The sequence below is a fragment of the Aestuariivita boseongensis genome (assembly GCF_001262635.1).
Taxonomy (GTDB): domain Bacteria; phylum Pseudomonadota; class Alphaproteobacteria; order Rhodobacterales; family Rhodobacteraceae; genus Aestuariivita; species Aestuariivita boseongensis.
This window is the reverse complement of record NZ_JXYH01000021.1, coordinates 1-57050: the sequence shown is the minus strand read 5'-3', so window position 1 is coordinate 57050 and position 57050 is coordinate 1. Positions and strand designations below refer to the sequence as shown.

The 57050-nt window shown below is 61.7% G+C and carries 56 protein-coding genes and 1 riboswitch (1 of these 57 running past the window's edge); of the genes, 31 read left to right on the top strand and 25 right to left on the bottom strand.

The features are described from left to right. Window positions 1-1069, bottom strand: partial view of a glycine cleavage system aminomethyltransferase GcvT gene (gene gcvT / locus TR61_RS10230; RefSeq protein WP_050929891.1) — the 5' portion only. The gene continues 53 nt to the left of window position 1, outside the view; 1069 of the gene's 1122 nt are visible here — the first part of the coding sequence; the start codon lies at window positions 1067-1069; its stop codon lies beyond the left edge, outside the window. A gap of 157 nt (window positions 1070-1226) precedes the next feature. After that, a riboswitch (glycine riboswitch) is annotated at window positions 1227-1313 on the bottom strand. A gap of 111 nt (window positions 1314-1424) precedes the next feature. Between gcvT and TR61_RS10225 the strand changes: the two genes are divergently transcribed. The 3 genes from TR61_RS10225 to TR61_RS10215 are packed head-to-tail and all read left to right on the top strand — an operon-like array spanning window position 1425 to window position 4401. Next, window positions 1425-2489 carry a pyridoxal-phosphate dependent enzyme gene (locus tag TR61_RS10225; RefSeq protein ID WP_050929890.1) on the top strand — a complete coding sequence of 355 codons (1065 nt, stop codon included), beginning with the start codon at window positions 1425-1427 and terminating at the stop codon, window positions 2487-2489. Then, a complete protein-coding gene (locus TR61_RS10220) occupies window positions 2486-3628 on the top strand; it encodes a M24 family metallopeptidase (protein WP_281178068.1) in 1143 nt (380 codons plus the stop codon). The genes TR61_RS10225 and TR61_RS10220 overlap by 4 nt, the downstream gene beginning before the upstream one ends. After that, a complete protein-coding gene (locus TR61_RS10215; RefSeq protein ID WP_050929889.1) occupies window positions 3625-4401 on the top strand; it encodes a maleate cis-trans isomerase family protein in 777 nt (258 codons plus the stop codon). Before TR61_RS10220 ends, TR61_RS10215 begins: the two co-directional genes overlap by 4 nt. A 44-nt stretch (window positions 4402-4445) precedes the next feature. Here the strand turns inward: TR61_RS10215 and TR61_RS10210 are convergent, their stop codons facing one another. The 14 genes from TR61_RS10210 to TR61_RS10145 all read right to left on the bottom strand — a co-directional run bounded on the left by TR61_RS10210 (window position 4446) and on the right by TR61_RS10145 (window position 17849). Further along, the gene (locus tag TR61_RS10210; RefSeq protein ID WP_050929888.1) at window positions 4446-4850 is read right to left on the bottom strand and encodes a RidA family protein; all 405 of its coding nucleotides are present in this window, start codon (window positions 4848-4850) and stop codon (window positions 4446-4448) included. After that, window positions 4847-5254: an acyl-CoA thioesterase gene (locus TR61_RS10205; RefSeq protein ID WP_050929887.1), complete on the bottom strand. Its 408-nt coding sequence runs from the start codon at window positions 5252-5254 to the stop codon at window positions 4847-4849. The genes TR61_RS10210 and TR61_RS10205 overlap by 4 nt, the downstream gene beginning before the upstream one ends. A gap of 4 nt (window positions 5255-5258) precedes the next feature. Continuing rightward, the gene (locus TR61_RS10200) at window positions 5259-5948 is read right to left on the bottom strand and encodes an ABC transporter ATP-binding protein (protein WP_050929886.1); all 690 of its coding nucleotides are present in this window, start codon (window positions 5946-5948) and stop codon (window positions 5259-5261) included. Further along, on the bottom strand, window positions 5945-6700 hold the full coding sequence (locus TR61_RS10195; RefSeq protein ID WP_050929885.1) for an ABC transporter ATP-binding protein: 756 nt from the start codon (window positions 6698-6700) through the stop codon (window positions 5945-5947). The genes TR61_RS10200 and TR61_RS10195 overlap by 4 nt, the downstream gene beginning before the upstream one ends. After that, window positions 6693-7676, bottom strand: a complete 984-nt coding sequence (locus TR61_RS10190; RefSeq protein WP_050929884.1) for a branched-chain amino acid ABC transporter permease — start codon at window positions 7674-7676, stop codon at window positions 6693-6695. The genes TR61_RS10195 and TR61_RS10190 overlap by 8 nt, the downstream gene beginning before the upstream one ends. Before the next feature lies 1 nt (window position 7677). After that, complete coding sequence (locus TR61_RS10185) at window positions 7678-8592, bottom strand: branched-chain amino acid ABC transporter permease (protein WP_050929883.1); 915 nt, start codon at window positions 8590-8592, stop codon at window positions 7678-7680. Between the two features lie 115 nt (window positions 8593-8707). Beyond that, window positions 8708-9445: a 3-keto-5-aminohexanoate cleavage protein gene (locus TR61_RS10180; protein WP_050929882.1), complete on the bottom strand. Its 738-nt coding sequence runs from the start codon at window positions 9443-9445 to the stop codon at window positions 8708-8710. Between the two features lie 27 nt (window positions 9446-9472). Continuing rightward, complete coding sequence (locus TR61_RS10175) at window positions 9473-10609, bottom strand: ABC transporter substrate-binding protein (RefSeq protein WP_050929881.1); 1137 nt, start codon at window positions 10607-10609, stop codon at window positions 9473-9475. A 144-nt stretch (window positions 10610-10753) separates the two neighbouring features. Further along, entirely contained in the window at window positions 10754-12370 is a 1617-nt protein-coding gene (locus tag TR61_RS10170; protein WP_050929880.1) for an AMP-binding protein, read from the bottom strand. A gap of 13 nt (window positions 12371-12383) precedes the next feature. Further along, the gene (locus tag TR61_RS10165) at window positions 12384-13526 is read right to left on the bottom strand and encodes an acyl-CoA dehydrogenase family protein (RefSeq protein WP_050929879.1); all 1143 of its coding nucleotides are present in this window, start codon (window positions 13524-13526) and stop codon (window positions 12384-12386) included. A gap of 49 nt (window positions 13527-13575) precedes the next feature. Beyond that, window positions 13576-14376, bottom strand: coding sequence for an enoyl-CoA hydratase family protein (locus TR61_RS10160; protein WP_050929878.1), 801 nt, complete (start codon window positions 14374-14376; stop codon window positions 13576-13578). After that, on the bottom strand, window positions 14366-14842 hold the full coding sequence (locus TR61_RS10155) for a MarR family winged helix-turn-helix transcriptional regulator (protein WP_050929877.1): 477 nt from the start codon (window positions 14840-14842) through the stop codon (window positions 14366-14368). Before TR61_RS10155 ends, TR61_RS10160 begins: the two co-directional genes overlap by 11 nt. Continuing rightward, a complete protein-coding gene (locus TR61_RS10150; protein WP_050929876.1) occupies window positions 14839-15558 on the bottom strand; it encodes an SDR family NAD(P)-dependent oxidoreductase in 720 nt (239 codons plus the stop codon). Before TR61_RS10150 ends, TR61_RS10155 begins: the two co-directional genes overlap by 4 nt. Beyond that, window positions 15555-17849, bottom strand: a complete 2295-nt coding sequence (locus tag TR61_RS10145; protein WP_050929875.1) for a bifunctional salicylyl-CoA 5-hydroxylase/oxidoreductase — start codon at window positions 17847-17849, stop codon at window positions 15555-15557. Before TR61_RS10145 ends, TR61_RS10150 begins: the two co-directional genes overlap by 4 nt. Window positions 17850-18090: 241 nt before the next feature. On the opposite strand from TR61_RS10145, the gene TR61_RS10140 reads away from it, so the two are divergent. From TR61_RS10140 to TR61_RS10125, 4 genes are read left to right on the top strand one after another with little or no spacing between them, the layout of a single operon-like run. Then, window positions 18091-20499, top strand: a complete 2409-nt coding sequence (locus tag TR61_RS10140; protein WP_050929874.1) for a GcvT family protein — start codon at window positions 18091-18093, stop codon at window positions 20497-20499. Next, window positions 20496-22037, top strand: a complete 1542-nt coding sequence (locus tag TR61_RS10135) for a trimethylamine methyltransferase family protein (RefSeq protein WP_050929873.1) — start codon at window positions 20496-20498, stop codon at window positions 22035-22037. Before TR61_RS10140 ends, TR61_RS10135 begins: the two co-directional genes overlap by 4 nt. After that, the gene (locus tag TR61_RS10130; protein WP_050929872.1) at window positions 22034-22738 is read left to right on the top strand and encodes a TetR/AcrR family transcriptional regulator; all 705 of its coding nucleotides are present in this window, start codon (window positions 22034-22036) and stop codon (window positions 22736-22738) included. Before TR61_RS10135 ends, TR61_RS10130 begins: the two co-directional genes overlap by 4 nt. Further along, window positions 22725-24029: an NAD(P)/FAD-dependent oxidoreductase gene (locus TR61_RS10125; RefSeq protein ID WP_050929871.1), complete on the top strand. Its 1305-nt coding sequence runs from the start codon at window positions 22725-22727 to the stop codon at window positions 24027-24029. Before TR61_RS10130 ends, TR61_RS10125 begins: the two co-directional genes overlap by 14 nt. A gap of 81 nt (window positions 24030-24110) precedes the next feature. Here TR61_RS10125 and TR61_RS10120 read toward each other — a convergent pair whose 3' ends face one another. The 9 genes from TR61_RS10120 to coxB form a co-directional block, all read right to left on the bottom strand. Continuing rightward, a complete protein-coding gene (locus TR61_RS10120; RefSeq protein WP_050929870.1) occupies window positions 24111-24695 on the bottom strand; it encodes a GNAT family N-acetyltransferase in 585 nt (194 codons plus the stop codon). 17 nt (window positions 24696-24712) lie between these two features. Continuing rightward, on the bottom strand, window positions 24713-25975 hold the full coding sequence (locus tag TR61_RS10115) for a M16 family metallopeptidase (RefSeq protein ID WP_050929869.1): 1263 nt from the start codon (window positions 25973-25975) through the stop codon (window positions 24713-24715). Continuing rightward, window positions 25972-27360, bottom strand: coding sequence for a threonine synthase (gene thrC / locus TR61_RS10110; protein WP_050929868.1), 1389 nt, complete (start codon window positions 27358-27360; stop codon window positions 25972-25974). Before thrC ends, TR61_RS10115 begins: the two co-directional genes overlap by 4 nt. Before the next feature lie 5 nt (window positions 27361-27365). Next, the gene (locus tag TR61_RS10105) at window positions 27366-28037 is read right to left on the bottom strand and encodes an SURF1 family protein (RefSeq protein WP_050929867.1); all 672 of its coding nucleotides are present in this window, start codon (window positions 28035-28037) and stop codon (window positions 27366-27368) included. A gap of 76 nt (window positions 28038-28113) precedes the next feature. Beyond that, the gene (locus TR61_RS10100; protein ID WP_050929866.1) at window positions 28114-28935 is read right to left on the bottom strand and encodes a cytochrome c oxidase subunit 3; all 822 of its coding nucleotides are present in this window, start codon (window positions 28933-28935) and stop codon (window positions 28114-28116) included. A gap of 28 nt (window positions 28936-28963) precedes the next feature. Further along, entirely contained in the window at window positions 28964-29539 is a 576-nt protein-coding gene (locus TR61_RS10095; protein ID WP_050929865.1) for a cytochrome c oxidase assembly protein, read from the bottom strand. After that, window positions 29536-29697 (bottom strand): hypothetical protein, encoded by a 162-nt coding sequence (locus TR61_RS20155; RefSeq protein WP_172676958.1) that lies wholly within the window; start codon window positions 29695-29697, stop codon window positions 29536-29538. The genes TR61_RS10095 and TR61_RS20155 overlap by 4 nt, the downstream gene beginning before the upstream one ends. Next, window positions 29694-30641, bottom strand: a complete 948-nt coding sequence (cyoE, locus tag TR61_RS10090; RefSeq protein ID WP_050929864.1) for a heme o synthase — start codon at window positions 30639-30641, stop codon at window positions 29694-29696. The genes TR61_RS20155 and cyoE overlap by 4 nt, the downstream gene beginning before the upstream one ends. A gap of 79 nt (window positions 30642-30720) precedes the next feature. Further along, window positions 30721-31557 (bottom strand): cytochrome c oxidase subunit II, encoded by an 837-nt coding sequence (gene coxB, locus TR61_RS10085; protein ID WP_050929897.1) that lies wholly within the window; start codon window positions 31555-31557, stop codon window positions 30721-30723. Between the two features lie 186 nt (window positions 31558-31743). Here coxB and tldD point away from each other — a divergent pair, with 186 nt between their 5' ends. The 7 genes from tldD (at window position 31744) to TR61_RS10050 (ending at window position 39939) form a co-directional block, all read left to right on the top strand. Beyond that, window positions 31744-33165 carry a metalloprotease TldD gene (gene tldD / locus TR61_RS10080; RefSeq protein WP_050929863.1) on the top strand — a complete coding sequence of 474 codons (1422 nt, stop codon included), beginning with the start codon at window positions 31744-31746 and terminating at the stop codon, window positions 33163-33165. A gap of 119 nt (window positions 33166-33284) precedes the next feature. Then, window positions 33285-34415, top strand: a complete 1131-nt coding sequence (gene dprA / locus TR61_RS10075) for a DNA-processing protein DprA (protein ID WP_050929862.1) — start codon at window positions 33285-33287, stop codon at window positions 34413-34415. Window positions 34416-34567: 152 nt separating this feature from the next. Continuing rightward, complete coding sequence (gene topA / locus TR61_RS10070; RefSeq protein ID WP_050929861.1) at window positions 34568-37120, top strand: type I DNA topoisomerase; 2553 nt, start codon at window positions 34568-34570, stop codon at window positions 37118-37120. A 147-nt stretch (window positions 37121-37267) separates the two neighbouring features. After that, a complete protein-coding gene (locus TR61_RS10065; RefSeq protein ID WP_050929860.1) occupies window positions 37268-37963 on the top strand; it encodes a CoA transferase subunit A in 696 nt (231 codons plus the stop codon). A gap of 10 nt (window positions 37964-37973) precedes the next feature. Continuing rightward, the gene (locus TR61_RS10060) at window positions 37974-39002 is read left to right on the top strand and encodes a PAS domain-containing protein (RefSeq protein ID WP_050929859.1); all 1029 of its coding nucleotides are present in this window, start codon (window positions 37974-37976) and stop codon (window positions 39000-39002) included. A 12-nt stretch (window positions 39003-39014) separates the two neighbouring features. After that, window positions 39015-39644 (top strand): 3-oxoacid CoA-transferase subunit B, encoded by a 630-nt coding sequence (locus TR61_RS10055; RefSeq protein WP_050929858.1) that lies wholly within the window; start codon window positions 39015-39017, stop codon window positions 39642-39644. Between the two features lie 4 nt (window positions 39645-39648). After that, window positions 39649-39939 carry a GNAT family N-acetyltransferase gene (locus TR61_RS10050; protein WP_216595383.1) on the top strand — a complete coding sequence of 97 codons (291 nt, stop codon included), beginning with the start codon at window positions 39649-39651 and terminating at the stop codon, window positions 39937-39939. 3 nt (window positions 39940-39942) lie between these two features. On the opposite strand, the gene TR61_RS10045 is transcribed toward TR61_RS10050, so the two are convergent. After that, entirely contained in the window at window positions 39943-40779 is an 837-nt protein-coding gene (locus TR61_RS10045) for a lytic transglycosylase domain-containing protein (RefSeq protein WP_082181921.1), read from the bottom strand. On the opposite strand from TR61_RS10045, the gene TR61_RS19915 reads away from it, so the two are divergent. From TR61_RS19915 to TR61_RS09965, 17 genes are all read left to right on the top strand, one after another. Further along, window positions 40778-40990, top strand: coding sequence for a hypothetical protein (locus TR61_RS19915; protein ID WP_157440881.1), 213 nt, complete (start codon window positions 40778-40780; stop codon window positions 40988-40990). The two genes, TR61_RS10045 and TR61_RS19915, sit on opposite strands and share 2 nt — an antisense overlap. Before the next feature lie 94 nt (window positions 40991-41084). Further along, the gene (locus tag TR61_RS10040; protein WP_050929856.1) at window positions 41085-41279 is read left to right on the top strand and encodes a hypothetical protein; all 195 of its coding nucleotides are present in this window, start codon (window positions 41085-41087) and stop codon (window positions 41277-41279) included. 104 nt (window positions 41280-41383) lie between these two features. Further along, a complete protein-coding gene (locus TR61_RS10035) occupies window positions 41384-41581 on the top strand; it encodes a hypothetical protein (protein ID WP_050929855.1) in 198 nt (65 codons plus the stop codon). A gap of 155 nt (window positions 41582-41736) precedes the next feature. Then, window positions 41737-42585 carry a Flp pilus assembly protein CpaB gene (gene cpaB / locus TR61_RS10030; protein WP_050929854.1) on the top strand — a complete coding sequence of 283 codons (849 nt, stop codon included), beginning with the start codon at window positions 41737-41739 and terminating at the stop codon, window positions 42583-42585. Between the two features lie 240 nt (window positions 42586-42825). Beyond that, on the top strand, window positions 42826-44250 hold the full coding sequence (locus TR61_RS10025) for a type II and III secretion system protein family protein (protein ID WP_050929853.1): 1425 nt from the start codon (window positions 42826-42828) through the stop codon (window positions 44248-44250). A 4-nt stretch (window positions 44251-44254) separates the two neighbouring features. Next, the gene (locus tag TR61_RS10020; RefSeq protein ID WP_050929852.1) at window positions 44255-44905 is read left to right on the top strand and encodes an OmpA family protein; all 651 of its coding nucleotides are present in this window, start codon (window positions 44255-44257) and stop codon (window positions 44903-44905) included. Window positions 44906-45243: 338 nt separating this feature from the next. Next, entirely contained in the window at window positions 45244-46476 is a 1233-nt protein-coding gene (locus TR61_RS10015) for a CpaE/TadZ family protein (protein ID WP_050929851.1), read from the top strand. Between the two features lie 20 nt (window positions 46477-46496). Continuing rightward, a complete protein-coding gene (locus TR61_RS10010; RefSeq protein ID WP_050929850.1) occupies window positions 46497-47942 on the top strand; it encodes a TadA family conjugal transfer-associated ATPase in 1446 nt (481 codons plus the stop codon). 6 nt (window positions 47943-47948) lie between these two features. Continuing rightward, window positions 47949-48917 carry a type II secretion system F family protein gene (locus TR61_RS10005; RefSeq protein WP_050929849.1) on the top strand — a complete coding sequence of 323 codons (969 nt, stop codon included), beginning with the start codon at window positions 47949-47951 and terminating at the stop codon, window positions 48915-48917. Between the two features lie 13 nt (window positions 48918-48930). Further along, window positions 48931-49905: a type II secretion system F family protein gene (locus TR61_RS10000; RefSeq protein WP_050929848.1), complete on the top strand. Its 975-nt coding sequence runs from the start codon at window positions 48931-48933 to the stop codon at window positions 49903-49905. 28 nt (window positions 49906-49933) lie between these two features. Then, entirely contained in the window at window positions 49934-50527 is a 594-nt protein-coding gene (locus TR61_RS09995) for a tetratricopeptide repeat protein (RefSeq protein ID WP_082181920.1), read from the top strand. 31 nt (window positions 50528-50558) lie between these two features. Further along, a complete protein-coding gene (locus TR61_RS09990; protein WP_050929847.1) occupies window positions 50559-51407 on the top strand; it encodes a tetratricopeptide repeat protein in 849 nt (282 codons plus the stop codon). 4 nt (window positions 51408-51411) lie between these two features. Next, window positions 51412-51906, top strand: a complete 495-nt coding sequence (locus tag TR61_RS09985; protein WP_050929846.1) for a prepilin peptidase — start codon at window positions 51412-51414, stop codon at window positions 51904-51906. 95 nt (window positions 51907-52001) lie between these two features. Beyond that, on the top strand, window positions 52002-53312 hold the full coding sequence (locus TR61_RS09980) for an ATPase (RefSeq protein ID WP_050929845.1): 1311 nt from the start codon (window positions 52002-52004) through the stop codon (window positions 53310-53312). Continuing rightward, entirely contained in the window at window positions 53309-54118 is an 810-nt protein-coding gene (locus TR61_RS09975) for an NAD(P)-dependent oxidoreductase (RefSeq protein ID WP_082181919.1), read from the top strand. The genes TR61_RS09980 and TR61_RS09975 overlap by 4 nt, the downstream gene beginning before the upstream one ends. Window positions 54119-54266: 148 nt before the next feature. Then, complete coding sequence (locus tag TR61_RS09970) at window positions 54267-56714, top strand: ligase-associated DNA damage response DEXH box helicase (protein WP_050929844.1); 2448 nt, start codon at window positions 54267-54269, stop codon at window positions 56712-56714. Between the two features lie 46 nt (window positions 56715-56760). After that, window positions 56761-57050: metallophosphoesterase family protein (locus TR61_RS09965; RefSeq protein WP_483756983.1), on the top strand; the 290-nt coding region annotated here is incomplete at its 3' end.

Sequence of the window (57050 nt, the reverse complement as noted above, 5' to 3'; positions counted from 1 at the left end):
AACGTTTGCCCCTGAGTTCGCCGAACACATGTGTGCCCGGTGCGCAAAGATCCGTAGGCAAATACCCCATGGCGACGGGACCGCCCACCGTCGGGCCAAACCCGCCGGAGGTGATGTGGCCGACCGGTTCGCCTCCTTCCAGATCGCTGAAAAGGGGCACACCTTCACGCATGGGCGCGCGGCCTTCGGGCAGAAGGCCCACGCGGCTGCGTTCGGTCACGGCGGTCAGTTGCGGCAGGATGATATCGGCGCCGGGAAAACCGCCTGCGCGCGCGCCACCGGCGCGGCGGATGGTCTGGATCGCCCAGCTCAGGCCCGCTTCGACGGGTGTGGTGGTTGTGTCGATGTCATGGCCGTAAAGGCAGAGGCCAGCCTCCAGACGCAGGCTGTCACGCGCGCCAAGGCCAATGGGTTCGACCTGCGTATGCTCCAGCAGCTTGCGCGCCAGTGGGGTGGCCTGACCCGGGGCCACCGAAATCTCGTACCCGTCCTCGCCGGTGTAACCGGAGCGGGAGGCCCAGACCTCGATCCCGTCCAGCGTCAAGGCACGCACATCCATGAACCGCATGTCCGCCGCAGCGGGATCCAGCGCGGCCAGCACCGCTTCGGAGGCCGGGCCCTGCAGAGCGATCAAGGCGCGGTCCAGTTCGTCAATTGTTAGGGATGCGGGCAGGTTCGCGCGCATATGGGCGATGTCGTCTTCCTTGCAGGCGGCGTTGATCACGACAAACAGCGCATCACCGCGCCGGGCGAACATCAGGTCATCGGCGATCCCTCCCATGGGCGTGGTGAAAAACCCGTATCGCTGGCGGCCATCGGCCAGACCCAGCACATTTTGCGGCACAAGGGTTTCGAAGGCGCTTGCGACCTCTTCCCAATTGCTGCCGGAAATCAGGACCTGTCCCATATGGCTGACGTCGAAGAGCCCGGCGGCCGCGCGAGTGTGCAGATGTTCCTTCATCACGCCCGCGGGATACTGCACCGGCATCTCATAACCCGCAAAGGGCACCATTTTTGCACCCAGCTCCAGATGCAGATCGTAAAGCGGTGTGCGGTGCAGATCAGTCATGGCGCGCCCTGACTGCCTGTTGGATCATGTGTCTGGTCATTCGGCATCCTCCTCCGCACGATGGCAGGGTGTTTCAGATGCCCCCTCTGTCCTTTCGCCTGAGATCGTTATCCCTTCGGCGCCCTGATCGGTGTCAGGATCTCTCCAGAGTCTTGTCGATGTGCGTCCGGTCCTTGGGCCTGAGAGTTTCCGGGGCGGTTGCTCCTTCGGCACCGACATGTGTCGATTCTCCCGTATGCATGGGTATACGGGTATAGCGCCCCGCCATCCGGGGCAAGATCAAACTGCGCCGCATTGGGACGGTTGACGCGCAGGCCCGCGCTGTGACCAGATGGCCCGGAAAGACAGGACTGGCATGAAACTGACCCCCAACCCCTTTCGCGGCGGCGACGGCCCCACCTTTGACATCGGCGCAGAGGTTCCCGCGCCTTCGGTAGATGCCGAAGCCCCGTTGGCGCTGTTGCGGCGCTGCCCGGCTTATGCACCCACACCACTGGTCGATCACGCCGAGCTGGCCAACCAGCTGGGGGTGGCCGCGTGTTGGATCAAGGATGAACGCGGGCGCATGGGGCTGGGCAGTTTCAAGGCGCTTGGCGCGGCTTATGTGATTGCCCATGACGCGATGGCGGCAAATCCCGACGCACCGCAGACGGCGCTGGCCGGGCGCACCTATGTCACTGCCAGCGCGGGCAATCACGGCATGTCGGTGGCCGCAGGCGCACGGGTCTTTGGCGCACGGGCGGTTGTCTATATCGCCGACACGGTGCCGGAAGCCTTTGCCGAACGGCTGCGCGCCAAGGGGGCCGAGGTTGTGCGCGAAGGTGCCATATACGAAGACAGCATGGCAGCGGCGGCAAGGGCCGCGCAGGACAAGGGCTGGCAGCTTTTGTCGGACAGTTCCTGGCCGGGATACATGGACGCGCCCCACCGTCTGATGGAGGGATATCTTGCGCTGATGGCAGAGGCTTTCGGTCAAGTGCCGGAAAGCCCCACGCATATCTTCCTGCAGGCCGGTGTCGGCGGTCTGGCCGGCGCATGTGCGGCCATCGCGCGCGATCACTGGGGCGACGCCCCGCAGATCATCGTGGTGGAGCCCAAGGCGGCACCGGCGCTTGAGGCCTCCATCCGGGCTGGGCGTTTCGTGGCGACGCAAGGTCCGGCCTCGGCCATGGGGCGGCTGGATTGCAAGGAGGCCTCTCTGATTGCGCTGAAAGGGCTGGCGCGGGATGCCGACGGGTTTGCCCTGATCTCCGAGGAGGAGGCGCAAGAGGCCACCGATGCGATGGCGGCGATGGGGTTTGAGACCACCCCGTCCGGCGTGGCGGGGCTGGCTGCAGCCCTGGCAGACCATCAGGGGCTTTGCGGGCTGGATGCGGCGTCCCGCGTTCTGGTGATCCTGAGCGAAGGGCCGGAGGCGTGATCTTCGCGCAAGCAGAATATGAGGCCCGCACGGCCCGCGCGCAGGCCGAAATGGCGCGACAGGGCTTTGATGCCTTGTTGCTGACAACCGAGCCTGAGGTGCGCTATTTCACCGGATTTCTGACGCGCTTCTGGGAAAGCCCGACCCGGCCCTGGTTCGTGATCGTGCCACGGCAGGGCCGCCCCGTGGCGGTGATCCCTTCGATCGGCGCACCACTGATGGCGCGCGGCTGGGTCACGGATATCCGCACCTGGCGCGCGCCGGATCTTGAGGATGACGGCATCACCCTTCTGGTGGCCACGCTGCGCGAGCTGGCGGGCCGGGACGGTCAGATCGCCACTCCGACGGGGCACGAGACACATATGCGCCTGCCGCTTTCCGATCTGGACCGGGTGCGAAACGCGGTCACTCTGGTAAGTGATGGTGGGCTGATGCGCGCGTTGCGGCTGGTAAAGTCCGCGCCCGAGATCGCCAAGATCCGCGCGGCCTGCGCCATTGCCGACCGCGCCTTCGCCCGTGTGCCCGAGATCGCGCGCGCAGCTGTGGGACTGGATCAGGTGTTCCGCCGTTTCCAGATGCTGTGCCTTGATGAGGGGGCCGATTGGGTGCCCTATCTGGCGGGCGCAGCGGAGGCAGGGGGATATGCCGATGTGATCTCTCCGGCCGGGCCGGAGCCGCTTTGCCCGGGCGATTTGCTGATGCTGGATACCGGACTGGTGCGGGAGGGGTATTTTTGCGACTTCGACCGGAATTTCTCGGTCGGGCCGCCCAGCGCTGCGGTGGCCGATGCGCATGCAACGCTGATCGCCGCAACCAGCGCGGGCTTTGACGCCGCGCGACCGGGTGCGACGGCGGCGGATCTGTTTCACGCCATGGACGTAGTCTGCACCGGCGGTGCGGGCGGGTCGGATGCGGGGCGTCTGGGCCATGGGCTGGGGATGCAGTTGACGGAGTGGCCCTCGCTGATCCCGGCGGATCAGACGGTGTTAAAGCCCGGCATGGTATTGACGCTGGAGCCGGGCGTGGATCTGGGCGGGGGCAGGATCATGGTGCATGAGGAAAACATCGTCATCACTGATGAGGGGGCGGAATGGCTTTCGACCCCGCGGGGTCCTGACATCGAGGTGCTGGACGGATGAGCGCGCCCTACCCCTATGATCTGACGCCGTCGGATGGCCCTTTCCTGGGCCTTGTGGCGCTGCAAAGCGACCAGACCATCGAAAGCGATTTGCGGCGGATGCTGCCCTCTGGCTCAGAGCTCTATGTCAGCCGCGTGCCCAGCGCGGCGGAGGTGACCTCTGAAAACCTCGCACAGATGGAGCGGCATCTGACACAGGCCGCGTCATTGTTGCCACCGCAGGTGATGTATGACGTTGTGGGCTATGGCTGCACATCCGGGACCGCTGAAATCGGGGTGGAGGTCGTGACCCGCCATGTGCAGGCGGGCACCCGCACCCGCGCGGTGACCCAGCCGGTCAGTGCGCTTCTGGCAGCCTGCGATACCTTGGGGCTGCGCCGGATCGCGATCCTTTCGCCTTATGTGGCCGAAGTGTCGGACACTCTGCGCCGCGTATTGGCCGAGGCCGGGGTGGACACACCCGTCTTCGGATCGTTCCACGAGGCGGAAGAGGCGCGCGTGGTCCGCATCGACCGCGCGTCGATCGAGGCAGCTGCGCGCGATCTGATGCGTGATGCGCAGGTGGATGGGCTGTTTCTGTCCTGCACCAATCTGCGCACGCTCGATGCGATCAAACCGTTGGAGGACGCGTTGGGCGTACCGGTGCTGTCAAGCAATCTGGTGATCGGCTGGCATATGGCCGGTCTTGCAGGGCAGGCTTTGGTCACGGGCCCAGCAGAGGCGTTTGCGCGGGGAAGGCTTTTCGAAAAGCCTTTCTCCGGGCGCGCGATCTGACGGGGCGGAAGCAGGTTTTTCGAAAAACCTGCCCGCGCCCGGGATCATGCGGAAGGTTTGATCTTGGCTGTCGCTTCGATTTCCACCAACGCCTCGTCTTCCACCAGTGCCGAGACGACAACCATCGTCATCGCCGGGAAATGCCGGCCCAGCACCTTGCGGTACACCTCGCCCACTTCGCGCTGATGCGCCATGTAGGTCTTCTTGTCGGTCACATACCAGGTCAGGCGCACGATATCCGAAGCCTGCCCGCCTGCGGCTTCGACCACATCAAGAATGTTGCGCAGCGCCTGTTCCATCTGGCCGATGAAATCATGGGCCTCGAACACCTGATCGGCGGTCCAGCCGATCTGGCCGCCGACATAGAGTTCTCCATCCTCGGTCAGAACGCCGTTGGCGTATCCTTTGGCGGGTTTCCAGCCCTCTGGATGAATGATCCTGTGTGTCATGAAAGCTCTCCTATGTATTCGCTCAGCGCCGTGCGCAGATCATCGGGCCAGGGTTCCGGCCGGCCGGATTTGTCGATGCGCACAAGGGTGGAGTTGGCGGTAAATCGGGTTTCGTCGCCGCAGGTCGCGCGGAAGGCGAGCGACAGGCTGGTGCGGCCCAGTTTCGTCACGGCAAGCGAGATCGTCAGATCATCGCCATGGCGGCTGACGGCGGTGAATTGGGCGTGAATGTCGACGGTGGGGATATTGGCCGCCTCGTGCAGGACTTCCCATGGACAGCCCAGCGCCTGATCAAAGAACGCTTCGGTCGCGTCATTGATCATCTCGAAATACCGCGGGTAGAAGACGATCCCTGCCGGGTCACAATATTTGAAGATCACCTTTTGGGGATAGTCGAACGTCATCGCCTCAGACCCCCAGATAACGTTCGGTGACGTCATGGCCGAGCTTGTCAAAGCTGTCCGCCCAGACCGAGCGGCCCCGTTCGATGATCACCGCGCGATCGGCGATGGTGGACAGCTCCCGGATGGATTTGTCCACGACCAGCAGCGCGAGGCTGGTTTCGGCCTTCAGCCGTGCGATGGCGGCCCAGATGTCCTGGCGCACCACCGGGGCGAGCCCTTCGGTGGCTTCATCCAGGATCAGAAGGCGCGGGTTGGTCATCAGCGCGCGGCCGATGGCCAGCATCTGCTGTTCGCCACCCGAAAGGGAGGCCGCCATCTGGTCAGACCGTTCTTCCAGTCGCGGGAAGAGTTCGGCCACGCGTTTGAAATCCCATTCGCCCGGGCGGGCGGCGGCAATCAGGTTCTCATGGACGGTGAGGTTCGGAAAACAGCGCCGCCCCTCCGGCACCAGCCCGACGCCCGCCTGCGCTGCCTTGTGAGAGGCGAGCGCACCGATGTCCTTGCCGTCAAACGTCACGCTGCCCGACGATTGCCTCAGCATCCGGCAGATCACCTTGATCGTGGTGGTCTTACCCATGCCGTTGCGGCCCATCAGCGCCAGCACCTCACCTTCCTCAAGGCTCAGATCTACGCCAAAGAGCGCTTGGGAGGGGCCATAGAACGCCTCGATCCCGGAGAGGGTTAGCAGGCTCATGCCACGTCCTCCTCTCCCAGATAGGCAGTGCGCACGTCGCGGTTCGCGCGGATTTCGTCGCCGGTGCCGGTGGCGATGATTTCGCCGTAAACCAGCACGCTGATGCGGTCGGCCAGCGCGAAGACCGCGTCCATGTCGTGTTCGACGAGCAAGATGGGCGCTTCGTGTCGGAGGGTGTCGAGGAACCCGGTCAGGTTGCGCGATCCTTCCACGCCCAGCCCGGCCATGGGTTCGTCCATCAGAAAGGCCTTGGGTTTCAGTGTCAGCGCCACGGCCACCTCCAGCTGCCGCCGCTGACCGTGGGACAGATCGGCGGTGCGGGTGGCGGCCTGTTCCGTCAGGCCGACGCGGTCGAGCGCCGCATGGGCTTCTTCCAGCAGGCGCTTGTCCTTCATCACTGGTTTGAAGAACCGCATCACGCCGCCGTCGCGGCCCAGCGCGCCCAGGACGACATTTTGCAAAACGGTATATTCCATCGCCAATGAGCTGATCTGGAAAGTGCGCCCCAGACCGCGGCGCGCGCGGCCCACGGTATCCAGATGCGTGACATCTGAACCGTCAAACCAGACCTCTCCGCTGTCTGGCGCCATGTTCCCGGCGATCTGTTTGATCAGCGTGGATTTGCCCGCGCCGTTGGGGCCGATCAGCGCGTGGATCTCACCCGGGAAAAGATCAAGCGACACGTCATTGCAGGCCTTCAACGCCCCAAAGGATTTGGTGAGGCCCTTCGTGCGCAGGATCGGATCAGTCATGGGCCACCTCCCGCCCTGCCAGCGCGCCGATCAGCCCGCCGCGGGCAAATAGGACCACGGCCAGAAGGATCGCGCCGACATAGATCAGCCAGTAATCCGACACACCGCCCAGGAAGTGTTCCAGCAGGATGAATAGCCCTGCGCCGACCACCGGGCCGAATAGCCGCCCGATGCCGCCCAGGATGATGAAGACGATGAATTCGCCCGACATCTGCCAGCTGAACATCGTGGGCGCGACGAAGCGGTTGAGATCGGCAAAAAGCGCTCCCGCAAACCCGGTGATCGCACCTGAAATGACGAAGGCCACAAGGCGCAAGCGATACGCATCGACGCCCACAGTCTCCACCCGTTCAGCGTTCTGTCGGGTGGCGCCTAAGGCCAGTCCAAAGCGCGACCGCGCGAGGCGGGCCGACAGGAACAGCGCCGCGCCCAGGGCGACATAGGTGATCGCAAAGAACTGGATCGGGTCGAGCGTGTTCAGACCCGGAAAGGAGTTGCGCACATAGATGGGCAGGCCGTCCTCCCCCCCATAAGCGGGCCAGGAGATCGCGAAATAGTAGAACATCTGCCCGAAGGCGAGCGTGATCATGATGAAATAGACGCCGGAGGTGCGGATGGCGAGCGCTCCGATGACCAGCGCCACGAGGGCCGAGGTGATCACCGCGACCAGCCAGATGATCGGCATGGATTTGGTGCCATCGATGAGGAACGGCGCCTCCATGATCGGGATGAACAGCTGCGCGTGATGGGCGAGGATGCCCATGGAATAGCCGCCGATCCCGAAGAAGACCGCGTGGCCGAAGGACACCAGGCCACCCAGCCCCAGCACGATGTTCAGCCCTACGGCCGCCATGGCGAGGATGGCGACCTTGGTGGCCAGGGTGATGGTAAAGGGATTGCCGGTGAAATGGGCGATGATCGGAACGGCGGCCAGAAGGGCCATGATCGCTGTGTTCAAAAGCGCTTCGCGGGTCATCTTATGCGCTCCCGTAAAGGCCGGTGGGGCGGAAGATCAGCACCATCGCCATGAGGATGTAGATCAACATCGACGCAAGCGCCGATCCGGCAGCAGTCGCGGCACTTGGGTCCATGAAGGCGGTGAAGATGATGGGCAGCAGGAAGCGGCCCAGCGTGTCGGTCAAGCCCACAAGGATCGCGCCGACGAAGGCGCCTTTGATCGACCCGATGCCGCCGATCACGATGACCACGAAGGCGAGGATCAAGACGGGCTCGCCCATGCCAACTTCGACCGATTGGATCGCGCCGACCAGCGCTCCGGCAAAGCCTGCGAGTGCTGCGCCAAGGGCAAAGACGATGGTGTAGAGCTTGGAGATATCGACGCCAAGTGCAGCGATCATTTCCCGGTCGGATTCCCCTGCCCTGATACGGATGCCGATGCGCGTGCGGGCGATCAGCAGGAACAGCCCCGCGGCCACGACAAGGCCCATCACGATGATGGCAAGGCGATAGAGCGGATAGGAAAACGCGCCGATACTGACTGCGCCTGACAGCATGGCTGGCACGTCGAGGTAAAGCGGGAAAGAGCCAAAGAGCCACCGCGTGCCTTCGGAAAAGATCAGGATCAGGGCGAAAGTGGCCAGCACCTGATCGAGGTGATCGCGGTCATAAAGCCTTCGGATCACGGTGATTTCGACAATCGCCCCCATCATCGCAGCAGCCGCCAGCGCCGCGACCAGCCCCAGAAGGAAGCTGCCTGTCAGACCAGCCACCGCTGCAGCGGCAAAGGCGCCGACCATATAGAGCGAGCCATGCGCCAGGTTGATAATCCCCATCACGCCAAAAATCAGCGTCAGGCCAGCGGCCATCAGAAACAGCATCAGACCAAATTGCAGACCATTCAGCGTTTGTTCGAGCAGGAGGAGCGCGGTCATGTCTTATTGCCCTCCCCGCCCCGGGCTTGACCCGGGGCCCCCGTCGTGGCGAGGTCTGCCGAATTTCGAGCGAGGCCCTGGGGCAAGCCCGGGGCGACACTGCCAATGCTCAAAGTCATCCGGTTACATCCCGTGTTGTATGGTCGATCAAATCACGCGCGCAGGCGACAAGGGCGGTGTTGTCCGGCGCAGGCGTGCCGCCGGGCAGGTCAAGCACGTCTTCGAACCCGATGCGGGTGTCATGGCCTAACCGCGCGGCTTCGATCACCATAGGCCAGGCGCTTTGGTCTTGGCCGTGCAGCAGAATTGGCGCGCGCATGCCACGGGCGCGGAGCGCCTCGATACAGCGGGCGGCCTCGGTCCGGGCGGCGGGGCCCGGAACGTCGGGCATTTCGATCAGCACACGCAGCACAGCGGTTTTCGGGATCTCCCGGCAGAGCCGTTTGACATCGGCCATGGACCACACGCCCGCTTCGATCCCCACTCCGCGTTTGTGCATCATAGTGATGACATGGGCCGCGTCCGGTTCGTTCATGTTGACCGACACGTAATCGGGCAGTTGTTCCCAAGCCTCCAAATGCGCGTGGCGTTTCTTGCCGCCGGGCGCGATCCAGGCGCCTGTGCCAAGGCCGATCTTCATCTTGGGCACCGCCGCACGGATCGCTTTCAGCGCGGCGGCTACCTCGGCCGGGGCCAGTGTTTCAGCCCCGGCGATGTTGCGGGGATGGATATGCAGTTCCTGCGCGCCGGCCTTGCGCACAGCAAGCGCGTCAGCCGCCAGTTCCCTGGCTGTCAGGGGCACCCCCGGAGCTTCCGCCCGGGTGCGCCCGCCATTCAGGCACGCCTGCAACATGTCCGTCCCCGCCCCGGTCTTGTCCGATTACATGTTGCAGTCGCCGAAATAGGCGTCTGTGTGATCGGTTGCAGCTACGCCAACGATGCGGTTGGTGACAACGTCGCCTTCCTTGACCACCTCACGCATCAGGATGTCCTGAACGGGGTGATTGTTCGATCCAAAGCTGAACTTGCCACGGACCGATTGGAAATCCGCCTCTTTCAGCGCGGCGCGGAAGGCATCGGTGTCGGACACATCGGCCTTTTCCATTGCACTCAGAAGCAGCAGCGCGGTGTCATAGCCCTGCGCCGCATAAAGCGAAGGCAGACGGCCATAAGCTTCCTGGAACGACGACACGAATTCGGCGTTGCCTGGCACGTCCAGATCCTTGGACCAATGCGCAGTGTTCTTCACGCCAAGAGCTGCTTCGCCAATCGCACCCAGGATGCCCTGATCGAAGGAGAACGCAGGACCCATCACGGTCTTGTCCACGCCCGAGCCGGCAAATTGCTTCATGAAGGAAATCCCCATGCCGCCGGGCAGGAAGAAATAGATCGTGTCCGCGTCCGAGGCACGCATCTGCGCGATCTCGGCAGCGTAGTCGGTCTGGCCCAGTTTGGTGTAAACCTCCTCGGTGACCTCGCCTTCGAAGAAGCGCTTGAAGCCCGCGATCATGTCCTGACCAGCGGGATAGTTGGGCGCCATCAGGAAGACCTTTTCAACCCCGTTGTCGTTGGCCCACATCGCGGCGGCTTCGTTAAAGGCGTCGTTCTGCCAGCTCACGTTGAAGTAATTCGGATGACAGCCCTTGCCCGCCAGTTGCGAGGGGCCCGCATTGGGCGAGAGGTAAAACTTGCCCTGCGCCACCGCTGCCGGCGCTACCGCCAGCGCGAGGTTCGACCAGATGATGCCGGTCATGACATCCACGTTTTCGGCCTGGATCAATTTGTCGGCGGCCTGCACGGCCAGTTCCGGTTTGCGTTGATCGTCTTCGATCACGACCTCAACATCGTCGCGGCCCGATTGGTTGATCGCCAACATAAAGCCGTCGCGCACGTCAATGCCAAGGCCCGCGCCGCCACCAGACAGCGTGGTGATCATGCCAACCTTCAGCCCCTCTGCCGCGCCAGCCGTGGCCAGCGCGCTGAGGCAAACAGCGGCCATAAGTGATTTGAGTTTCATTGTGTCTTCTCCCGTTGAACGTTCCGAGGGGTATTTGCGCCGGTTTTCACCCGGCTTTTTTCGCCTTGGCCGCGCCATCCCTCTTTGCGCGACGGGCCGGATGTTCAGACTGCCCCGCGCATGCGCAGGGGGCAAGGCTTTGCGTTACCCCTCTCTCAGGCGGAAGCGTTGGATCTTCCCGGTTTGGGTTTTCGGCAGCTCGGCACAGAACTTGACCGAGCGGGGGTATTTGTAGGGGGCGATGGTCTGTTTGACGTGATCCTGCAGATCGCGGATCATCTGATCGCTGGCCGCGTGGCCTGCCATCAACACCACATGCGCCTCCACAATCGCACCACGCTCTTCGTTCGGAACGCCGATCACCGCGCATTCGGCGACAGCAGTGTGGGACAGAAGGGCCGCTTCGACCTCGGGTCCCGCAATGTTGTAGCCCGATGAAATGATCATGTCGTCATTGCGCGCGGCAAAGTGGAGATAGCCATCCTCATCCATCACGAAGGTATCGCCGGTGATGTTCCAGCCGTTTTGCACATAGGCCTTCTGCCGCTCATCGGCGAGGTACCTGCACCCCGTCGGCCCCCGCACCGCCAGACGCCCCGGCGTGCCGGGTTCGACCTCATCCCCCGCCTCATCGACCACCTTCGCCTCATAGCCGGTGACTGGCTTGCCAGTGCAAGCCGGTTTGTGATCATCGAAACGGTTGGTGATGAAGATATGCAGCATCTCCGTCGCACCGATCCCATCCAGCATCGGCTTGCCGGTTTTGGCAATCCAGTCATCATAGACGGGTTTCGGCAACGTCTCCCCCGCCGACACGGCGGCGCGGAGGGACGACAGGTCCGCCCCCTCCTCCATCGCAGTCAGCATCGCGCGATAGGCGGTGGGCGCGGTGAAGCAGACCGTTGCTTTGAACTGCTGAATGATCTCGATCATGTTGGGCGGGGTTGCTTGTTCCAAAAGCGTCGCTGCCGCGCCAAAGCGCAAGGGGAAGATCGCCAGACCACCCAGGCCAAAGGTAAACGCCAGAGGCGGAGAGCCTACGAAGACATCTTCTGGCGTGACCTTCAGCACCTCTTTCGCATAGCCATCCGCGATGATCAGAAGATCGCGGTGAAAATGCATTGTGGCCTTCGGGTTGCCCGTGGTGCCCGAGGTGAAGCCCAAAAGCGCCACGTCATCGCGACCGGTTTTCACCGCCTCGTATTGCACGGGCTTTTGCAGGGCGAGCCGGTCCAATTCGGCATCGTGGTTTTGCGTGCCGTCAAACCCGATCACCTTCTTGAGAAATTTCGAGGATTTCGCACAGGTGACCAGTTCATCCATCAGCCTTGTGTCGCAAAGCGCAAACTCAATCTCCGCCTTGTCGACAATCGCACCCAACTCACCCGAGCGCAGCATCGGCATGGTGTTGACCACCACCGCGCCCACCTTGGTCGCCGCCAACCACGCCGCCACCATCGCCGGGTTGTTGGCCGACCGGATCAGCACCCGGTTGCCCGGCTTCACGCCCAGATCATCGACCAGCGCATGGGCCAGGCGGTTGGTCCAATCGGTGAGTTCCTTATAGGTGCGGCGGCGGCCATTGCCGATCAGCGCGGTGTGATCGCCAAAGCCCTTGGCAACCATCGCATCGGTCATCTCCACGGCAGCGTTCAGGTAATCGGGATAGTCGAACCCATCCAAAAGGAAATCGGGCCATTGATCCTGCGGCGGCAGGTTATCGCGTGCGAACGTGTCGATATGCGCGGATGGTCCCAACATGTCTTTCCCCCGATTACCTGTCTTTTGCCAAGGCGCCCAAGGTCTGACGCGCGATCACCACCTTTTGCACATCGGTGGCGCCTTCATAAATCCTGAGCGCACGGATCTCGCGATAGAGGCTCTCGACGATCTCACCCGAACGCACCCCGTCCCCGCCATGCAACTGCACCGCCGCATCGATCACGCGCTGTGCGGCCTCAGTGGCATGCAGCTTGGCCATCGCAGCCTCCCGCGTCACACGCGGCGCGCCCTGATCCTTCATCCACGCGGCGCGATAGATCAGCAGAGCACTGGCGTCGATCTCAACCGCCATATCGGCGATATGAGCCTGAACCATCTGCAAATCGGCCAGTGGCGCACCCTGCACCTCGCGAGTAGTGACACGCTGCACCGCCTCATCCAAAGCGCGGCGTGCAAAGCCCAGCGCGGCGGCGGCAACGGTGGAACGGAAGACATCCAGAACCGACATCGCAATCGCAAAGCCCTGCCCGGGCTGGCCGATCATCGCGCCTGCAGGGATCTTCACATCTGTGAACCGGAGCGTTGCCAGCGGGTGCGGCGCGATGGTGTCCAGCCGTTCGACCACCTCGAACCCCGGCAGATCCGGCGTCACCACGAAGGCCGACAGCCCCTTGGCGCCGGGTGCCTCCCCTGTGCGGGCGAAAAGCGTATAGACATCCGCGATCCCGCCGTTCGAAATCCAGGTCTTCTCGCCGTTCAGGACAAAGCCATTGCCGTCCCGTTCGGCCGTCATGGTGGAGTTCGCCACGTCCGATCCGGACCGAGGCTCTGTCAGCGCAAAGGCCGAAATCGCCTTCCCTGTACGCGTCTTCTCCAGCCACTGCTTCTGCTCGTCATCGCCGAAAAGCGAAATCGCGCCTGTCCCAAGCCCTTGCATGGCAAAGGAAAAATCCGCCAGCCCATCATGGCGCGCCAAGGTCTCCCGGATCAGGCAAAGCGTGCGCACATCCAGATCGCCGCCCGTATGCCGCAACCAGCCCCCGCGCCCCAGATCCGCCACCAGCGACCGGCAGGCCGCGTCCACATCCGCGTGATCGACGGGCAAATGCTTGGCCGCCCAATCATCCAGCGCTTCGGCCAATGCGCGGTGGCGGTCGTCAAAAAACGGCCAGTCGAGGAAGCTGCGATCAGGCATTTTGGCGCGCCCCTGTCTTCTTCTCTTTCCAAATACGGAAATCCACCGCTCAGTCCCCCTCAAAGACAGGTTTTTCCTTGGCGACAAAGGCGTTGTAGGCGCGTTCGAAATCGCCCGTCTGCATGCAGATCGCCTGAGCCTGCGCCTCGGCCTCGATGGCCTGTTCGATCGACATAGACCATTCCTGCGCCAGCATGGTCTTGGTCATCATATGCGCGAAGTTGGGGCCAGCGGCGATGCGTTCGGCCCATTGCTGTGCCTCCGCCTCCAGCGCGTCTGCGGTCACAAGCTTGTTGAAGAACCCCCAGCGCTCGCCCTCTTCGGCACTCATCGACCGCCCGGTGTACAAAAGCTCCGCCGCACGTCCCTGCCCGATAATCCGCGGCAGGATCGCACAAGCGCCCATGTCGCAGCCGGCCAAGCCCACTCGTGTGAACAGAAACGCCGTCTTCGCCTCGGGCGTGCCGATCCGCAGATCCGAGGCCATCGCGATGATCGCGCCCGCGCCCACGCAGATGCCGTCAATCGCCGCGATCACCGGCTTGCCGCAATTCACCATCGCCTTGACCAGATCGCCGGTCATGCGGGTGAACTGCAAGAGTTCCTTCATGTTCATCCGGGTGAGCGGGCCGATGATGTCATGCACATCACCACCCGAGCTGAAATTGCCGCCGTTCGAGGCAAAGACCACCGCCTTGATCTCATCATCATAAACCAGTGCCCGGAACCAATCGCGCAGCTCGGCATAGCTGTCGAAGGTCAACGGGTTCTTCCGGTCGGGCCGGTTCAGCGACACGGTCGCGATGCCGTTCTCCACCCGGCTCAGAAAATGTGTGGTCTCATGCGCCATGACGCTCCCCTTCTTTCATCAATGCGCTCAGGCGGTCAGCCATCTCCTGCGCCTCTTGCGCGTCCAACCCCGACAGCGCGTCGTTGATCCAGGCCTCATGCTCCGCCGCCTGCCGCGCGAATTCTTCTTCGCCCTTGGCTGTCAGCCGCACGGCCGAGGCGCGCCTGTCCCCCTCAACCGCCGCGCGCTGGACAAAGCCCTCGTCCACCAACCGCTCGATAATTCCGGTGACATTGCCATTCGACACCCGCAGCACGCCCGACAGTTCCGACATCTTCAGCCCATCGCGATGCCGCGACAGCGCGGCCATCACATCGAACCGAGGCAGCGTTGTGCCATGATCCAGCCGCAGCTTTTCGCGCAGATCGCTTTCGATGCTGCGGGTCACCCGCAAAAGCCGCAGCCACAGCCGCAAGCGCGACTTGCTGTCGGGCTCGATCCGAGACCGATCCGGGGCCAGCGTCATATCTCCCCCCCTGACACGCTCAGCGCATGGCCATTGATCATCGTGGCGTCTTCGGAGGCAAGGAAGCGGACCGCCGCAACCACCTCGTCCGGCGTGATCATGCGCTTCATCGGATTACGACCAACAAGCTTGGAAGCCGCCGTGTCGTAATCCAGGTTCATACGGTTCATCACGTTCTGCACTGCGTTCTGGGCAATCTCGGTATCGACAAAACCGGGGCAAACCGCGTTGCAGGTGATCCCCTGCCGGGCAACTTCGATGGCCAGCGACCGGACAAGCCCCAGAACCCCGTGTTTCGAGGCAACATAAGGCGCGATATTCGCCCCGCCCTGCAGGCTGGCGGTCGAGGCCATGGCAATGAGCCGCCCCCCCGAGCCCATCTCGCGCAGCGCCTCGCGGAAGGTCAGGAACACGCCGGTCATGTTGACGCGCAAGGTCTGCTCCCATGCTTCAAGCGTGGTCTTGGCGACAGGCCCGCCCGGCGCGATCCCGGCATTCGCCACAACCACATCGAAGGGCTTGTCGAAGAGGGCAGCCACCTGCGCCTCATCCGTGACATCGGCGACGCGGCACTCCATCCCGCGCCCGTCATCGGTTTCCTCCAAGGCATCCAGACGGCGGCCTGAAATCACGACCTGATCGCCCGCGGCGGCAAAATCGCGGGCGATGGCCCGGCCGATCCCGGACCCGCCGCCGGTGACCAGAACGCGCCTCATGCGCGGATCTCCTCGGCCTGGGCTTTGTCGGCCAGACGCCACATCTGATCGCGGCCGGCCTCATAAGGTTTGGGCCAGACGGCCAGACGATCCCCGATCTCGGTCCCGGCGCGCAGTGTCCAGTAGGGATCGGCCAGATGTGGCCGCGCCAGGCAGACCAGATCGGCGCGACCCGCCAGCAGGATCGAGTTGACGTGATCCGGCTCGTAAATATTCCCTACGGCCATCGTGTGAATGCCCGCCTCGTTCCGGATCCGGTCCGAGAATGGCGTCTGGAACATCCGGCCATAGACCGGTTGCGCCTCGATGGTGGTTTGGCCTGCAGACACATCGACGATATCCGCACCCGCGTCCGAGAACATCTTGGCGATCTGCACGGCCTCTTCGGGGGTCACGCCATCCTCGCCCACCCAGTCATTGGCCGAAATCCGAACAGACATGGGTTTGTGATCCGGCCAGACCGCGCGCATCGCGTTGAAGACTTCCAGCGGATAGCGCATGCGGTTTTCCAGGCTGCCCCCATATTCATCCGTGCGCACATTCGAGACGGGCGAGATGAAGGACGAAATCAGATAGCCATGGGCCGCGTGCAGTTCGATCATGTCGAACCCGGCCCGCTCGGCCATGGCAGCGGCATCGGCAAATTGCTGTGTGACCTCATCCATATCGGCGCGCGTCATTTCACGAGGCACCGCATTGTCGGGCGACCACGGGATGGGGGAGGCCGAAATCAACTCCCAATTCCCATCCTTGAGCGGCGCATCCATCACCTCCCAGCCCAGCTGGGTCGACCCCTTGCGCCCGGAGTGCCCGATCTGGCAGCAGATTTTGGCATCCGTTTCGGCGTGCACGAAATCGGTCAGACGTGTCCACGCGGCCTCATGTTCCGGCGCGTACAGGCCGGGGCAGCCCGGTGTGATCCTGCCCGTGTCGCTCACGCATGTCATCTCGGTGTAAACCAGCCCAGCGCCGCCTTTGGCGCGTTCGCCATAATGGATCAGATGCCAATCCGTGGGCGCGCCATCGACGGCCTTATATTGCGCCATGGGGGAGACGACGACGCGATTGGTCAACTCCATCTCGCGCAGTTTGAAGGGGGCGAACATCGGTGCGCGCACCGGCTCATTCGGACCAACGCCTGCGCGGGTCTGGAACCACCGTTCGGCGCTTTCCAGCCATTTGGGGTCCCGCTCGCGCAGGTTCTCGTGACTGATCCGTTGTGACCGGGTCAGCATGGAATAGTTCAGCTGAACCGGATCCAGCTCCAGATAGCGCTCCACATCCTCGAACCATTCCAGCGAGTTGCGCGCCGCCGATTGCAGCCGCAGCACTTCGAGGCGCCGTTCATCCTCATATCGCTCAAACGCCTTTTCCAGCGTCGGCTCATCGGTCACCAGATGCGCCAGCGCCGAGGCGCTTTCCATCGCCAGTTTCGTCCCCGAGCCGATGGAGAAATGCGCCGTGGCGGAGGCATCGCCCAAGAGAACCACGTTCTTATGCGCCCATTTTTCGCAGAGCACGCGCGGGAACTGGATCCAGGCCGAGCCGCGAATGTGGTTGGCATTGGTCATCAGGGAATGACCGTCGAGGTAATCCTTGAAGATCTCTTCACAGGTGGCGATGGTTTCTTCCTGCGTCATCTCGCCAAAGCCAAAGGCCTCGAAGGTCTCCGGCCCGCATTCCACAAGGAAAGTCGCTGTGTCATCGTCAAATTGATAGGCATGGACCCAGATCCAGCCCTTGTCGGTCTTTTCAAAGATGAAGGTGAAGGCATCGTCAAATTTCTGATGCGTCCCCATCCACATGAAATAGCATTTGCGCACATCGATATCAGGCTTGAACGCGTCCTTGAATTCCATCCGCGTTTTCGAATTCAGGCCGTCTGCCGCCACGACGATGTCATAGTCATCCATATAGGCCGAGGCGCTTTCGACTTCAGTCTCGAACCGCATCTCCACGCCCAGCTCGCGCGCGCGCTCCTGCAACAGCAAAAGCAGCTTCTTGCGTCCGATCCCGCAGAACCCATGGCCCGAGGACACCAGCTTCTGGCCCTGATGATGAAGCGCGATATCATCCCAGTAAGCGAAATTCTTGCGGATCGACGCGGCGCTGACCGGGTCATTCTTTTCCAGGTTCTCCAGCGTTTCGTCTGACAGCACGACGCCCCAGCCGAACGTGTCATCAGGGCGGTTGCGTTCCAGAACCGTGACCTGCGCATCGGGCTGGCGCAGTTTCAGCGTGATGGCGAAATAAAGACCGGCGGGACCACCGCCCAGACACAGCGCTTTCACGGCACACTCCCCATTGTGGTTGGCAGTTTGGACAGAGCGTAACGACAGGGAAATTTATTTCAAGCTTAAAGTTTCAGGTTTGAAGTATTGACATGCGGTCCTTTGAAGGTTCGCGGGCCTCTTTGACTGGTCGCTTGGAACGGCGGAATCTCGAAAATCCCCGGCTCTGGACACAAATGTCTAGACAGACTCAAAACCCCGCGCTTACGTAAAGAAAATACGTGATCTGGGAGGGTCCGCGATGAAGTCTCACTACAGGGTCGTGGTCATCGGTGGCGGTGTCGTGGGGGCATCGGTGCTCTATCACCTTGCAAAATTCGGCTGGTCCGATGTCTGTCTGATCGAACGCTCTGTCCTGACGGCAGGGTCTTCCTGGCATGCGGCAGGCGGCATTCATGCACTGAACGCAGATCCCAATATGGCAGCGCTGCAGGCCTATACCATCGACCTGTTGTCCGAGATTCAGGAAGAATCGGGACAGGATATCGGCCTGCACATGACCGGCGGCCTGACACTCGCCTCCACCCCCGAACGATGGGAATGGCTGCAATCGGCCTATCGAATCTTCCAATCCATCGGGATCGAGGATTGCGAACTGATGACGCCGCAACAAGCGCAGGAGTGTTGTCCGATCATGTCGACCGAAGGCGTAATCGGCGCCATGTGGGCAGATCGCGAAGGCTATCTGGACACGACCGGAACCGTGCATGCCTATGCCGGTGCCGCCAAGAAACGCGGGGCGTCAGTCTTCGAACACACCAAGGTCGAAGCGCTTGAGCAGACCAGGGACGGCTGGAAGGTGATCACCAACAAGGGCACAATCACCTGTGAACATGTGGTCAATGCCGCGGGGCTTTGGGCCAAGCAGGTTGGGCGCATGGCGGGGATCGAACTGCCCGTATCACCGCTGAAGCACCATTACCTGATCACCGACACCATCCCCGAAGTGGCCAATGCCGGGTTCGAGATGCCCATGACGGTCGATCTGGAGGGCTTCACCTACATGCGGCAGGACCAGAAGGGCGTTCTGGTCGGGATTTACGAGATCGAACACGAACACTGGGCGATGGACGGCGCGCCCTGGGATTACGGGATGGAGCTGTTCCAGGAACAGCTCGACCGGATCGAGAATGAACTGACCCTTGGCTTTGCCCGTTACCCCGCCATTCAGGATGTCGGCATCAAGACCTGGGTGAACGGCGCTTTCACCTTCTCCCCCGACGGCAACCCGCTGGTGGGTCCGGTGGATGGCAAGCTGGGATACTGGTGCGCCTGTGCGGTGATGGCAGGTTTCCTGCAAGGCGGCGGCGTGGGCAAGACGCTGGCCGAATGGATGATCCATGGTGAGCCCGAGGCAGATGCCTGGTCAATGGACGTGGCCCGGTACGGCAAATTTGCCGAGAACAAGCAGTACATCAAGGAAACGACCGGCCAGTTCTATTCCCGCCGCTTCGTGATGACCTATCCCAACGAACAGCTGCCTGCAGGCCGCCCGCTGAAACGCGCGCCGGCCTACTCTGACATGACGGCGGCAGGCGCACGCTGGGGCGTCAGCTGGGATATGGAGGTGCCATTGTACTTCGCGCCCTCCCCAGAGTTCACGGAAAACCCCACGCTGAAACGATCCAACGCCCACGATATCGTCGCCGCCGAATGCAAGGCCACGCGCGAGGCGGTGGGCCTTCTCGATATCTCGGCCTTCTCGCGCTATGAGGTTTCAGGCCCCAATGCCGAAGCCTGGCTCAACAAGATGCTGGCCTCCAAACTCCCTGCACCGGGCCGGGCAAAACTGGCGCCAATGCTGGGTCATACCGGGCGGCTGAAGGGCGATCTGACCGTGATGAACTGGGGCGATGGCACCTGGTGGATCATGGGGTCATACTATCTGCGCGCCTGGCATATGCGCTGGTTCAACGATCATCTGGAAGATGGCGTTCAGGTCCGCGATCTGGGCGAAGAGATATGCGGCTTCTCCCTCTCCGGGCCGAATGCGCGCAAGGTCATCGAAAAGCTGACCGATGGTCCGGTGGGCGATCTGCCCTTCATGGGGATCGGCGATTTCGACATCGGCCTTGTGCAGGCCCGCGTCGCGCGGATGAGCGTGACAGGAGAACTGGGATACGAGATCAACTGCCGCTATGGCGATCACATCACCCTGCGCCGGATGCTGCTGGAGGCAGGGGAAGATCAGGGCATCAGGGAAATCGGCTTCAACGCGCTTCTGTCGCTGCGGCTGGAAAAATCCTTTGGCATCTGGTCGGCGGAATTCACCCAAGGCTATACACCGGGCGAGACCGGCATGGACCGCTGGATCGCCTGGAACAAGGGCGATTTCGTCGGACGCGAACCCGCGCTTGCTGAACGCGACGGCAACGGTCCGGCGAAGAAACTGGTCACGCTGGAGGTCGAAGCAGGTGACGCCGATGCCAGCGGGTTCGAACCTGTATGGGCAAATGGCAAACGCGTGGGGTTCGTCACCTCGGGCGGCTATGGGCACACATTGGGCAAATCGCTGGCCATGGCGCTGGTCGACCCCGCGCAAGAGGCCCCCGGCACCGAACTGTCCGTCCATGTCGTGGGTGTCGAACGCAAAGCGCGCGTGATCCCCCATTCGCCCTATGACCCTGACGGACAGGCGATGCGCGGATGATATCCCAGGCCCCTGCCCGCAAAGGCCGACGCCGGCGCACGGCAGAGGCCGACACGCCCGTTCGCAAGGTCGATTACCGCAACCTGCGCAACCCGTTTCCGCGCATGCGGCTTTTCTCGGACGATCAGGTGCAGGCGATCCACGAAGACGCCCTGCATGTGCTGGAAAACCTGGGCATCAAGATCCTTCTGCCCGAAGCGCGCGCCCTGTTCCGTGCCGCCGGTGCCCGCGCGGATGACGACGACATGGTGTTCATCGGCCGCGATATCGTATCCGAGACGCTGAAGACCGCGCCGGGATCCTTCACGCTGACCTGCGCCAACCCGGAACGTAACATCACCTATGAACCGGGCGCGCTGATCTTCATGGCAGGCGCGGGTGCGCCCCATGCCACAGACCTGATCCGCGGCCGCCGTCCCGGCACCAATCAGAATTTCCGTGAACTCATCCAGATCGTGCAGCATTTCGACGTGCTGCCCATCCTTGGCCCCTCGGTCGAGCCGCAAGACGTCCCGATCCACCTGCGCCATTACGCCTTCATGGACGCGCAACTGACCTTGTCGGACAAGTTTCCCTTCATCTATGCGCGCGGCACGCAGCAAGCCGAACAATGTTTCGAAATGCTGATGGATTTCCACGACATTGCCGAGGCCGCATTCCGCGACAATCCGCATACCTATACGATCATCAATACCAACTCGCCCCGCCAGATCGACGTGCCCATGGCACAGGGGCTGATCGATTTTGCCCGCTGGGGGCAGATGTCGATCGTCACACCCTTTACCCTGATGGGCGCGATGGCCCCGATCACGGTGGCTGGTGCGCTTGTCCTGTCTCATGCCGAAGCGCTGGCCGCGATTGCCCTTACGCAACTGGCCAAGCCTGGCGCGCCTGTCAGCTATGGCACGTTCACTTCGAATGTCGACATGAAATCCGGCGCGCCGATCTTCGGCACGCCCGAGCATTTCCGCGCCTCGGTCGGTGCCGGTCAACTGGCCGACCTGATCGGCCTGCCCTGGCGTTCGGCTGCCGGATCGGCCGCGAATTTGGGCGACGCGCAGGGGGCCAACGAAAACCAGTTTGGGATCTGGGGCAACCTGCTGGCAGGGGCCACGGTGATCGTGCACGCCGCAGGCTGGCTGGAAGGGGGTCTGACCGTATCCTATGAGAAGATCATTACCGATCTTGAGGTACTGCAATCCGTGGCCGAGCTGTGCGTACCGACCCCGGCAGACGATGCGGCACGCGGGCTCTCGGCCCTGGCCGAAGTACAGCCGGGCGGACATTTCTTCGGCGCAACCCACACGATGGAACGGTATCAAACCGAATTCTATGCACCGCTTGTCCACGATTTCGCCAATCACGGCACATGGGAGGATCGCGGCGGCGAAGATGCAACCCAGCGCGCCACCGCCATCTGGCAACAGATCCTGACAGAAGATGCGCGGCCCGCGACCGATCCCGCCAAGCTCGAGGCACTGCAAGCCTATATCGCGCGCAAGACAACGGAGGGCGGCGCGCCGCCGCTGGGCGGATGAACCGGGACTTGCGCAACCCCGTTCTGCACCGCGACGACCCAAAGCGGGAACCGCTGTCAGGCAACATCAAGGTCACCCGGCAGGACTGGATCGACACCGCGATGGATGTCCTGATCCGCCACGGGGCCGACCGGGTGAAGATCCTCACTCTGGCCGACCGGATGGGCGTGTCACGCTCGTCCTTCTACTGGTATTTCGGATCGCGGCAGGATCTTCTGGACGCGCTCCTGTCCTATTGGGAAGACCGCAACACCGCCGCCATGGTGGCCCAGGCCGACGCACCGGCCCCAACGATCACCGCCGCTATCTGCAATGTCTTTCGCTGCACGGCGAACCCCGCGCTTTTTGACACCGCACTGGATTTCGCCGTGCGCGACTGGGCGCGGCGGGATGCGCGGGTGCGCGCGGCGCTCGATGCGTCCGACGTGATGCGCGAAACTGCCCTCCGGCGCATGTTTGAACGCCACGGCTATCCTGAATACGAGGCCGAAACACGGGCAAAGGTTCTGTATTACATGCAGCTTGGCTATGATTTCGCAGGCAAACCCGAACCCGGCGCACGCCGCCTGGCGCGTGTGCCGGAATATCTGCGGGTCTTTGCCGGGGTTGAACCTCAACCCGGCGAGGTCGAGGATTTCAACGCCTACGCCCGCCAATTCGCAGCGTTCTCGGAAAAGGAAGACCCTCATGCCCCATCCTGACGTCATCATCATCGGCACCGGCGTCATCGGTGCGGCCATCGCCTTCGAGATGTCCAACGCCGGTTGGAACACCCTGTCGCTGGATCGCAATGCGCAGCCGGGCCACGGATCAACCGCCGGCTCCTGCGCGATCGTGCGGATGCATTACTCCACCTATGACGGGACCGCTTTGGCGTGGGAAGGCTATCACTACTGGCGCGACTGGGCCGACTATCTGCGCCTGCCGGACGGCACCCCGCTGGCCCAGTTCCGCGAGGTTGGCTGCCTGACGATGAAAACGGCGGCCAACGGGTTCCTCGAAAAACACATGGAGTTTTCCGCAGCGCTGAACTGCCCGTTCGAGGAGCTTTCGGCCGAGGATGTGCAGGCCCGCCTGCCGATCTATTCTCTGGACAGCTACGCGCCGGCCAGGCGCCTGGATGATCCGGACTTCGGTCAGCCGAATGGCAGCCGTATGGGCGGCGCGGTGTTCTGGCCCAACGCAGGCTATGTGACGGATCCTGCCCTATCTGCACAGAACCTGATGGCAGCGGCTGCACAACATGGCGCGCAGATGCGCGGCGGCGCGGAAGTCGTTGAGATCCTGCAGGACGGCGGCCGGGTGAAGGGCGTGAAACTCTCCACCGGAGAGGAAATCCATGCTCCCGTGGTGATCAACGTGGCCGGTCCAGGATCCGCGCGGATCAACGACATGGCCGGCGTCGCGGACGAGATGACGATCCAGACCCGGCCCCTGCGGCAGGAGGTCGTGCACGTGCCAGCCCCCGAAGGCTTTGATTTCGAAAACCGGGGCACCATCGTGTCGGACAGCGACATCGCCTGCTATGTCCGGCCCGAACATGGAAATCACATCCTGATCGGATCAGAAGATCCCGCATGTGACACGCATCACTGGGTGGACAGCGACACGGACTATGACCGGGACTTCTCCGATCAATGGACGACGCAGGCTATGCGCTACGCCCAGCGCGTGCCCGCACTGGGCATTCCCAGCCGGATGAAAGGGGTGGTTGACCTTTATGACGCTTCCACCGACTGGATTCCGATTTACGACGCCTCCAGCCTTGGTGGGTATTACATGGCCTGCGGGACCAGCGGTAACCAGTACAAGAACGCGCCCATTGCCGGGAAGATGATGACGGCACTGGTTGGGTATTGCGAGGCTGGCAATGATCACGATGCCAACCCGCTGCAGTTCACGCTGCCCTATCTGCAGCGCGACATCGACGTAGGCTTTTATTCCCGCAAACGGCCCATCAACGCCGAGTCTAGTTTTTCGGTGCTGGGCTGAACAGAACCGTTGTGTCGGGTATTTTTTGCCAGAAAGAAGCAGGAGCACGCTGCCGCTTCTTTCTGGCCATAAATACCCCTGTCACCCCGCATCCGTCTTGCCGCGACGGTCCGATCGGAGCGCGGCATAAAGCACATGCGTGCGCCAACGCCCGGCGATCTGGAGATAGGACTGGGCGACGCCTTCATATTTGAAACCCGATGCCTCCAGCAGCCCGCGGGAGGCCTTGTTTTCAGGCAGGCAGGCGGCTTCGATCCGGCTCAGGTCAAGCCGCGTGAAAGCATGGTGCACCACCGCACCGATGGCTTCGCGCATATAGCCCTCGCGTGCATGGGGCGCGCCCGTCCAGTATCCCAGCGTGCCCGCCTGCGCAGGGCCGCGGCGGATATTGTCCAGGGTGATCGCGCCCACCAGCATGTCATCGGCGCGGCGGATCATGAACAGTGGCAGCGCCGAGCCGCTGGCGATCGATCGGCTGGCCCAATAAACCCGGTTCGTGAACGCCTTGCGGGTGAGGTGGTCGTCCGCCCATTCCGGCTCCCAGGGGACAAGAAAATCCATGCTTTCGCGGCGCAGCGCCGACCAGGCTCGAAAATCGGAATGGGTAGGCGGGCGCAGCGTGAGGCGGTCCGTCTCGATCTTCACTTTGCGTTTCGACAGAAGCATCAATCAGCGCTCACAGGTTAGGCCGCGCGCCTTTCGGTGAGGGCATCGAGACCAGGCGCCTTGCCGACGGGCCCGTAAAGCGCAAGGGCCGCCGGTGCCTCCGCTGCCATCCGTTCCGCGAACTCGCGCACATCGCCGGTGGTGACCGCGTCGATCCGCGCGATGGTGTCGTCTAGGCTGGGCACTTCGCCCCAGATCTGCACCAGCCGCGCCAGCCGTTCGGCACGGTTCGACGGGCTTTCCAGCCCCATCAGCATACCGGCCTTCATCTGCGCCCGTGCGCGGGCGACCTCTTCGGGGCTCATCGTGTCGGCGGCGCGTTTCATCTCGTCGATGGTGATATGGGCCAGTTCCGCGATCTGATCGCCAGACGTCCCTGCATAGATCGTCGTCGTGCCGGTATCGGCATAAGCGCCGGTCTGCGCGAAGATCGTATAGCACAGGCCGCGCCGTTCCCGCACCTCCTGGAAGAGGCGCGAGGACATGCCGCCGCCTAGCGCGCTGGAATAGATCTGCGCGGTATAAATCGCGTCATCGCGATAACCGGGGCTTTCAAAGGCCAATGCGAAATGGGCCTGTTCAAGCTTCTTGTCCTTGCGCGCTTCGCCCCCGGTGAACCGGGCGGGCGCGGCCTCGCCCCTGCTGCGTGGGGACAGATCGGCGAAATACCGGCCCGCCAGTTCGACGAGCGCCTCATGATCAACCGACCCGGCTGCCGACAATATCATCTGACCGGGGCCGTAATGTTCCCCGACAAAAGCCGACAGATCCTTGCGCGAGAAGGCGCGCACGCGCTCGGACGGGCCAAGGATCGTGCGGCCCAAAGGCTGATCGCGATAGCTTTCTTCCTGCAGCCAATCGAAGATCACATCGTCGGGCGTGTCATAGGCCTGACCGATTTCCTGCAGGATCACGCCGCGTTCGATCTCGATCTCGGCCGGATCGAAGACCGGGTTCAGCACGATATCGGCGATCACATCCAATGCCAGCGCCACGTCGTTTTCCAGCACACGCGCATAATAGGCCGTCACCTCGCGCGAGGTATAGGCGTTGATGTATCCGCCCACATCCTCGATCGCCTCGGCGATCTGCAGCGCGCTGCGCCGCGTCGTGCCCTTGAACGCCATATGTTCAAGGAAATGCGCGATGCCGTTCTGTTCCAGCCGCTCGTGGCGGCCGCCCGCGGTCACCCAGATGCCGATGGCGGCAGATTTCATCGACGGCATGTGTTCCGTGACGATACGGAACCCGTTGGGAAAGGTGTGTTGCCTGACTGTCACTTGGCGCGCGCGTCCCTGATATGATCTTCGATCGCGGCCAGATCATTGGCGATCCGGGTCACGCGTTCCGGCCTGTCATACAGGTCCGCCATGCGCGGGGGAAGAGGGGGATGTACACCGCTGGCCTCTTCCACGGCAGCGGGGAACTTCGCCGGATGCGCGGTGGCCAAAGTGATCATCGGAATGGCCGCCTCGCGCTGGTCTTCGCCCACCTGTACGCCGATGGCCGAATGCGGGCACAGAAGTTCACCGCTTGATTTGAGCCATACGCCGATGGCGGCCTTGGTTTCGTCTTCCGACACCCGGCCCGAGCTGTAGATTTCCTGCAGAGCCTGAAGCGCACCCTGGCTTACCTCGAACCCGCCCTGTTTCAGCTCGTCCATCAGTTGCGCCACGGCCTTGCCATCGCGGCCATAGGCATCGAACAGGGCACGTTCGAAATTCGAGCTGACCTGAATATCCATCGACGGGCTGATCGAGGGGATGGTGTCGCCCTTGTGATAGCCCTGCCCCGTCAGGCAGCGGTGCAGAATGTCATTCTGGTTCGTGGCCACCACCAGCTTGTCGATGGGCAGACCCATGCGCTTGGCGATGTAGCCCGCGAAAATATCGCCGAAGTTGCCGGTGGGCACGGTGAAGGACACCTCCCGATGCGGCGCGCCCAGGCTGACAGCGGACGAGAAGTAATAGACAACCTGCGCCAGAACCCGCGCCCAGTTGATCGAATTCACACCGGCCAGCCCCACCGCGTCGCGGAAGGCGAAATCGTTGAACATATCCTTCACGCGCGCCTGGCAATCGTCGAAATCACCATCCAAAGCCAGCGCGTGGACATTCGCTTCGGACGGGGTGGTCATCTGGCGGCGCTGCACTTCGCTGACGCGGCCGTGGGGGAACAGGATGAACACGTCAACCGCATCCAGACCCCGGAACGCCTCGATCGCCGCTGACCCGGTATCGCCCGAGGTCGCACCAACGATCGTCACCTTTTCGCCGCGACGGGTGAGTTCGGTCTCGAACAGCTGGCCAATCAGCTGCATGGCGAAATCCTTGAAGGCCAGGGTAGGCCCGTGGAACAGCTCAAGCAGGAAATGGTTCTCGTTCAGCTGCTTCAGCGGCGCGCGGGCGGCATGGCCGAACCCGGCATAGGCGCGGGTGATACAGCCCCAGAAATCCTCGTCCGAGAACGCCTCGCCCACGAAGGGGCGCATCACGCGGAAGGCCACCTCCTCATAAGGCAGACCGGCCAGCGCCTTGATATCCGCCGCGCTCATCTGCGGGATCTCGGCCGGTACATACAGCCCGCCATCGCGCGCAAGGCCGGTCAGCATCGCCTCGTCAAAACTCAGCTCGGGCGCGGCGCCGCGGGTGGAAACATATCTCATTGTCTTCAGGCCTGTCTTGGGGCGCGCGAACGCCAGAGGAATAGAGCGGTCATCATGATCCAGATCGCCGCAAGCGAGAACCACGTGATGGCATATTGCAAGTGATCGTTCGGAATACCAGCAGTGTCCACCGGTATCGGTCTGATCGCGGGATCGGTTTCCGATCTGGCGATCAGCAGAACCTCATCCGTGTCCAGATGCGCAGCCATGTCCGGGACTTCGCGGGCGAACCAGGTGTTGGCCTCAAGATCCGGGTCTGGCGTGTAACTGTCGGTCTCGCGCGGCCAGTGCAGATTGCCCGTCACCGTCTCGGGGCCAAGCGTACGGGGCGCGGCCTTGGCGTCTGAGGGGACAAAACCCCGGTCGACAAGAATGCGGCGACCTGTCTCGGTTTCGAAGGGGGCAATGATCAGGAAACCCGGGCCAACCCGTTTGATCGAGACCAGCACATGAATTTCACCGGGCAGGAACCGGCCTGACACTTCAACCGGCAGGTACCGGTCAGCTTCGGGATCGACAGTTTCAGGCAGCGCCACGGGCGCGGCGTCGATGCGCGCCTCGATCTCGGACAGGACGCCTTCCTTCCAGGCCAGACGCTGAACCTGCCAGACCCCCAGCGAGATCAGAATGCCCGCGCCGGTCAGCCCGAAAATCAGAAGAAACATCAACCGGCCCATCGCAGCCGTGCCCTCCCTGGCATGAAAAAGCGCGCGGAAGCCGCGCGCTTTTCTTATTTTCGCTCAGACGCGCCTGTTAATGCGCGCCGGGCATCTGCGCCACGCCCCAGATATAGACGGCGAAGAACAGGAACAGCCAGACAACATCAACGAAGTGCCAGTACCAGGCCGCAGCCTCGAAGCCCACATGCTTGTCAGGCGTGAAATGGCCCTTCATTGCACGCAGCCAGCAGACGAACAGGAAGATCGTCCCGATGATCACATGCACACCGTGGAAGCCCGTCGCCATGAAGAAGTTCGAGAAGAACTTGTCATTGCCGAATTCCCAGCCCTGATACAGCAGGTAGGAATATTCATACGCCTGAAGCGCGGTAAAGGCGATGCCCAGGATGATCGAGATGCCCAATCCCCAAACCAGGTCCTTGCGGTTGTTCTCATGCACTAGCGCGTGGTGCGCCCAGGTGACGGCACAGCCCGACAGCAGCAGGATCAGCGTGTTGATCAGCGGCAGGTGGAACGCATCCACGTGATAGATCTCGGGCTGGACATATTCGGTGCCGACATATTCGCTCATCGGATAGATGGCGTGTTTGAAGAAGCTCCAGAACCAGGCCGCGAAGAACATCACTTCGGACATGATGAACAGCACAAAACCGTACCGCAGGCCGATCCGTACGACGGGCGTGTGATCCCCCTGACGGCTTTCGGCCACAACGTCGGTCCACCAGCCGAACATGGTATACAGAACGGCGACAAAGCCGATCAGGAACATGAACGGAGTGATACCTTTCATCCACAGCACCGCGCCAAACAGCATGACGAAGGCCGAGACCGCGCCGATCAGAGGCCAGATCGAGGGGTTCAGAATGTGATAGTCGTGATTTTTTGCATGCGCCATGTCGTAGTGTCCCTTTAGCCCAAGCTTATTAGTTTGTTGTGGTGTCCGGCTCTGCCCCAAGCGCTGCATAGCTCTCGGGCAGGTCGATTTCGTAGAATGTGTAAGACAGCGTGATCGTGTGCACGTATTGACCGTCGCGATCCTCGACCAGTTCGGGATCGACATAGAAGGTCACCGGCATCTGCACCCGTTCACCGGGTTCCAGCACCTGCTCTTCAAAGCAGAAGCACTGGATCTTGTAGAAGAAGCCGCCCGCCTCGTAAGGCGTCACGTTATAGGCAGCCGATCCTGCGACGGGGCGGTCGGTGGGATTGTAGGCCTCATAAAAGGCCAGCCCCGTTTCGCCGATGCGCAAGGTCATCTCCCGTTCTACGGGGCGGAATTCCCAGGGCATGCCCCGTTCCAGCGAAGCGTCGAAACGGACTTTGATCGTCTGATCCAGGATCGTATCGGATTCAGCCTCGGCCACGTCAGTTGCGCCACCAAAGCCGGTCACCCGGCAGAACCAGTCGTAAAGCGGCACGGATGCCCAGGCTAAGCCACCCATGAAGATGACCACGCTGACCGTTTGCAGAACCGTTTTGCGGGGGCCGTCCAGCTTCATTGCTGCACCCCCTGAAGCGCCGCCTGAAAATCGCCGCCCGTTACCTTGACCACGGTCAGGCCAAAAACCACCGCGATCAGGAACACCAGCGTCAGGCCCACGCCAACATTGCGGCTGAACCGGCGTTTGTGCAGTTCATGTTCAACCTTCAGGCTCATGACCAGCCTCCCAGACCATAGGGCGCCAGAACGGCCTCGGCCAGAATGGCGCCGAAATGCAGGAAAAGATACAGCAGCGACAGTTTGAAGAACCGCTTTTCAACCGCGAAATTATCCGCGTCGCTGATCACCTCGTCACGCCGCCAGATATCCCAAGCGCCTTTCAGGAACAAAGCGTTCAGGATCACCGCCGCCGTCAGATAAATCGGCCCACCGATCGAGGTGAAAGCCGTCCCGACCGCCAGCACCGCCAGCACGACGGTATAGCCCAGGATGTTGTTGCGCGTCACACGGCGGCCATGGGTCACCGTCAGCATCGGCACGCCCGCATCGTCGTAATCCGACCGCATGAACAGCGCCAGCGCCCAGAAATGCGGCGGGGTCCACATGAAGATCAGCGCGAACATCAGCCAAGGCTCAAGGCTCATCGACCCGGTGGCAACCACCCAGCCGATCACCGGCGGAAACGCTCCCGCAGCGCCGCCGATCACGATGTTCTGCGGCGTCGACCGCTTCAGCCACATCGAATAGATCACGGCATAAAAGAAGATGGTGAAGGCCAGCATGAACCCGGCCAGCAGATTGGCCGCCAGCGCCAGCATGACAACCGACAGGCCCGACAGCGCGAGCCCGATGTAAAGCGCGTCATCCGCATCGACCTTGCCCGCCGGGATCGGACGACCCTTGGTGCGGCGCATGATCTGGTCGATATCGGCATCCCACCACATGTTCAGCGCGCCAGAGGCCCCTGCCCCAACCGCAATGAACAGGATCGACGCAAAGGCGATCATCGGGTGCACAGAAATCGGGGCCGCCAACAGACCAACCAGCGCCGTGAAGACAACCAGCGACATGACGCGCGGCTTCAGCAGCGCGAAATAATCGCCGAAGCCTGCTTCGGCCTCATGCGACTGCGTCTGTCCGTTCAAACTTGCGTCTGTCATCCCAGGCTCCCAAGGCGCACCCGCGCCCCTACAGAAAACATGCTTGCGGCGCACGATCCTGTCGCGCGCCGCAAGGCTTTTAGTTAGACGCCACCTGATAGCTCAGGGGCTTGCCGGCGTATTCTTCGATCGCGCCCTGCAGCCATGCGTCGTATTCTTCCTGCGTCACCACTTCGACGGTGATGGGCATATACGCGTGGTCTTTGCCGCAAAGCTCAGAACACTGGCCAAAGTAAATACCGGTTTCCTCGGCCTTGAACCACAGTTCGGCCAGACGCCCCGGCACCGCGTCCTGCTTCACGCCAAAGGACGGGATCGTCCAGCTGTGGATCACGTCGGCGCCAGTCACCTGCATAACGATGGTCTTGTCCACGGGCACAACAACGCGGGTGTCCGTCGCCAGCAGGTACAGATCGTCGGTATAGCCGTAATCGGCCAGTTCTTCGCGGGCCAGCATAAAGCTGTCGAACGAAAACTCGTGATCGACATATTCATAGCCCCAGTACCACTGATATCCGGTGACCTTGATCGTCACGTCGCCCTCGGGGATTTCCTGCTGCTTGAACAGCACCGGAAGCGAGAACGCACCGATGAACACCAGAATCACGATCGGCACCACGGTCCAAGCGATTTCCACCGGAGTGTTGTGCGTGAACGATGCCGGGTTGGGGTTCGCACGGCGGTTAAAGCGCACGATACACCAGGCCAGAAGCCCCACCACAAAGATACAAATCAGCGTAATGATCACCAGGATCAGCCAATCAAGCGATTGCAGATCCCGCGCCAGTTCGGTCGCGGCAGGCTGAAAACCGGTGCCGCCGTCAACGGGCCGGCCGACAATCTGGGAATCCTGCGCAGCGGCGGGCAGTGTGGACAGAGCTGCGAAAAGCCCTGCAAGCGAAAATGCGTTCTTCATCTTTGTCATGTCCTGATCGGTTGATCGCGTCCTGAAGGTGTTCCTACGACAGGGATTCGTGATCGGTTCCCTCGCCATTGTCTTTGGCGACGCTAAAAACCATATTCGTCACCACAGATAAAGAGCCCAGCTTGCGTCAAACGGACGCTTTTTCTTGATTTGGATCAAATACCGGAAGTCCTGCCCATGTCCCATGACCCGTTCCGCCCTTTTTCCACTGATTTTTCGCAGGAAACGGCCCTGTCCATCCTGCGCGAAGCGACCGCGGGGGCAGATGACGGAGAGCTGTTTCTGGAACGCCGCCGGTCCGAGGCGCTGGTATTCGACGATGGACGCCTGAAAACCGCCAGTTTCGACGCCTCCGAAGGGTTCGGCCTGCGCGCGGTGAAGGGCGAGGTGTCGGGTTATGCCCATTCGACCGAACTGTCCGAGGCCGCATTGCGCCGCGCATCAGAAACCGCGCGGCTTGCCGTGGGCGATGGCGGTGGGACGCTGGCCGACGCGCCGCAGGCCACAAACCGCAAGCTATATACCGATGAAGACCCGATTGCCGGCGTCTCCTTCCCGGTAAAGATCGAAACCCTGCGCGAGATCGACGCCTATGCCCGCGATCTGGATCTCCGCGTTGTTCAGGTGTCGGCGACGCTGGCCGCCTCTCTGCAAGAGGTCGAGATCCTGCGCCCTGACGGCATCTCGGTCCGCGATGTGCGCCCGATGACGCGCCTGAATGTCTCGGTGATTGTCGAAGAAAACGGCCGCCGGGAATCAGGCAGCGCGGGCGGCGGGGGGCGTGTGGGCCTTGATGGCCTGATCGACCCTGCCGACTGGCAGGCCAAGGCGCGCGAGGCGCTGCGTATCGCCGTGGTGAACCTGGGCGCAGAACCGGCGCCCGCCGGTGTGATGGATGTGGTTCTTGGCCCCGGCTGGCCGGGCATCCTGTTGCACGAGGCCGTGGGCCATGGGCTGGAAGGCGATTTCAACCGCAAGGGCTCGTCCGCCTTCGCGGGCCTGATGGGCCAGCAGGTCGCGGCGAAAGGGGTGACGGTGCTGGATGACGGCACGATCCCGGACCGGCGCGGGTCGATCAGCGTGGATGATGAAGGCACGCCATCAGGCAAGAACGTCCTGATCGAAGACGGCGTTCTGGTGGGTTTCATGCAGGATCGCCAGAACGCGCGGCTGATGGGTGTGGCCCCCACCGGCAACGGGCGCCGGCAAAGCTATGCCCATGCGCCGATGCCGCGCATGACCAACACCTATATGCTGGGCGGCGATGCCGATCCGGCCGATCTGGTGGCCGATCTCAAGGACGGGATCTATGCCGTGGGCTTCGGCGGTGGTCAGGTCGATATCACCAATGGCAAATTCGTCTTCTCCTGCACCGAGGCGTATCGCGTGCAGAACGGCAAGGTAGGCGCGCCCGTCAAAGGCGCTACCCTTATCGGCGATGGTGCCACAGCACTGAAACAGATCCGCGGTCTGGGCAATGACATGGCGCTGGATCCCGGAATGGGCAATTGCGGCAAGCAGGGACAATGGGTGCCGGTGGGTGTCGGCCAGCCATCAGTGCTGATCGGCGGTCTGACGGTCGGCGGATCGGCCGCGTGATAGGTGACTTCGTCGCAGATTTTTAGAATTTGCGACAAAGACGCAGATAGTTTTCAAAGATTCATCCGTCGTTAACCAGCCCCGCCTAAAACCGATTCTGCAAGACGGCGGAGCCACGGATGACTGCGGAACACATTTCTTCCACTCACCCCCCACTCCCACCCACCACGGAAGAAGATCGGTTTGCGTGGCTCCGCCTCTTGCGCTCTCGTCGGGTCGGTGTGTCGACATTTCACCGCCTGATGGCCGAGCATGGCACGGCGCAGAACGCGCTCGCCGCGCTGCCAGAAGTGGCACGCCAGGCCGGGCTGGACGCATATGAAATATGCCCGCCCGGCGTGATTGAAGCCGAACTCAAGGCCGCAAAAGCCGCGCACGCGCGGCTTTTGTGCCTGGGGGCACCGGATTATCCCGAATTGCTGGCCACATTGCCTGATGCGCCGCCCATGCTGTGGGCCATCGGCGATCCGGGCCTGATGACCCGGCCGATGCTTTCCATAGTGGGGGCGCGCAACGCCTCCTCCCTCGGGACCCGCATGGCGCGGGCGCTTGCCACTGATCTTGGGCAGGCGGGCTATGTCATCGTCTCGGGGCTGGCGCGCGGTGTGGATACCGCCGCGCATCTGGCCACGGTCGAAACCGGCACCATCGCGGTGCTGGCCGGTGGGGTGGATGTCGTCTATCCGGCTGAAAACGCCCATCTGGCCCGTGATATCGCGCAGAAGGGCCTGCGCCTGTCCGAACAGCCCATGGGTCTGCAACCGATGGCGCGGCATTTCCCACGGCGGAACCGCATCATCTCGGGCCTGTCCCGCGCAGTTGTTGTGGTGGAGGCCGCCAGCAAATCCGGCAGCCTGATCACCGCCCGCGACGCCCTCGACCAGGGTCGGGAGGTGCTGGCGGTGCCCGGCCACCCGTTCGACGCGCGCGCTTCGGGCTGCAACCACCTGATCCGCGACGGCGCCACACTGGTGCGCAACGCGCAGGACGTGATCGACGCGCTTGCGCAACCGATCCCGGCAGAACCGGCGCCCACCCCCGAATTGCCGCTGGAGACGCGCAGCCTGCAGGACACGGCGCGCCTTCACCAGCAAATTCTGGACAGGCTCGGCCCCTCTCCGCTGGCCGAAGATCAGCTGATCCGCGATCTGAAGTCCACCGCCAAGGCGGTCAATCCCGCGCTGACGGATCTGGAACTTGATGGGAAAATCCAACGCCAGCCGGGTGGCTTGCTGGCGCGTGTCAGCTAACCCGATCCGGCACGCAAACAGCACCCATCCCAGCCGGCCAAGCCGCCCAGCAAAGTGACGCACGGGGCCACGCATTGACAATATTCACTTGCGCCCCACATCTTGCGCCGTCATACACCACGCCGATTCAGAAGTTCGAGGTTTTCCGCTAAATGCCTGTAGTTGTTGTCGAATCTCCGGCCAAGGCCAAAACGATCAACAAATATCTGGGCAAGGAATACACTGTTCTGGCCTCTTACGGCCATGTCCGCGACCTTCCCCCGAAAGACGGATCGGTCGATCCCGACCATGATTTCGCAATGAAATGGGAAGTGGCCAGCGACAGCAAAAAACACGTCAAGGCCATCGCCGACGCGCTGGCCGAAGACAACGCCCTGATCCTCGCCACCGACCCCGACCGCGAGGGAGAGGCGATCAGTTGGCACCTGCAGGAAGCGCTCACCAAACGCAAATCCATCAAGAAGGACACGCCCGTCAGCCGCGTGACTTTCAACGCCATCACGAAATCGGCGGTGGAAGAGGCGATGAAGAACCCCCGCCAGGTCGACATGCCGCTGGTTCAGGCCTATCTGGCGCGCCGCGCGCTGGATTATCTGGTGGGCTTCAACCTGTCGCCCGTGCTCTGGCGCAAACTGCCCGGCGCGAAATCGGCGGGCCGCGTGCAATCGGTCTGCCTGCGCCTGATCGTCGAACGCGAGATGGAGATCGAAGCCTTCCGCCCCCGCGAATACTGGTCGGTCAAGGCGATCCTGACCACGCCGCGAGGCCAGGAATACGAGGCGCGCCTGACCATCCTCGCCGGCAAGAAGCTTGACCGTTACGATATCGAAAACGAAACGCAGGCCGAACTGGCCGTGCAGGCCATCACCTCGCGTGATCTGAAGGTCACCTTGGTCGAGGCGAAACCCGCCTCCCGCAACCCCTCTGCCCCCTTCATGACCTCCACCCTCCAGCAGGAGGCCAGCCGCAAATTCGGCATGGGCGCGCGCCAGGCGATGAGCGTCGCGCAGCGCCTATATGAGGCCGGGCACATTACCTATATGCGGACCGACGGCATCGACATGGCGCCCGAAGCCGTCATGGCCACCCGCGACGCGATCAAGGACCGCTATGGCGCGGAATACGTTCCCGACAGCCCGCGCATGTACAAGAACAAGGCCAAGAATGCGCAAGAAGCGCATGAATGTATCCGTCCCACGGATATCACCGCCGATGCCGACGCGCTGAAGCTGGCCGATGCCGATCAGCGCAAACTCTATGATCTGATCTGGAAACGCACCATCGCCTGCCAGATGGCCGCGGCCAAACTGGAACGCACCACCGTCGATATCGGCAGCGCCGATGGCCAGGTCGGCCTGCGCGCCACGGGCCAGGTGATGCTTTTTGACGGGTTCCTGCGCGTCTATGAAGAAGGCCGCGACGATGTAGTCGACGATGACGACAAGCGCCTACCGCAAATCGCCGAAGGGGAGCCCGCGCAAAAAGGCGCGATCACACCCGAACAGCATTTCACTCAGCCGCCCCCCCGCTATACCGAGGCGACGCTCGTCAAACGCATGGAAGAGCTGGGGATCGGCCGGCCCTCCACCTATGCCTCCATCGTGACGACGATTCAGGACCGGGGCTATGTCCGCAAGGACAAGAACCGCCTCATCCCCGAAGACAAGGGCCGCCTCGTAACGGCGTTTCTGACGAATTACTTCCGCAAATACGTGGGATATGACTTCACCGCCTCGCTCGAGGAAGAACTGGACGACGTCTCGGACGGCAAGCGCGACTATCAGCAGGTGCTGGCCCGATTCTGGCGCGATTTTTCCGCAGCGATCGCCGAAACCTCGGAACTGCGGATCACCGACGTTCTGGAAAAGATCAACGAGGTGCTTGAGCCGCATCTGTTCCCGCCCACCGCCGATGGCAGCGACCCCCGCGCCTGCCCCAATTGCGGCAATGGCAGGCTAAGCATGCGCACCGCGCGTTCCGGCGGGGCATTCATCGGCTGTTCGAACTATCCCGAATGCCGCTACACCCGCGCCTTTGGCCCGCCGGGCGCCGAAGACGACGGCGCAATCCCGCCCGATGGCAAGCTTCTGGGCCACGATCAGGGCGACGAGATCCGCGTGTTCAAGGGCCGGTTCGGGCCCTACGTCCAGCGCGGCGCGGCGACCGAAGATCAGCCAAAACCCCCGCGCCAGTCCATCCCCAAGGACTGGTCGCCGGAAGAGCTGGATATGGAACGCGCGCTGATGCTGTTGTCGCTGCCGCGCAAGGTGGGCGATCACCCCGAAGACGGCATCGCGGTCTGGGCGAATATCGGCCGCTATGGGCCATACATCAAACATGCCGAAAGCACCTCGGACCGTGGCGGCACCAACGCCAATCTGGAAAGCCTTGATGAGGTCTTCACCGTCGGCATGAACCGCGCGGTACAACTTCTGGCCGAAAAGGTCGCCAGCCGGGGTGGACGGGGCAAAGCCGCCAAACCGTTGCGCGAGTTGGGCGAACACCCAACCGAAGGCGGCCCGGTGAACGTGATGGATGGCAAATATGGTCCTTACATCAAATGGGCCAAGGTAAACGCCACCCTGCCGAAAGAGGTGGAACCTGACCAGGTCACGATGGACCAGGCTGTGACCCTGATTGCAGAGAAAGCGGGAAAGAAAACCACACGGAAACGCTCAGCCAAGAAAACCAAGGCCAAGAGTTAAGCGGTCTTGAGGTGTATCGCCTGCGGGCGTTACACCCCCCTGCGCACGCAACCTATGCGTTACGCAGGCATTTGCCGAACGGATGAGACACATTGACTTTCAGACCGCTGCTCTGAATAGTCTGACGCGCCAACTAAGGGAACCAAAATGAAAAAAGTCTACGCGAACGCGTCCGAAGCTTTGGACGGTCTGCTTTTTGACGGAATGACGATCGCAGCCGGCGGGTTCGGCCTGTGCGGCATCCCGGAGCTGCTGCTGCAAGCGATCAAAGAACACGGCGCGAAGGACCTGACATTTGCCTCGAACAACGCGGGCGTGGATGATTTCGGCATCGGCATTCTGCTACAGACCCGTCAGGTGAAAAAGATGATCTCGTCCTATGTGGGGGAGAACGCAGAATTCATGCGCCAGTATCTCTCGGGCGAGCTTGAGCTGGAATTCAACCCCCAAGGCACCCTGGCCGAGCGCATGCGTGCAGGCGGCTGCGGCATTCCCGGTTTCTATACCAAGACCGGCGTGGGCACCGTCATCGCCGAGGGCAAGGAACACAAGGATTTCGACGGCGAGACCTATATCCTTGAACGAGGCATCTTCGCCGATCTCTCCATCGTGAAGGCATGGAAAGCCGACACTACAGGCAACGCGATCTTCCGCAAGACTGCGCGCAACTTCAATCCGCCGGCCGCCATGTGCGGCAAGGTCTGCGTGATGGAGGTTGAAGAAATCGTCGAGCCCGGCGAACTGGACGCGGATGCAATCCACCTGCCCGGCATCTATGTGCATCGCCTGATCCAGGGCGAGCATGAAAAACGCATCGAACAGCGGACAGTACGCGCCGCGTAAGGACTGGGCTATGCCTGACAGCGTCTCACAACTTCTGGACGAGGACCGCGCGCTTGACGGTTTTTCGCGCGCGCAGGTCTCCATGATCCTGACCAACCCCAATCTGGAAGATAACCCCATCGTCTATGTGAACGAGGCCTTCCAGCGCATGACCGGCTATGCCAGATCGGCCACGATCGGGCGCAACTGCCGCTTTCTGCAGGGCAAGGACACCGACAAGGCGGATGTCGACCGTCTGCGCGATGCCGTCGCGCGCGGAGAAGACGTGACCGTTGATATCCTGAACTATCGCTCGAACGGGGAACCGTTTCTGAACCGCCTGATCGTCGCACCGGTCAAAGACGCGAAGGGGCGGTGCCAGTATTTCGTGGGCATTCAGAAGGAAATTCGCGAAGGCGATCTGGACACCAGCGCCGAAAAGGTCGGCCGCGAGCTTGTGGAAATCCAGAACCGCGTGCGCGCAGACCTGTCGATGGTCATTGACATGATCCGCCTGCAAAGCCGCGAAACGACGGCGCCGGAAGATTTCTTCGCCCTTTCCCGCCGGATCGAGACGCTGCAGATCCTCTATGAGGAAATGAAGCTCTCCGACAGCCGCTCGAACCGTGACTCGGTCGAACTGGGCAGTTTCCTGTCGCGCGTGGCCTCGGCCATCGCCCATATCGACGGGCGCCCCGGCATCCGCATGACCCTTCAGATCGAACCCCTGACCGTCCCGATCGAAGTGGCCACCCGTGTGGGCCTCGTGATGTCCGAAGTGCTTTCAAACGCCTATCAGCATGCCTTCGTCCGTCTCGAAACCGGCCTTGTCGAAGTGCGCATGTCGCGGCTGAGCGAAGGCGGGCTGCGGCTGATCGTGGCCGATGACGGCGTGGGCATCCCGAAAGAGGTGACATGGCCCAACAAATCCTCGATCGGCGGGCGCGTTCTGACCGGCCTGATCGAAGGGCTTGAGGGCACCTTGCAACTGGGACGCGGCGCAGCCGGGTCCGTGATTACAATTGACGTGCCTGCAGGTGCGTCGGACATGAACGAATAAGGACACGCATTCATGCCTTGGGACCGCAATCAAATGGCCGCGCGGGCCGCTCAGGAATTGCAAGACGGTTGGTACGTCAATCTGGGCATCGGGATTCCGACCCTGGTGTCGAACTACATCCCCGACGGGATCGAAGTGACGCTGCAATCCGAAAACGGCATGCTGGGCATGGGCCCCTTCCCGATTGACGGGGAAGAGGACCCCGACCTGATCAATGCGGGCAAGCAAACCATCACCGAACTGCCGCAGACCGCCTATTTCGACAGCGCGACCTCTTTCGGGATGATCCGCGGCGGCAAGATCGCCATGGCGATCCTGGGCGCGATGGAAGTGGCCGAAAACGGCGATCTGGCCAACTGGATGATCCCCGGCAAGCTGGTCAAGGGCATGGGCGGTGCGATGGATCTGGTGGCCGGCGTGGGCCGCGTGGTCGTCGTGATGGATCACACCAATAAACATGGCGACAGCAAGGTGCTGAAGGAATGCACCCTGCCGCTGACCGGCAAGGGCGTGGTGGATCGCATCATCACCAATCTGGGTGTTCTGGACGTGGTCGAAGGTGGCCTCAAGATCGTGGAAACCGCCGACGGAGTGACCGAGGATGAGCTGCGCGCAGCCACCCTCGCCACCATCGTCAACTGAGCCTTTGGCCCAATTCGACATCCAGCGCGAAGAAGACGGCAAGAAGGGCCGCTTCTTCCTTGTCCATGACGGGCATGAAGCCGAACTGACCTTCTCGATCCTGTCGCCCGGTATGCGGATCGCCGATCACACCGGCGTGCCCGACGCGCTGCGCGGCTCGGGCGCGGGTGCGGCACTCGTGGCCCATCTGGTCGAGACCGCGCGCGTCGAAGGCTGGAAAATCGTGCCGCTGTGCCCTTTCGTGAACGCCCAGCGCGCCAAACACCCCGAATGGGCCGACGCGTTCAACGTCTGAGCTTCAGTTCATCGCCGCAAAGACACATCCGTCCGAGATCAGCTCGGGCGGGGTCAGGCACAGGCCCTTGGCCACTTCGAACGCCGCCAGAACCTTGGGCACGTAATCGCGGGTCTCGGCATAGGGCGGCACGCCCGCGTGATCGCGCACAGAGCCCTCGCCCGCGTTATACCCGGCCAGCACAAGGATCGGGTCGCGCGCGAATTCCTTCATCAGCCAATCCAGATATTTCACCCCGCCCGCGATATTCTGCGTGGCAATCGTGCTATCGCTTACGCCGAACCGTTCCGCTGTTGCGGGCATCAGCTGCATCAGCCCCGTGGCCCCGGCGCTGCTGACCGCATCCGCCTTGCCCGCTGATTCAACCGAAATCACCGCCAGAACCAGGGCAGGCGAGACCTGCGTGCCGATCGTGCTGGTCAGAATATCCACCCCGTGGCTGCGCGCGATATCCTGCAGATGCTGCAGCCGCGGGGCCTTCACCTGCTCGGCCGCGCCACGCAGGGTCTGGATCGCTGCATCCAGCCGCCCCGGCCCGCTTTCCGTCAAAGATGGCGAGATCTTGTCCCAGAACCACGCATAGCGCCCCACAGCCGCGCCGTCGGGCACCGCGGGCAGAACGGCGGTCACCTCCTCCACCGGGCGTTCGGGCAAGGGGGGCACTGCCGGGTTCGCCCGGGGCGGTACCTGCACCGTGATGCGCTTGGTCGTGCCCGGCGCGGGCGGCTTGACGCGCTTGGCCTCGAAACTCCCGCCATTAAGCGCCTGCGCGAAGCCCAGCCCCGGCAGCGCAATGCCCAAGGACACGCCGAAAACCAGCGCGGAAAGATATCTGACCATGTTTCGGAACCTGCTGCTCGATCCGATTTTTCTGCACTATCCGCGAAAACGGCACTTCAGACCAGAAGAATCCTCTTTAAGCGGAAATCCGGCGAATCTGCCGATTCTTGCCGAAATAGGCGCTTTGGGCGGTCAAAAACCTACCCAACCGTTAATTTCGACGCGAAATTTTCAAAAGCCCGCCTTATTCGCGCCCTATTCCGGGGGCTAATTAACCCCATCGAACCGGCGCAGACTGAAGTGAGAGACAGTCATTGTACGCGGCGATTTGAGTTACTTTAACATACCTTCCTGGAGGGACGAAAATGCTGAACTTTATCAAAAACTTCCGTAAAGACGAAGACGGTGCTGTGACTGTTGACTGGGTTGTTCTGACCGCTGCCGTTGTGGCACTGGGCGGCGCTGCCTATGCATCGATCGAAACTGGTGCTGAAACCATCACCGGCAACATCGCAACGGCTCTGAACGTGACGCCCGACACCGGCCTGGGCGGCGAATAATAGCTTCGCTGCTTTCGTAGCGTTGTTAAGGGGGCCGCGTCCATTCTTGGACGCGGCCTTTCTTGCTCCTGCACAAAAAGTTGCCACCGATAAGGGGTACAGTCATGTACAGACGCGTAAAATCATTCTTCTGCGAAGAAGACGGCGCAGTCACTGTTGACTGGGTTGTTCTGACCGCAGCAGTTGTTGCACTGGGTGGCGTTGCCATCGTGAGTATTGAAGGTGCATCAGGCAGTGTTGGCACTGCCGTTGAAACCGGCCTTGCCGCCGCGCAGGTCAGCATCGGTCTTTACGGTAACTAAACCACGCATTTGCGCCGCGACACCGGGTCGATCTTCATCGTCTCGTCGCGGCGCAGACATTTTTTGGCCACGATCCCTGGCTACAATCGGGGTCTAATAAGCGGATCGTCCAACGATCCCGGACAATAAGCAGAGCAGAAACGAAAGGTTACGGCATGCGTATGGTGTTTGGATTGGTGCTGATCGTGGGCGTAGGCCTTGCGGGCGGCGCCGTCATGATGGCCAAGAACTATATCGAGGCCTATCAAATGGAGCTGGCCAAGGAACGCGCAGCGCGCGAGGCGATCGTCCCCACGGTCGAGGTGCTGGTGTCCAAATCTCCGCTCCGCTATGGCGAGATTCTGAAACCCGAAGCGGTCCGCGCGGTGCGCTGGCCCGAAGATGCGGTCCCCGAAGGCGCGTTTTTGTCGAAAGATGCGCTGTTTCCCAATGGCAATGCCGAACCGCGCTTTGTTCTGCGCGCCATGGAAAAGGACGAGGCCATCATGGCCATCAAGGTCACCGCCCCGGGCGAGGATGCGGGCCTGATCTCGCGCCTGGAAAAAGGCATGCGCGCCTTCGCGATCCGCGTTGACGTGGCCTCGGGCGTGTCGGGCTTCCTGCGCCCAGGTGACCGCGTCGATATCTATTGGACGGGCCGCCTGCCCGGCAACAACAACCGCACGGATGTGACCAAGCTGATCGAAAGCGGCATCACCCTGATCGCCATCGACCAGACCGCGGGCGGTGATCTTGACGGCGCCGTGATTGCGCGCACCGTCACCGTGGCCGCGCGCCCCGATCAGGTGGCCAAGCTGGCCCAGGCCCAAAGCACCGGTGGCCTGTCGCTTGCCCTGCTGGGTGCCGATGACGACACCGTTACCGGCCGGATCGAAGTCGACCAGAACGCGCTGTTGGGTCTGGCCGAAGCCGAGATCATCGAACAGAAAAAGGAACGCGTGTGCACAATCCGCACCCGCCGCGGCGCCGAGGTGGTCGAAATCCCGATCCCCTGCACGAACTGATCCTTTAATCGTGCACCATCAAATGCTTGAGAAGCCAGGCTCAAACACGGCCTGGCTTTTCCACATCTAGGGGTTCCGTTGTTTATAAACAGATTCCCTTGTGGTTGTTGCGGGATATCCACATGCAAAAACCTCCGGAAATAGTTGATTCTTGCAATAAAATCGGAATTGCCGCACAGTAACCGTAATCGCGGGCGAAAAGACCCGTACCCTAGAGGCGTGATCGGAGAGGCAGGTCACATGACATTGAGAAGTACTTTGAAAGCGGCCCTGCTTGGGCTGTCGGTCCTTTGTGTACCGCTTGCGGGAACCGCTCAGGCGGAAACCCTGCGGGTCGTCAAGAAAGGAACGTCATCCACCCTCAACGTGCCAATGAACCGCGCGGTTGTGGTGGAAAGCGATGTCCCCTTCGCTGAACTCAGCATTGCAAACCCGGGTATCGCGGATATCTCCTCGCTCTCGGATCGCACGATCTATGTGCTGGGCAAATCGCCGGGCCTGACCACACTGACCCTGCTGGATGGCGCCGGTCAGCTGATCACCAACGTGGATGTGAAGGTCGCCGCCGATGTGACCGAGTTCAAGGAACGCCTGCGGCAGATCCTGCCCGGCGAAAAGATCGAAATTCGCACCGCGAATGACGGTATCGTGCTTTCGGGTACGGTCTCCAGCTCTCAGAACCTGCAACGCGCACTTGATCTGGCCGAACGCTATGCACCCGAGCGCGTGTCGAACCTGATGAATGTGGGCGGTGTGCAGCAGGTCATGCTGAAAGTCCGCTTTGCGGAAATGCAGCGGTCTGTCACCAAATCGCTCAGCTCCTCGCTCTCCCTCGGCGGCTCCATCTTTGGTGGCGACGTCGGCGTCTCGGGTGGGTCGGGCACAACCAACACCCAAGGGGCCGTCACGAACTCCCTGGGCGGCAATATTCCCAACCTGAACGACAACACCGGCGCCATCCTCTTTGGCTTCGGCTCGGGTTCGCTGCAAGTGGGTCTCCTGCTTGAAGCGCTTGAGCAGAAAGGCGTTGTCCGCTTCCTGGCCGAGCCGAACCTGACCGCCCTTTCGGGGCAAGAGGCCAAGTTCCTCGCCGGTGGCGAATACCCCGTGCCGGTCAGCCAGGAAAACGGCGAAATCACGGTTGAATTCAAACCCTTCGGGATCGAGCTGAACTTTGTCCCCCGCGTGGTGAACAAGGACAGCATCAACCTCGAACTGCTGGCGGCAGTGTCGGATATCGACCCGACCAACGGCATTTCGATCAACGGGTTCGAAATCGACGCCTTCTCGCGCCGCGAAACCTCGACCACGGTTGAACTGCGTGACGGCGAAAGCTTCGCCATTGCCGGGCTGATCGAAGACAACTTCATCGACAGCAACCGTCAATTGCCCTGGATCGGCGATGTGCCGGTGCTGGGCGCGCTGTTCCGCAGCGCCAACTACCAGCGCAGCCAGACCGAGCTGGTGATCATCATCACCGCCCATCTGGTCACCCCAACCCGGGGCGAGGCGCTGGCCCTGCCCACCGATCGCGTGAAACCGCCCACCGAACAGCAACTGTTCCTCTTTGGTCAGGTGTCGCGCAACGATCGCAGTGGTAACCGCGCTGCAAACGAAGTCGCCAAGCAGGACTTCAGCGGCTCCTACGGCTATGTGATGGATTGATCTCATGAAAAACAAACACATCACCGCAGTTCTCTTGGGCACCAGCCTGATGACCCTCGGCGCGTGCAGCCCGGTTGGCTTCTTCTCGGAAGCGGGCTCGCGCCTCGACACCGGGTCCTTCGGCAACGCCACCATGAACAACATGATGGTGCAGTCCGGCGAAGAAGGCTACATGCTGGACCTGGCCAAACGGTTCTCGGAACAGGTGCCCTCCACCGTCAATTTCGAGTTCAACCGGTCCGAGCTTGACGAATCCGCCCGTGCGATCCTGCGCCAGCAGGCCAACTGGATCCGTCAGTTCCCCGAAGTGCGCTTCCGCGTCTACGGGCACACCGATCTGGTCGGCTCCAACGCCTATAACCGCGGACTTGGTCAGCGCCGCGCCAACGCGGTCGTGAACTATCTGGTCAGCCAGGGCATCAGCCGCTCGCGCCTCGAAGCGGTGGTCTCGTTCGGCGAGACACGGCCCCTGATCGCCACGCAGAACCGCGAACGGCGCAACCGCCGCACAGTGACCGAAGTGTCGGGCTTCGTGAAATCGCATCCGCGCGTGATCGACGGCAAATACGCCCAGATCATCTATCGCGAATATGTCGCCAGCGCGACGGCCGTCTCAGGACTGACCGGCGTGAATGGCGGCGGCAGCGACGAATAATCACCTGAATACTCAGGGCGTTTCCGGTTCTATCGGGAACGCCCCTTTGTCGAAAGGCGCCCTCCCCCACATCCCCCGAGCGCGCGATTTTCGACCCGGATCTCCTCCCCACATCTCCAAAACAATATCCGCCATCTGGCCGGTATCGTTCCGCAATACCCAACAATTGGAGCTTTTTGGCCCAACTATTGCCCAGATTACCCGCGACATTCGATCCGTAAGGGGGGCGTACGTTCCCCCAGAGGTCGGAATAACAGCGGGCAGCCGGGCAAGATGGGGGCAAGAAAAGCCACCGCGTCGCTCAGTTGACCTGTTCCTGACTAAGAAGGACGAAGGTAATGAGCAGCGGAATGCCGCAACCCGAAATGAGCCCGATCGTCGCCTGCACGATCAGCCGGGACGTGCAGAACTTTGATCTTCTCATCGAAGATATGGAGGCCGCGGTCGGCGAGAACTGGGGCGATCTGAGCTTTGATGACGCGTTGGCCTTTTTCGGCCAGCCAGATGCAGAATCCCTGGAATTCGTGGCCCTTGCGATGGACCAGTCCGACGAGGAAAACCTCGTCCTGCTGGGCCAGATCATCGCTCAGGCCAAAAAGCGCAACATCAAGGTTGTTCTGATCGCCGAAGACGTCTCGCCGGGAACGCTGCACCAGCTGCTGCGCAAGGGCGCGGATGAATTCGTCCCCTACCCGCTTCCCGAGGGCGAATTGCAGGCCGCCATCGAAAACCTGCGCAACCGCCCCGAGACGTCGAAATCCCAAAACAGCCCCCAGCTGAAATCGGGCGAGGCCAAGGAAGGCGCGCTTCTGGTTGTTCACGGTCTGGCGGGTGGTGTCGGCTCGACCACCATTGCCACGAACCTGGCCTGGGAACTGGCCAATCTGGGCGGGGACAGCCCGCCCAAAGTGTGCTTGATCGACCTTGATCTGCAATTCGGTACGGTCTCGACCTATCTGGATCTGCCCCGTCGCGAAGCGGTGTTCGAGATGCTCTCGGACACCGAAAGCATGGATGAGGAAACCTTCGGCCAGGCGCTTCTCAGCTTTGAAGACAAGCTGCAGGTTCTGACCGCGCCAACCGATATGATCCCCCTGGATCTTCTGTCGCCGGAAGACGTGTCGCGCGTAATCGAAATGGCCCGCAGCCATTTCGACTATGTCATTGTCGACATGCCCTCCACCCTGGTGCAATGGACCGAAACCGTCCTGCAGGCGGCCCATGTCTATTTCGCGGTGATCGAACTGGATATGCGTTCCGCCCAGAATGCCCTGCGCCTCAAGCGCGCACTGCAATCCGAGGATCTGCCCTTCAACAAGCTGCGCTTCGCATTGAACCGCGCGCCGGGCTTTACCGATCTCAGCGGCAAAAGCCGCGTGAAGCGGATGGGCGAATCCCTGGGCATCTCGATTGATCTGCAGCTTCCCGATGGCGGCAAACCGGTGATGCAGGCCGGCGATCACGGCCTGCCGCTTGCCAGCTCCAGCGCGAAGAACCCTCTTCGCAAGGAAATCGCGAAACTCGCACAATCCATCTTCGAGCTGGGCGAAAGCCCGGCCGAGGCAGCCTAACCCGATCAGCAGGTATACCCATGTTTTCCAAGTACAAGAAACCAAACGGCACACCTGAGGCGGTGAAAGCGGCCCCCGCGGTCGCGCCTGATCTGAAACCCGTTGGCGATGCCGCCCCGAAACCGGCGGCGATGCGCAAACCCATGCCCAACAAGGCCGCCGAAGCCGCGCCCATGGACCGCGAGCGCAAGCGCAAAGAGCGTATGGGCGAGATCAAGCTGGAACTGCACCGGGCGCTGCTGGAAAACCTCAACCTTTCTGCGCTGGAACACGCGACCGAAGCGGAACTGCGCACCGAAATCAGCTCGATCGCCAGCGAGATCCTGGAACAAAAGGGCATCGTGCTGAACCGCGAGGATCGGCAGACGCTGAACAAGGAACTTTACGACGAAGTGACGGGGCTCGGGCCCCTTGAAACGCTTCTGCAGGACGAAACCGTTAACGATATCTTGGTTAACGGCCCCAAACAGATCTTCGTGGAACGCGCCGGTAAGCTGGAACTCAGCGACGTCACCTTCAAGGATGAAAAGCACCTTCTGCGGATCATCGACAAGATCGTGTCGGCCGTGGGCCGGCGAGTCGATGAATCGAACCCCTACGTCGACGCCCGTCTCGCCGATGGCTCGCGTTTCAACGCGATGGTGCCGCCGGTGGCGGTGGACGGCTCTCTCGTTTCCATCCGGAAATTCAAGAAAGACAAGCTGGGCATTGACGACCTGGTGAAGTTCGGCGCCTTTACCGAGGAAATGGCCGCTTACCTGCAAGCCGCCGTCGCCACACGTCTGAATGTCATCGTGTCGGGCGGTACCGGTTCGGGTAAAACCACCACGCTGAACGCGCTGTCGTCCTTCATCGACAACTCCGAACGGATCCTGACGATCGAGGATACGGCGGAACTTCAGCTCCAGCAGATCCATGTGGGCCGGATGGAAAGCCGCCCGCCCAACGTGGAAGGTAAGGGCGAGGTGTCGCCGCGCGACTGTCTGAAAAACGCCCTGCGGATGCGTCCCGACCGCATCATCGTGGGCGAGACGCGCGGCGAGGAAGTGATCGACATGCTTCAGGCCATGAACACCGGCCACGACGGATCGATGACCACGATCCACGCCAACTCGGCCCGCGACGGGATCAGCCGTCTGGAAAACATGATCGCCATGGCGGGTGTGGAAATGCCGCTGAAGGCCGTGCGCTCCCAGATCGCATCGGCTGTGAACCTGATCGTGCAGGCCTCGCGTCTGCAGGACGGCTCGCGCCGCATGACCTCGATCACCGAAATCACCGGAATGGAAGGCGATGTGATCTCGATGCAGGAAATCTTCCGCTATCAGCGTGTGGGCCTGACGCCCGACAACAAAATCATCGGCCATTTCACGGCCACCGGCGTGCGCAGCGCCTTCTCGGAACGGTTCCGGATGTGGGGGTATGACCTGCCCGCATCCATCTATGAACCCACGGTTATGGGGTAAGCAGCCATGCCTATCAGTGCAGAACCAATCATCTATGGTATGATCTTCATCGCCGTTCTGGCGTTGGTCGAAGGCATCTATCTGGTGGCCTTCGGCAAATCGATCAGCCTGAACAACCGCGTCAATCGCCGGTTGGAAATGCTCGAAAAGGGCGGTCGCCGCGAACAGGTGCTGGAACAGCTCCGCAAGGAGATGCAGCAGCATATGAAATCGCGCTCCATCCCGCTTTATTCGCTGCTGGCGGAACGCGCGCAAAAAGGGGCCATCGCCTTTTCCCCACGCCAACTGATCATGATCATGATCGGGCTTGGCATCGTCTCATTCGTGGGCCTGACCGTCGGCACCGAAACCGAAACGCCGATCCGCGTCGCCATTTCGGCCTTCATCGGTGTGGGCGCGGTGTATTTCTGGGTCAACTCCAAGGCCAAGAAACGTATCGGCCTGATCGAAGAGCAACTTGCCGACGCAGTCGAACTGATGGTGCGCAGCTTGCGTGTGGGCCATCCCTTCGTCTCAGCCATCCAGATCGTCGCGAAAGAGGTTCCCGACCCGCTGGCCACCGAAATGGGGATCATCGCGGACGAGGCCTCCTATGGCCGCGACATCGCCGAAGCGATCAACGAAATGGCCGAACGGCTGGATATGCAGGATTTGCGCTTCCTCGCCGTGGCCGTGGGGATCCAGCAGCAATCCGGTGGTAACCTGGCCGAAATCCTCGACGGTCTGGCCAAGGTGATCCGGGCGCGCTTCCGCCTGTTCCGCCGCGTGAAAGCGATCACCGCCGAAGCGCAATGGTCAGGCAAGTTCCTGTCGGCCTTCCCGCTGGTCTGTCTTGCCGTGATCCAGGTGACCTCGCCCAATTACTATGACGACGTGCTGGACCACCCCTATTTCATCCCCGCCTGCTTCTTCGTGGGCATCATGCTGACCCTGAACCTTATCGTCATGCGTCAGCTCACCAACATCAAGGTGTGACCGGGAGAGTACCATGAGCTTTCTGACCAATATCAACGACTTCCTTAAACTGCATCTGGGCGATTTCGGTCCCCTGATCGTGGTCGGCATCCTGGGTCTGTTCATGATCCTGCTCACGATCCCGTTCATGCTGAACCAGCCTGAAGATCCGCTGAAAAAGCTGCAGCGCGGGTCACAGCCGAAAAAGGCCAAGAAATCTGACAAGGAACGCCTGCGCACCGCCGGCCGGAACGAACAGCTTGAGAAATTCGCGAACTTTCTCGAACCCCAGGACGTGGACGAGCTTTCGGCCATGCAGCTCAAGCTGACGCAGGCCGGGTACCAGTCACGCGACGCGGTCCGGATGTTCCACTTTGCCCAGTTCGCCCTGGGTCTGGCCGGTCTTGTGCTGGGTGTGGTCTATGTGGCCTTCCTTTCCGGCGGTCAGGAGTTTTCGACCCAGAAAATCGTGATGTTCACTCTGGGCCCCGGTGGCGCTGGCTATATGCTGCCCAAATACTGGGTGACCCGCCGGGTGGACGAACGCCAGCAGGCCATCGAACGCGCCTTTCCCGATGCGCTCGACATGCTGCTGGTCTGCGTTGAAGCCGGTCAGTCGCTGGATCAGGCGATCATCCGCGTGGCCAAGGAACTGCGTGTCTCCTATCCCGCTTTGGCCGACGAATTCGAAATCGTCGCATACGAAATGAAAGCCGGTAAGGAACGCAGCGCAGTTCTGCGCGATATGGGCACCCGCTGCGGCGTGACGGATGTGAACTCCTTCGTGACCGTGATGATCCAGTCGCAAACCTTCGGTACCTCCATCGCCGAAGCGCTGCGGGTCTACGCGGGCGAGATGCGGGACAAACGCGTGATGCGCGCCGAAGAAGCCGCAAACAAGTTGCCAACCAAGATGACCCTTGCCACTATGGGTCTGACGGTTCCGCCCCTTCTGGTCATCCTGATCGGGCCATCGGCGCACAACATCTCGATGATGAGCTCGATGTAAGAACCAGGCAGCAACGCACGGGCATAACATGCGGCTGGAGCAGATGAAAAAACACCCAGCCCGCATGTGGCACAGCGCTTGCGCATTGATTTTGACTTTCGGATTGGCCGCCTGTTCACCAGGCGGCTTTTCCCGTGACGATGGCAGCCCCTTTGCACCCGGCACCGATCTGCGCGGTGAGGCCGTCGATGGCGTCGAAGTGGGTCACCGCCTGATGCAGGCCGGCCAATATGAACTGGCCCTCGACGCGTTCACCCGCGCCGCGCTGGAACAGGGCCTCACGCCCGAGATCATCTCAAGCATGGGCACCGCCAACCTGGGACTGGGCCGTCTGGGCCAGGCCGAAGAGCTGCTGCGCCGTGCCGTGCGCGAAGAACCCGAATGGCCCGAAGCCTGGAACAATCTGGGCGTTTTGCTCATGGAACAGGGCCAGACAGCCGAAGCTGTCGAAGTTTTCAAGCGCGCTTTTGCGCTGGATGATGGCGAAAGCACATCAATTCGGGACAATTTGCGCTTAGCACTCGCAAAATCCGAAAATACTGATAATAATGTCTTGCAAGAACAACAATATAAACTCGTGCGACGGGGAAGCAGCGACTTCCTGATACAAACAGCCGAGTAACATTGAGCCAGAGCAGTAAAAGGACGCAAAAATGCGCCATCCCCTTTTTCTTGTGCTGTCCCTGTCAGGGGCTTTCATGCTGTCGGCCTGCGCCGAAAGCGGTGAAGAAACGGTTGAACGGGCCTTTCAGGACGTCAATGTCGTCGATGAAACCAATCTCAGCGACGTGATGCTGACCGTGGCCGACCCGAACGAGGCGGTCACCTATTTCCAGCGCACGCTGAAAGAACAGCCTGACCGCATCGACTTGCAGCGCAATCTGGCCAAATCTCTGGTCCGTGCGCGGCGCAATACCGAAGCCGTCCCCGCCTGGGAGCGCGTCGTAAATCACGCCGAAGTCACCAATGATGACCGCGTGGATTACGCCGATGCGCTGATCCGCAATGGCAACTGGGACAAGGCCGAAGCCGTGCTCGACGCCATCCCGCCCACCCACGAGACCTTCAAACGCTACCGGCTTGAAGCGATGGTCGCCGACAGCAATAAGGAATGGTCGAACGCCGACAGTTTCTATGAAACCGCGATGGGCCTGACCACACGGCCAGCCGGCGTGATGAATAACTGGGGCTATTCCAAACTGTCGCGTGGCGATTTCTCCGAGGCCGAGCGTCTTTTCGGCGAGGCGATCCGCCAGGATGACACGCTGTTCACCGCGAAAAACAACCTTGTCCTGGCCCGCGGCGCGCAGCGCAACTATTCCCTGCCCGTCGTCCCGATGAGCCAGATCGAACGTGCCAAGCTCTTGCATACATTGGGACTTTCGGCCGTGAAACAGGGTGACGTGGAAACCGGCAAGGGCCTGTTGCGCGAAGCCATCGACACCCACCCCCAGCATTTCGAAGAGGCGGTGCGCTCCCTGCGGGCGCTCGAAGCAGGCTGACGCCATGGCGCTAAGTGCAAGCGCTGCGCTGTGGTATCTGCCCTTCGTTCTGCCGATCTGCCTCTACGTCGCCTATACTGATCTGCGCGACATGAAGATCAAGAACGAGGCCGTGCTGGCTCTGGCCGGCCTCTTCCTGATCCTTGGGCTGATCACCCTGCCCCTGCCCGAATACGGCATGCGCCTTCTGCAAATGCTGATCGTGCTGGTTGTGGGCATCATCCTCAATGCCGCCGGCGCGGTGGGCGCGGGCGACGCCAAATTCGTGGCTGCCGCCGCCCCGTTTGTCCCGCGCGAGGACGGCATCCTTGTCCTGATGATCTTCTGCGCCACGCTCCTTGCGGCCTTTGTCACCCACCGGATCGCCAAATATTCCCCCCTCCGCCGCGCCACGCCACATTGGCAAAGCTGGGACCGCGGCTGGGATTTCCCCATGGGACTGGCACTTGGCCCGGCCTTCCTGGCCTATCTCGCGCTGGCGATCGCACAAGGCAGCTGACTGCCTGAAAAATCGCGTCAAAACACCGGTTTTGGCCCATTTTGGCCACAAAACTCCGGCAAGAGGGCAAGAAAAGAAAACATGAGGCGTTCCCGATGAACATGCAGCCCCAATCCGTCATGGCCCCGCCATTGCCCCGCTATCTGGAAGACATGCAGCTTCCGGTCGTGATGATGCGCGACATCCTTCTGAAAACGATCTTCCGTAAATCGGTCTCTACCGTGTCGGAAATCGCCCGCGCCATCTGCCTGCCCGCCTCGGTCACGCAGGAACTGATCGACATGACGCGCGAACAGAAACTGCTGGAAGCCACCGGTACGCTGAACGCCAACAGCGGCAACGAAATGGGCTATCAGCTGACTGACGCCGGTAAATCCCGCGCGCTCGATGCGCTCTCGCAATCCGAATACTACGGGCCGATGCCGGTGCCGCTGACCGTCTACCGCGAACAGGTCGAACGCCAGTCGATCCGCAACATCCAGATCACCCGCGATCAGCTGATCAATGCCATGGGCCACCTGATTCTGCCCGATGATCTTCTGGACAATCTCGGCCCCGCCGTCAGCTCGGGCCGGTCGATCCTGATGTATGGCCCGCCAGGTAACGGTAAATCCTCGATCTCGAACGGGATCCGCGACGCGATGGGCGACAAGATCTATGTGCCTTTCGCCATTGAATATTCCGGGCAGGTCATCACCGTTTATGACCCCATCGTGCACACCGCCGCGATGGTGCAGGAAGACAACCCGAACCAGCTGCGCCGCTCGTCGAACCGCTTCGACAGCCGCTATGTGAAATGCGAACGCCCCACGGTGATCACCGGCGGTGAACTGTCGCTCGACATGCTGGATCTGGTCTATAACCCGAACGCCAAAACCTATCAGGCCCCGCTGCAGCTGAAATCCACTGGCGGCATCTTCATCGTAGACGACCTCGGCCGCCAACAGGAACCGCCGCAGGCACTGGTCAACCGCTGGATCGTGCCGCTGGAAGAAAGCAAGGATATCCTCGCCCTCCAATCGGGCGAAAAATTCGAGGTGCCCTTCGACACGCTGGTGATCTTCTCCACCAACTTCCACCCGAACGAGATCTTCGACCAGGCCGCCCTCCGCCGGATCTTCTACAAGATCAAGATCGACGGCCCCAATCAGGAAAACTTCCTGAAAATCTTCGCGCTGGTGGCGCGCAAGAAGGGGATGCCGCTGGACGAAAAGGCATTGGTGCATCTTCTCAAGGTCAAATACCCGACCATCAAGAACATTTATGCAAACTACCAGCCGGTCTTCCTGATCGACCAGATGATCTCCATCTGTGAATTCGAAGGCCTGCCCTACCAGATGTCTCCCGAACTGATCGACCGCGCCTGGGCCAACATGTTCGTCAAAGACGAGCATATCGTGAAATGATCGGCGTTGCGGGCTGTGGGCGCATGGGCGCGCCCATGCTCGCCGCGTTGCGCAAGGCGGGGTTCGATGCCAAAGGCTTCGATATCCGCCCTTCTTGCGAATTTGGCCCTCTGGAACCACATGTCACCAACAATGCGGCTGAATTCGCGCAAAATCTGGGCACGCTCATCACGGTCGTTCGCGATATCGCGCAAACCGATGACGTTCTGTTCGGCGCGCAGAACTTCACCTCCGCAAATTCTCTCAAGCGGATCATCATCTGCTCCACCCTCTCGCCCCGCTATGTCAGGGCTTTACGCGACCAAATCCCCGATCACATCACCCTGATCGACGCACCGATGTCCGGTGCCCAGATCGCCGCGGAAGAGGCGCGGCTGTCCTTCATGCTCGGCGGTGAGCCTGCAGAAATCGAAGATTGTAACCCTATTTTCGCCGCAATGGGGACACATTTTCACAAAATGGGCCCTTTCGGCGCAGGCATGCAGGCCAAGGTGCTTAACAACCTTCTGGCCGCCTCCAACACCGCCATGACCCGGCTGGTGCTGGATTGGGCGGATCAGGCCGGGCTTGACGAAACCGCCCTGCTGAACCTCATCCACACCTCCTCCGGCCAGAACTGGTTCGCCTCGAATTTCAACGACATCGAATTCGCCCGCGACGGGCTCGCACCCGACAACACCATCGCAATCCTCGTCAAGGATGTCGCCAGCGCCCTTGACGCGGCTCCCGAGGGCGCCGACACCGCCCTGCCCGAAACCGTGCAGGCAGCCATCTCAAAACTCCCCCCCCGCCCTTCTTCTTGCTGAAAATACGGCGGGGGAGGCCCGCAGGGCCGGGGGCAGCGCCCCTAGAATGCACCACATCGGTGCACGTGCTATGCATGGGTTGTGCACGCCGTGTGTGCAGCCCCAAATCCCCCTTGGACCCTCCGCACGTTCGGTTTACCTCTCGTCCATGCGCGCCCTTCCCGACAGGTTTCAAAACTGGTTTTCCGCCAAGAGCTGGTCCATCCATCCCCACCAGCAAGACATGCTCGATCGCGCCGACGATCCCGCTCTCCTCCTCATCGCCCCCACCGGCGGCGGCAAGACACTCGCAGGCTTTCTGCCCACCCTCGTTGACCTTTCCGAGACGCCCCATGACGGGCTGCACACCCTCTACATCTCCCCTCTCAAGGCGCTGGCCGCCGATATCAAGCGCAACCTGACCACCCCGGTCACCGAAATGAACCTCCCCATCCGGATCGAGGACCGCACCGGCGACACCTCCGCCACCCGCAAGAAACGCCAGCGCGCCGACCCGCCGCATATCCTGCTGACCACGCCGGAAAGCCTCGCATTATTAACATCTTACGAGGACGCGCCGCGCATGTTCGCGGGCCTCAAGCGGGTCGTTGTCGATGAAATCCACGCACTTGCCGAATCCAAACGCGGCGACCAACTCATGCTGGCCCTGGCCCGCCTGCAAACCCTCTGCCCTGACCTGAAACGCGTGGGCCTCTCCGCCACCGTGGAAGACCCCGCCGCCATCGCACGCTTCCTCGCCAAACACCCCGACCCGTGCGAAATCCTGATGGCCGATCCCGGCCCCGCCCCCGATATCTCCATGCTGGTGACGGACGAGGCCCCGCCCTGGGCTGGCGGCGGCGCAAAATACGCGATCCCCGCAGTGCTGGAGCAGGTGAAACAGCACAAAACCACCCTGATCTTCCACAACACCCGCGCGCAGGCAGAGCTTTTCTTCCACAATCTCTGGCTGGAAAACACCGACAGCTTGCCCATTGGCATCCACCACGGATCCCTCGACCGGCAGCAACGCGAACGCGTCGAAGGGGCGATGGTGCGGGGCGAGTTGCGCGCGATTGTCTGCACCGGATCGCTCGATCTGGGGATCGACTGGGGCGATGTGGATCTGGTCATCCAGATCGGCGCGCCGAAGAATGTCAAACGATTGGTGCAACGGATCGGCCGCGCCAATCACCGGTATAACGCGCCCTCAAAGGCGCTCTTGGTGCCCGCCAACCGGTTCGAGGTGGTGGAATGCGTCGCAGCCCTGGAGGCCGTCAAGGCAGGCGATCTGGATGGCGACCCGCGCGGCCCCGGCCCCATGGACGTGCTCTGCCAGCATATCCTGATCACCGCTGCCGCCGGCCCTTTCGATGCCGATACGCTTTATGCCGAGGTCACCACCGCCGGTGCCTATCACGACCTCAGCCGCGAAGATTTCGACGCCTGCCTCGACTTCTGCGCAACGGGTGGTTATGCGCTGCGCGCCTATGACCAATGGAAGCGCCTGCAACAGCGCCCCGATGGGCAATGGCAGCTCCGAGACCCGCGCGCGGCGCAACGGATCCGAATGAATATCGGCACCATTCAGGACACCGACACCCTGAAGGTACGGCTGAAAAGATCCCGTGGTGGCAAGCCCTTAGGCGAAATCGAGGAAGGGTTTGCCGCCTCTCTCACCTCGGGCGACACCTTCCTGATCGGCGGTCAGATCGTGCGCTATGAGGGTCTGCGCGAAATGACGGTCGAGGTCACCCGCCGCGCCGACAAAAAGCCCAAGATCGCCACCTTCATGGGCACGAAATTCGCCACCTCCACGCAGCTGTCGAACCGCATTCTGACCATGTTCCGGCAAGACGACTGGCCCAACCTGCCGGGCCACACCGCCGATTGGCTGGCGCTTCAGCGCAAGGTGTCGAAGTTGCCCGAACAGGGCCGGTTGCTGATCGAAACCTTTCCCCATGACGGACGCGCACAGATGGTGGTTTACGGATTTGCCGGGCGCAACGCGCAGCAAACCGTGGGCCTGCTGCTGACCAAACGATTGGAGGAACTGGGCCTCAACCCCCTGGGCTTTGTCGCGACGGATTACGCCACCCTGATCTGGGGGTTGGACCACATCACCGATCCGAAACCCTTGTTTGATATCAATGCCCTGCGCGACGGGCTGGATACATGGCTTGCAGGCAACGCGGTGATGAAACGCACCTTCCGCGCCTCGGCCACCATCGCAGGGCTGATCGAACGCAATATCGGCGGGCAACGCAAATCCGGGCGGCAGGCGACGTTTTCCTCCGACATCCTCTATGACACTTTGCACAAATATGACCCCGACCACCTGATGCTGAAAATCACCGCTCAGGAGGCTTTGCGCGGCCTCGTTGATTTCGGCCGTATCGAAGAGATGGCCACCCGTGTCGGCAACCGGATCGACCATATGCACCTTACCCGCATCACGCCATTGGCGGCCCCCCTCTTCCTGGAACCAGGTCGCGTGCCGATCAAAGGCCTTGCGGAAGAACGCCTTCTGGCCGAAGAGGCTGAAAAGCTTTTGGAAACAGCAGGTTTGGCCGATCCACCACAACCCCGCAAACCGCAATGGCGCGTCGGTTTCTAAGATGAACCGCTTGATTTTCGCCGCCTGATCCGGCACAGAACGGAACATGAACGGACACAGCTTCACTCTTGCCGGAACCGAGCTTGTCGCCATGGGCTCAGGTGCGCTCTGGTGGCCGGATCAGCAGTTGCTGTGTGTGTCCGATCTGCACCTGGGCAAATCCGAACGCGTGGCCCGTCGCAGCGGCATGACCCTGCCCCCCTATGACACGCGCGACACGCTGAACCGACTGGCCGCCGACCTCGCCATCACCCAGGCGCGCACCGTTGTCTGCCTGGGCGACAGCTTCGACGATCTGGGCGCGGCGCAGGCCCTGCCCGAAGATGAACGCCTGTG

Coding starts and splice junctions, on each gene's coding strand:
- TR61_RS10225 (WP_050929890.1), top strand. CDS start 1,425: ATGAAACTGACCCCCAACCCCTTTCGCGGCGGCGACGGCCCCACCTTT.
- TR61_RS10215 (WP_050929889.1), top strand. CDS start 3,625: ATGAGCGCGCCCTACCCCTATGATCTGACGCCGTCGGATGGCCCTTTC.
- TR61_RS10210 (WP_050929888.1), bottom strand. CDS start 4,850: ATGACACACAGGATCATTCATCCAGAGGGCTGGAAACCCGCCAAAGGA.
- TR61_RS10205 (WP_050929887.1), bottom strand. CDS start 5,254: ATGACGTTCGACTATCCCCAAAAGGTGATCTTCAAATATTGTGACCCG.
- TR61_RS10200 (WP_050929886.1), bottom strand. CDS start 5,948: ATGAGCCTGCTAACCCTCTCCGGGATCGAGGCGTTCTATGGCCCCTCC.
- TR61_RS10195 (WP_050929885.1), bottom strand. CDS start 6,700: ATGACTGATCCGATCCTGCGCACGAAGGGCCTCACCAAATCCTTTGGG.
- TR61_RS10190 (WP_050929884.1), bottom strand. CDS start 7,676: ATGACCCGCGAAGCGCTTTTGAACACAGCGATCATGGCCCTTCTGGCC.
- TR61_RS10185 (WP_050929883.1), bottom strand. CDS start 8,592: ATGACCGCGCTCCTCCTGCTCGAACAAACGCTGAATGGTCTGCAATTT.
- TR61_RS10180 (WP_050929882.1), bottom strand. CDS start 9,445: ATGTTGCAGGCGTGCCTGAATGGCGGGCGCACCCGGGCGGAAGCTCCG.
- TR61_RS10175 (WP_050929881.1), bottom strand. CDS start 10,609: ATGAAACTCAAATCACTTATGGCCGCTGTTTGCCTCAGCGCGCTGGCC.
- TR61_RS10170 (WP_050929880.1), bottom strand. CDS start 12,370: ATGTTGGGACCATCCGCGCATATCGACACGTTCGCACGCGATAACCTG.
- TR61_RS10165 (WP_050929879.1), bottom strand. CDS start 13,526: ATGCCTGATCGCAGCTTCCTCGACTGGCCGTTTTTTGACGACCGCCAC.
- TR61_RS10160 (WP_050929878.1), bottom strand. CDS start 14,376: ATGGCGCATGAGACCACACATTTTCTGAGCCGGGTGGAGAACGGCATC.
- TR61_RS10155 (WP_050929877.1), bottom strand. CDS start 14,842: ATGACGCTGGCCCCGGATCGGTCTCGGATCGAGCCCGACAGCAAGTCG.
- TR61_RS10150 (WP_050929876.1), bottom strand. CDS start 15,558: ATGAGGCGCGTTCTGGTCACCGGCGGCGGGTCCGGGATCGGCCGGGCC.
- TR61_RS10140 (WP_050929874.1), top strand. CDS start 18,091: ATGAAGTCTCACTACAGGGTCGTGGTCATCGGTGGCGGTGTCGTGGGG.
- TR61_RS10135 (WP_050929873.1), top strand. CDS start 20,496: ATGATATCCCAGGCCCCTGCCCGCAAAGGCCGACGCCGGCGCACGGCA.
- TR61_RS10130 (WP_050929872.1), top strand. CDS start 22,034: ATGAACCGGGACTTGCGCAACCCCGTTCTGCACCGCGACGACCCAAAG.
- TR61_RS10125 (WP_050929871.1), top strand. CDS start 22,725: ATGCCCCATCCTGACGTCATCATCATCGGCACCGGCGTCATCGGTGCG.
- TR61_RS10120 (WP_050929870.1), bottom strand. CDS start 24,695: ATGCTTCTGTCGAAACGCAAAGTGAAGATCGAGACGGACCGCCTCACG.
- thrC (WP_050929868.1), bottom strand. CDS start 27,360: ATGAGATATGTTTCCACCCGCGGCGCCGCGCCCGAGCTGAGTTTTGAC.
- TR61_RS10105 (WP_050929867.1), bottom strand. CDS start 28,037: ATGGGCCGGTTGATGTTTCTTCTGATTTTCGGGCTGACCGGCGCGGGC.
- TR61_RS10100 (WP_050929866.1), bottom strand. CDS start 28,935: ATGGCGCATGCAAAAAATCACGACTATCACATTCTGAACCCCTCGATC.
- TR61_RS10095 (WP_050929865.1), bottom strand. CDS start 29,539: ATGAAGCTGGACGGCCCCCGCAAAACGGTTCTGCAAACGGTCAGCGTG.
- TR61_RS20155 (WP_172676958.1), bottom strand. CDS start 29,697: ATGAGCCTGAAGGTTGAACATGAACTGCACAAACGCCGGTTCAGCCGC.
- cyoE (WP_050929864.1), bottom strand. CDS start 30,641: ATGACAGACGCAAGTTTGAACGGACAGACGCAGTCGCATGAGGCCGAA.
- coxB (WP_050929897.1), bottom strand. CDS start 31,557: ATGAAGAACGCATTTTCGCTTGCAGGGCTTTTCGCAGCTCTGTCCACA.
- tldD (WP_050929863.1), top strand. CDS start 31,744: ATGTCCCATGACCCGTTCCGCCCTTTTTCCACTGATTTTTCGCAGGAA.
- dprA (WP_050929862.1), top strand. CDS start 33,285: ATGACTGCGGAACACATTTCTTCCACTCACCCCCCACTCCCACCCACC.
- topA (WP_050929861.1), top strand. CDS start 34,568: ATGCCTGTAGTTGTTGTCGAATCTCCGGCCAAGGCCAAAACGATCAAC.
- TR61_RS10065 (WP_050929860.1), top strand. CDS start 37,268: ATGAAAAAAGTCTACGCGAACGCGTCCGAAGCTTTGGACGGTCTGCTT.
- TR61_RS10060 (WP_050929859.1), top strand. CDS start 37,974: ATGCCTGACAGCGTCTCACAACTTCTGGACGAGGACCGCGCGCTTGAC.
- TR61_RS10055 (WP_050929858.1), top strand. CDS start 39,015: ATGCCTTGGGACCGCAATCAAATGGCCGCGCGGGCCGCTCAGGAATTG.
- TR61_RS19915 (WP_157440881.1), top strand. CDS start 40,778: ATGTTTCGGAACCTGCTGCTCGATCCGATTTTTCTGCACTATCCGCGA.
- TR61_RS10045 (WP_082181921.1), bottom strand. CDS start 40,779: ATGGTCAGATATCTTTCCGCGCTGGTTTTCGGCGTGTCCTTGGGCATT.
- TR61_RS10040 (WP_050929856.1), top strand. CDS start 41,085: ATGCTGAACTTTATCAAAAACTTCCGTAAAGACGAAGACGGTGCTGTG.
- TR61_RS10035 (WP_050929855.1), top strand. CDS start 41,384: ATGTACAGACGCGTAAAATCATTCTTCTGCGAAGAAGACGGCGCAGTC.
- cpaB (WP_050929854.1), top strand. CDS start 41,737: ATGCGTATGGTGTTTGGATTGGTGCTGATCGTGGGCGTAGGCCTTGCG.
- TR61_RS10025 (WP_050929853.1), top strand. CDS start 42,826: ATGACATTGAGAAGTACTTTGAAAGCGGCCCTGCTTGGGCTGTCGGTC.
- TR61_RS10020 (WP_050929852.1), top strand. CDS start 44,255: ATGAAAAACAAACACATCACCGCAGTTCTCTTGGGCACCAGCCTGATG.
- TR61_RS10015 (WP_050929851.1), top strand. CDS start 45,244: ATGAGCAGCGGAATGCCGCAACCCGAAATGAGCCCGATCGTCGCCTGC.
- TR61_RS10010 (WP_050929850.1), top strand. CDS start 46,497: ATGTTTTCCAAGTACAAGAAACCAAACGGCACACCTGAGGCGGTGAAA.
- TR61_RS10005 (WP_050929849.1), top strand. CDS start 47,949: ATGCCTATCAGTGCAGAACCAATCATCTATGGTATGATCTTCATCGCC.
- TR61_RS10000 (WP_050929848.1), top strand. CDS start 48,931: ATGAGCTTTCTGACCAATATCAACGACTTCCTTAAACTGCATCTGGGC.
- TR61_RS09995 (WP_082181920.1), top strand. CDS start 49,934: ATGCGGCTGGAGCAGATGAAAAAACACCCAGCCCGCATGTGGCACAGC.
- TR61_RS09990 (WP_050929847.1), top strand. CDS start 50,559: ATGCGCCATCCCCTTTTTCTTGTGCTGTCCCTGTCAGGGGCTTTCATG.
- TR61_RS09985 (WP_050929846.1), top strand. CDS start 51,412: ATGGCGCTAAGTGCAAGCGCTGCGCTGTGGTATCTGCCCTTCGTTCTG.
- TR61_RS09980 (WP_050929845.1), top strand. CDS start 52,002: ATGAACATGCAGCCCCAATCCGTCATGGCCCCGCCATTGCCCCGCTAT.
- TR61_RS09975 (WP_082181919.1), top strand. CDS start 53,309: ATGATCGGCGTTGCGGGCTGTGGGCGCATGGGCGCGCCCATGCTCGCC.
- TR61_RS09970 (WP_050929844.1), top strand. CDS start 54,267: ATGCGCGCCCTTCCCGACAGGTTTCAAAACTGGTTTTCCGCCAAGAGC.